This window comes from Enterobacter sp. 01-M-02-SI-ECC (genome assembly GCF_047530595.1).
Classification (GTDB): Bacteria; Pseudomonadota; Gammaproteobacteria; order Enterobacterales; family Enterobacteriaceae; genus Enterobacter; species Enterobacter cloacae_M.
The window spans coordinates 57,672-113,672 of the sequence record NZ_JBLKCZ010000008.1; the positions used below are offsets into that span (position 1 = coordinate 57,672).

57 protein-coding genes (2 of these 57 running past the window's edge) are annotated in these 56,001 nt (G+C 55.4%); 27 read left to right on the plus strand and 30 right to left on the minus strand.

What is annotated here, in order from left to right; genetic code table 11:
- On the minus strand, positions 1–1,471 hold the 5' portion of the coding sequence (gene silS, locus ACMWLG_RS12655) for a copper/silver sensor histidine kinase SilS (protein WP_023331519.1). Its footprint begins 5 nt before the window's first position; 1,471 of the gene's 1,476 nt are visible here — the first part of the coding sequence; its start codon is at positions 1,469–1,471; its stop codon lies beyond the left edge, outside the window.
- Positions 1,464–2,144 (minus strand): copper/silver response regulator transcription factor SilR, encoded by a 681-nt coding sequence (silR, locus tag ACMWLG_RS12660; protein ID WP_023331518.1) that lies wholly within the window; start codon positions 2,142–2,144, stop codon positions 1,464–1,466. Before silR ends, silS begins: the two co-directional genes overlap by 8 nt.
- Positions 2,145–2,333: 189 nt before the next feature.
- On the opposite strand from silR, the gene silC reads away from it, so the two are divergent.
- From silC to ACMWLG_RS12695, 7 genes are all read left to right on the plus strand, one after another.
- Entirely contained in the window at positions 2,334–3,719 is a 1,386-nt protein-coding gene (silC, locus tag ACMWLG_RS12665; protein ID WP_023331517.1) for a Cu(+)/Ag(+) efflux RND transporter outer membrane channel SilC, read from the plus strand.
- Positions 3,720–3,747: 28 nt separating this feature from the next.
- Positions 3,748–4,101, plus strand: coding sequence for a cation efflux system protein CusF (gene cusF, locus ACMWLG_RS12670; protein ID WP_001246153.1), 354 nt, complete (start codon positions 3,748–3,750; stop codon positions 4,099–4,101).
- Between the two features lie 113 nt (positions 4,102–4,214).
- On the plus strand, positions 4,215–5,507 hold the full coding sequence (gene silB / locus ACMWLG_RS12675; RefSeq protein ID WP_013087116.1) for a Cu(+)/Ag(+) efflux RND transporter periplasmic adaptor subunit SilB: 1,293 nt from the start codon (positions 4,215–4,217) through the stop codon (positions 5,505–5,507).
- Between the two features lie 10 nt (positions 5,508–5,517).
- A complete protein-coding gene (gene silA / locus ACMWLG_RS12680) occupies positions 5,518–8,664 on the plus strand; it encodes a Cu(+)/Ag(+) efflux RND transporter permease subunit SilA (RefSeq protein WP_044865875.1) in 3,147 nt (1,048 codons plus the stop codon).
- A gap of 86 nt (positions 8,665–8,750) precedes the next feature.
- The gene (locus ACMWLG_RS12685) at positions 8,751–9,191 is read left to right on the plus strand and encodes a DUF411 domain-containing protein (RefSeq protein ID WP_000758228.1); all 441 of its coding nucleotides are present in this window, start codon (positions 8,751–8,753) and stop codon (positions 9,189–9,191) included.
- A gap of 126 nt (positions 9,192–9,317) precedes the next feature.
- Positions 9,318–11,771: an Ag(+)-translocating P-type ATPase SilP gene (gene silP, locus ACMWLG_RS12690; RefSeq protein ID WP_326999309.1), complete on the plus strand. Its 2,454-nt coding sequence runs from the start codon at positions 9,318–9,320 to the stop codon at positions 11,769–11,771.
- A gap of 40 nt (positions 11,772–11,811) precedes the next feature.
- Positions 11,812–12,009, plus strand: a complete 198-nt coding sequence (locus ACMWLG_RS12695) for a DUF2933 domain-containing protein (RefSeq protein ID WP_000843494.1) — start codon at positions 11,812–11,814, stop codon at positions 12,007–12,009.
- A gap of 33 nt (positions 12,010–12,042) precedes the next feature.
- Here the strand turns inward: ACMWLG_RS12695 and ACMWLG_RS12700 are convergent, their stop codons facing one another.
- Positions 12,043–12,780, minus strand: coding sequence for a peptidoglycan DD-metalloendopeptidase family protein (locus tag ACMWLG_RS12700; protein ID WP_044865871.1), 738 nt, complete (start codon positions 12,778–12,780; stop codon positions 12,043–12,045).
- Between the two features lie 288 nt (positions 12,781–13,068).
- Positions 13,069–13,518 (minus strand): copper resistance protein, encoded by a 450-nt coding sequence (locus ACMWLG_RS12705; RefSeq protein ID WP_001023257.1) that lies wholly within the window; start codon positions 13,516–13,518, stop codon positions 13,069–13,071.
- Positions 13,519–13,752: 234 nt separating this feature from the next.
- Here ACMWLG_RS12705 and pcoA point away from each other — a divergent pair, with 234 nt between their 5' ends.
- From pcoA to pcoE, 7 genes are all read left to right on the plus strand, one after another.
- Positions 13,753–15,570, plus strand: coding sequence for a multicopper oxidase PcoA (gene pcoA, locus ACMWLG_RS12710; RefSeq protein WP_044865869.1), 1,818 nt, complete (start codon positions 13,753–13,755; stop codon positions 15,568–15,570).
- A gap of 5 nt (positions 15,571–15,575) precedes the next feature.
- Positions 15,576–16,466 (plus strand): copper resistance outer membrane transporter PcoB, encoded by an 891-nt coding sequence (gene pcoB, locus ACMWLG_RS12715; RefSeq protein ID WP_074133539.1) that lies wholly within the window; start codon positions 15,576–15,578, stop codon positions 16,464–16,466.
- A 39-nt stretch (positions 16,467–16,505) separates the two neighbouring features.
- Complete coding sequence (pcoC, locus tag ACMWLG_RS12720; RefSeq protein WP_000025662.1) at positions 16,506–16,886, plus strand: copper resistance system metallochaperone PcoC; 381 nt, start codon at positions 16,506–16,508, stop codon at positions 16,884–16,886.
- Positions 16,887–16,941: 55 nt separating this feature from the next.
- Positions 16,942–17,820 (plus strand): copper resistance inner membrane protein PcoD, encoded by an 879-nt coding sequence (gene pcoD / locus ACMWLG_RS12725; RefSeq protein WP_229692861.1) that lies wholly within the window; start codon positions 16,942–16,944, stop codon positions 17,818–17,820.
- 54 nt (positions 17,821–17,874) lie between these two features.
- The gene (pcoR, locus tag ACMWLG_RS12730) at positions 17,875–18,555 is read left to right on the plus strand and encodes a copper response regulator transcription factor PcoR (protein WP_001188930.1); all 681 of its coding nucleotides are present in this window, start codon (positions 17,875–17,877) and stop codon (positions 18,553–18,555) included.
- Positions 18,552–19,952, plus strand: a complete 1,401-nt coding sequence (pcoS, locus tag ACMWLG_RS12735) for a copper resistance membrane spanning protein PcoS (RefSeq protein ID WP_414762991.1) — start codon at positions 18,552–18,554, stop codon at positions 19,950–19,952. Before pcoR ends, pcoS begins: the two co-directional genes overlap by 4 nt.
- A 217-nt stretch (positions 19,953–20,169) precedes the next feature.
- The gene (gene pcoE, locus ACMWLG_RS12740; RefSeq protein ID WP_000723069.1) at positions 20,170–20,604 is read left to right on the plus strand and encodes a copper resistance system metallochaperone PcoE; all 435 of its coding nucleotides are present in this window, start codon (positions 20,170–20,172) and stop codon (positions 20,602–20,604) included.
- Between the two features lie 372 nt (positions 20,605–20,976).
- On the opposite strand, the gene ACMWLG_RS12745 is transcribed toward pcoE, so the two are convergent.
- Positions 20,977–21,915 (minus strand): NAD(P)-dependent oxidoreductase, encoded by a 939-nt coding sequence (locus ACMWLG_RS12745; protein WP_045403283.1) that lies wholly within the window; start codon positions 21,913–21,915, stop codon positions 20,977–20,979.
- Positions 21,915–22,607 (minus strand): RraA family protein, encoded by a 693-nt coding sequence (locus ACMWLG_RS12750; RefSeq protein WP_045403286.1) that lies wholly within the window; start codon positions 22,605–22,607, stop codon positions 21,915–21,917. The genes ACMWLG_RS12745 and ACMWLG_RS12750 overlap by 1 nt, the downstream gene beginning before the upstream one ends.
- Positions 22,608–22,776: 169 nt before the next feature.
- On the opposite strand from ACMWLG_RS12750, the gene ACMWLG_RS12755 reads away from it, so the two are divergent.
- Entirely contained in the window at positions 22,777–23,514 is a 738-nt protein-coding gene (locus ACMWLG_RS12755) for an IclR family transcriptional regulator (protein ID WP_023309548.1), read from the plus strand.
- Positions 23,515–23,551: 37 nt separating this feature from the next.
- Here ACMWLG_RS12755 and ACMWLG_RS12760 read toward each other — a convergent pair whose 3' ends face one another.
- A complete protein-coding gene (locus tag ACMWLG_RS12760; RefSeq protein ID WP_045403289.1) occupies positions 23,552–24,886 on the minus strand; it encodes an MFS transporter in 1,335 nt (444 codons plus the stop codon).
- Positions 24,887–25,203: 317 nt separating this feature from the next.
- Here ACMWLG_RS12760 and ACMWLG_RS12765 point away from each other — a divergent pair, with 317 nt between their 5' ends.
- Positions 25,204–25,602 (plus strand): potassium channel family protein, encoded by a 399-nt coding sequence (locus tag ACMWLG_RS12765; protein ID WP_045403292.1) that lies wholly within the window; start codon positions 25,204–25,206, stop codon positions 25,600–25,602.
- Between the two features lie 167 nt (positions 25,603–25,769).
- Positions 25,770–26,795, plus strand: a complete 1,026-nt coding sequence (locus ACMWLG_RS12770; protein WP_024908851.1) for a TerC/Alx family metal homeostasis membrane protein — start codon at positions 25,770–25,772, stop codon at positions 26,793–26,795.
- A gap of 95 nt (positions 26,796–26,890) precedes the next feature.
- On the opposite strand, the gene ACMWLG_RS12775 is transcribed toward ACMWLG_RS12770, so the two are convergent.
- Positions 26,891–27,553 carry an HAD family hydrolase gene (locus tag ACMWLG_RS12775; protein ID WP_014885577.1) on the minus strand — a complete coding sequence of 221 codons (663 nt, stop codon included), beginning with the start codon at positions 27,551–27,553 and terminating at the stop codon, positions 26,891–26,893.
- Between the two features lie 239 nt (positions 27,554–27,792).
- On the opposite strand from ACMWLG_RS12775, the gene ACMWLG_RS12780 reads away from it, so the two are divergent.
- Positions 27,793–28,320 carry an NlpC/P60 family protein gene (locus ACMWLG_RS12780; protein WP_045403295.1) on the plus strand — a complete coding sequence of 176 codons (528 nt, stop codon included), beginning with the start codon at positions 27,793–27,795 and terminating at the stop codon, positions 28,318–28,320.
- A 5-nt stretch (positions 28,321–28,325) separates the two neighbouring features.
- Here ACMWLG_RS12780 and ACMWLG_RS12785 read toward each other — a convergent pair whose 3' ends face one another.
- Together ACMWLG_RS12785 and ACMWLG_RS12790 are read right to left on the minus strand one after the other, a co-directional pair.
- Complete coding sequence (locus ACMWLG_RS12785; protein ID WP_045403298.1) at positions 28,326–29,120, minus strand: SDR family NAD(P)-dependent oxidoreductase; 795 nt, start codon at positions 29,118–29,120, stop codon at positions 28,326–28,328.
- A gap of 32 nt (positions 29,121–29,152) precedes the next feature.
- Entirely contained in the window at positions 29,153–30,034 is an 882-nt protein-coding gene (locus tag ACMWLG_RS12790; protein ID WP_023309542.1) for a LysR family transcriptional regulator, read from the minus strand.
- Between the two features lie 99 nt (positions 30,035–30,133).
- On the opposite strand from ACMWLG_RS12790, the gene ACMWLG_RS12795 reads away from it, so the two are divergent.
- From ACMWLG_RS12795 to arnF, 8 genes are all read left to right on the plus strand, one after another.
- Positions 30,134–30,637: a phenolic acid decarboxylase gene (locus tag ACMWLG_RS12795; RefSeq protein WP_008503103.1), complete on the plus strand. Its 504-nt coding sequence runs from the start codon at positions 30,134–30,136 to the stop codon at positions 30,635–30,637.
- Between the two features lie 326 nt (positions 30,638–30,963).
- Positions 30,964–32,103, plus strand: a complete 1,140-nt coding sequence (gene arnB, locus ACMWLG_RS12800; protein WP_045403301.1) for a UDP-4-amino-4-deoxy-L-arabinose aminotransferase — start codon at positions 30,964–30,966, stop codon at positions 32,101–32,103.
- Position 32,104: 1 nt separating this feature from the next.
- Positions 32,105–33,088: an undecaprenyl-phosphate 4-deoxy-4-formamido-L-arabinose transferase gene (arnC, locus tag ACMWLG_RS12805; RefSeq protein ID WP_032667968.1), complete on the plus strand. Its 984-nt coding sequence runs from the start codon at positions 32,105–32,107 to the stop codon at positions 33,086–33,088.
- Positions 33,085–35,067 (plus strand): bifunctional UDP-4-amino-4-deoxy-L-arabinose formyltransferase/UDP-glucuronic acid oxidase ArnA, encoded by a 1,983-nt coding sequence (gene arnA, locus ACMWLG_RS12810; RefSeq protein WP_045403304.1) that lies wholly within the window; start codon positions 33,085–33,087, stop codon positions 35,065–35,067. The genes arnC and arnA overlap by 4 nt, the downstream gene beginning before the upstream one ends.
- Positions 35,064–35,966 (plus strand): 4-deoxy-4-formamido-L-arabinose-phosphoundecaprenol deformylase, encoded by a 903-nt coding sequence (gene arnD, locus ACMWLG_RS12815; protein ID WP_045403307.1) that lies wholly within the window; start codon positions 35,064–35,066, stop codon positions 35,964–35,966. The genes arnA and arnD overlap by 4 nt, the downstream gene beginning before the upstream one ends.
- A complete protein-coding gene (arnT, locus tag ACMWLG_RS12820; protein ID WP_045403309.1) occupies positions 35,963–37,618 on the plus strand; it encodes a lipid IV(A) 4-amino-4-deoxy-L-arabinosyltransferase in 1,656 nt (551 codons plus the stop codon). Before arnD ends, arnT begins: the two co-directional genes overlap by 4 nt.
- Entirely contained in the window at positions 37,618–37,953 is a 336-nt protein-coding gene (arnE, locus tag ACMWLG_RS12825) for a 4-amino-4-deoxy-L-arabinose-phosphoundecaprenol flippase subunit ArnE (RefSeq protein ID WP_039263049.1), read from the plus strand. Before arnT ends, arnE begins: the two co-directional genes overlap by 1 nt.
- Entirely contained in the window at positions 37,950–38,339 is a 390-nt protein-coding gene (gene arnF / locus ACMWLG_RS12830) for a 4-amino-4-deoxy-L-arabinose-phosphoundecaprenol flippase subunit ArnF (protein WP_045403311.1), read from the plus strand. The genes arnE and arnF overlap by 4 nt, the downstream gene beginning before the upstream one ends.
- Here arnF and acpT read toward each other — a convergent pair.
- From acpT to ACMWLG_RS12930, 20 genes are all read right to left on the minus strand, one after another.
- On the minus strand, positions 38,287–38,904 hold the full coding sequence (gene acpT / locus ACMWLG_RS12835) for a 4'-phosphopantetheinyl transferase AcpT (protein WP_045403313.1): 618 nt from the start codon (positions 38,902–38,904) through the stop codon (positions 38,287–38,289). The two genes, arnF and acpT, sit on opposite strands and share 53 nt — an antisense overlap.
- A 2-nt stretch (positions 38,905–38,906) precedes the next feature.
- Positions 38,907–40,136 (minus strand): beta-ketoacyl-ACP synthase, encoded by a 1,230-nt coding sequence (locus tag ACMWLG_RS12840; RefSeq protein ID WP_045403315.1) that lies wholly within the window; start codon positions 40,134–40,136, stop codon positions 38,907–38,909.
- Complete coding sequence (locus ACMWLG_RS12845) at positions 40,133–40,864, minus strand: 3-ketoacyl-ACP reductase FabG2 (protein WP_023309532.1); 732 nt, start codon at positions 40,862–40,864, stop codon at positions 40,133–40,135. The genes ACMWLG_RS12840 and ACMWLG_RS12845 overlap by 4 nt, the downstream gene beginning before the upstream one ends.
- Positions 40,861–41,334, minus strand: coding sequence for a 3-hydroxy-fatty acyl-ACP dehydratase (locus tag ACMWLG_RS12850; RefSeq protein WP_045619255.1), 474 nt, complete (start codon positions 41,332–41,334; stop codon positions 40,861–40,863). Before ACMWLG_RS12850 ends, ACMWLG_RS12845 begins: the two co-directional genes overlap by 4 nt.
- Entirely contained in the window at positions 41,331–42,500 is a 1,170-nt protein-coding gene (locus tag ACMWLG_RS12855) for a beta-ketoacyl-[acyl-carrier-protein] synthase family protein (RefSeq protein ID WP_045355939.1), read from the minus strand. The genes ACMWLG_RS12850 and ACMWLG_RS12855 overlap by 4 nt, the downstream gene beginning before the upstream one ends.
- A 1-nt stretch (position 42,501) precedes the next feature.
- A complete protein-coding gene (locus ACMWLG_RS12860) occupies positions 42,502–43,080 on the minus strand; it encodes a DUF3261 domain-containing protein (RefSeq protein WP_023309529.1) in 579 nt (192 codons plus the stop codon).
- Positions 43,077–45,401, minus strand: a complete 2,325-nt coding sequence (locus ACMWLG_RS12865) for an MMPL family transporter (RefSeq protein ID WP_045403319.1) — start codon at positions 45,399–45,401, stop codon at positions 43,077–43,079. The genes ACMWLG_RS12860 and ACMWLG_RS12865 overlap by 4 nt, the downstream gene beginning before the upstream one ends.
- Entirely contained in the window at positions 45,370–45,975 is a 606-nt protein-coding gene (locus tag ACMWLG_RS12870) for an outer membrane lipoprotein carrier protein LolA (RefSeq protein ID WP_023309527.1), read from the minus strand. The genes ACMWLG_RS12865 and ACMWLG_RS12870 overlap by 32 nt, the downstream gene beginning before the upstream one ends.
- Positions 45,972–46,394 carry an acyl-CoA thioesterase gene (locus ACMWLG_RS12875; RefSeq protein WP_023309526.1) on the minus strand — a complete coding sequence of 141 codons (423 nt, stop codon included), beginning with the start codon at positions 46,392–46,394 and terminating at the stop codon, positions 45,972–45,974. Before ACMWLG_RS12875 ends, ACMWLG_RS12870 begins: the two co-directional genes overlap by 4 nt.
- A gap of 3 nt (positions 46,395–46,397) precedes the next feature.
- Complete coding sequence (locus ACMWLG_RS12880) at positions 46,398–48,089, minus strand: glycosyltransferase family 2 protein (protein ID WP_045403320.1); 1,692 nt, start codon at positions 48,087–48,089, stop codon at positions 46,398–46,400.
- Complete coding sequence (locus tag ACMWLG_RS12885; protein WP_045403321.1) at positions 48,080–48,433, minus strand: hydroxymyristoyl-ACP dehydratase; 354 nt, start codon at positions 48,431–48,433, stop codon at positions 48,080–48,082. Before ACMWLG_RS12885 ends, ACMWLG_RS12880 begins: the two co-directional genes overlap by 10 nt.
- Entirely contained in the window at positions 48,420–49,781 is a 1,362-nt protein-coding gene (locus tag ACMWLG_RS12890; protein ID WP_045403323.1) for an acyl-CoA synthetase, read from the minus strand. The genes ACMWLG_RS12885 and ACMWLG_RS12890 overlap by 14 nt, the downstream gene beginning before the upstream one ends.
- On the minus strand, positions 49,774–50,361 hold the full coding sequence (locus ACMWLG_RS12895) for a hypothetical protein (RefSeq protein WP_045403325.1): 588 nt from the start codon (positions 50,359–50,361) through the stop codon (positions 49,774–49,776). The genes ACMWLG_RS12890 and ACMWLG_RS12895 overlap by 8 nt, the downstream gene beginning before the upstream one ends.
- A gap of 6 nt (positions 50,362–50,367) precedes the next feature.
- Positions 50,368–50,619 carry an acyl carrier protein gene (locus tag ACMWLG_RS12900; protein ID WP_008503082.1) on the minus strand — a complete coding sequence of 84 codons (252 nt, stop codon included), beginning with the start codon at positions 50,617–50,619 and terminating at the stop codon, positions 50,368–50,370.
- A 10-nt stretch (positions 50,620–50,629) separates the two neighbouring features.
- A complete protein-coding gene (locus ACMWLG_RS12905; protein WP_008503081.1) occupies positions 50,630–50,887 on the minus strand; it encodes a phosphopantetheine-binding protein in 258 nt (85 codons plus the stop codon).
- Entirely contained in the window at positions 50,868–51,683 is an 816-nt protein-coding gene (locus ACMWLG_RS12910) for a lysophospholipid acyltransferase family protein (protein WP_032662215.1), read from the minus strand. Before ACMWLG_RS12910 ends, ACMWLG_RS12905 begins: the two co-directional genes overlap by 20 nt.
- Entirely contained in the window at positions 51,680–52,402 is a 723-nt protein-coding gene (locus ACMWLG_RS12915; RefSeq protein WP_045403327.1) for a beta-ketoacyl synthase chain length factor, read from the minus strand. Before ACMWLG_RS12915 ends, ACMWLG_RS12910 begins: the two co-directional genes overlap by 4 nt.
- A 69-nt stretch (positions 52,403–52,471) precedes the next feature.
- Entirely contained in the window at positions 52,472–53,536 is a 1,065-nt protein-coding gene (locus tag ACMWLG_RS12920; RefSeq protein WP_045403328.1) for a methyltransferase, read from the minus strand.
- A gap of 69 nt (positions 53,537–53,605) precedes the next feature.
- A complete protein-coding gene (locus tag ACMWLG_RS12925; protein WP_023309518.1) occupies positions 53,606–53,995 on the minus strand; it encodes a hypothetical protein in 390 nt (129 codons plus the stop codon).
- A gap of 337 nt (positions 53,996–54,332) precedes the next feature.
- On the minus strand, positions 54,333–55,382 hold the full coding sequence (locus ACMWLG_RS12930) for an AI-2E family transporter (protein WP_045403330.1): 1,050 nt from the start codon (positions 55,380–55,382) through the stop codon (positions 54,333–54,335).
- Positions 55,383–55,527: 145 nt separating this feature from the next.
- Between ACMWLG_RS12930 and ACMWLG_RS12935 the strand changes: the two genes are divergently transcribed.
- Positions 55,528–56,001, plus strand: partial view of an MFS transporter gene (locus ACMWLG_RS12935; RefSeq protein ID WP_045403332.1) — the 5' end (the start) only. The gene runs 744 nt beyond the window's last position; only the first 474 of its 1,218 coding nucleotides appear in the window; the start codon lies at positions 55,528–55,530; its stop codon lies beyond the right edge, outside the window.

Sequence of the window (56,001 nt, forward strand, 5' to 3'; positions counted from 1 at the left end):
ATTGGATTTCCGGGATCATTTTCTCCAGTCTGGGCACGGATAAGATAAAACGCGTGGAGCGTACGTCCGATTCCACCCGCACTCTTCCGTGATGTGCTTCCACGATTGACTTTACAATCGCAAGGCCGATGCCGCTGCCTTCTCCTTTTCGTTGTCTGGACGGATCCACCCGATAAAAACGGTCAAAAAGCCTTAATAAATGTTCTTCAGGGATTGGTTTCCCCGGATTTTCAATCACAAGGTCAAAAAAACTCTCCTGCTCTCTTATTGAGACGGTGATGGCCTGTCCCTCCGGGGTATAACGCAGGGCATTGGATAACAGATTATTGATCGCTCTTCTGAACATTTGTGGATCTCCCTCAACCAGGCAGGGCATTCCGTTAAATTTGAGCGTGATATTGCGTTCTTCGGCCCAGGCTTCGAAAAACTCGAAGACTTTCATGACTTCTGCTCTGAGGTCAAACCGGACCCTGTCAGGTATCAGCTGATTATTGTCCGCCTGCGCCAGAAACAGCATGTCGCTGACCATTTTGGTCATCCGGTTATACTCTTCAAGACTGGAGTAGAGGACATCCTCAAGTTCCTTCTGGGTTCGATCCTGACTCAGTGCGATTTCAGTCTGCGTCACCAGATTGGTGATGGGCGTTCTGATCTCGTGCGCGATATCGGCAGAGAAATTGGCCTGGCGGGTAAAGACATCCTCAATCTTTCCAATCATATGATTGAACGAGATAACCAGCTGCTCCAGCTCAATGGGAACGCGTGTCGGTTCCAGCCGCGCATCAAGATTCTCGGAGGTGATGTTTTTAATGGCATTGCTGACATTACGAAGGGGCAGGTGCCCCTGACGGACAGCGATGCGAATGATCAGAACAATCAGCAGGCTTATCACGACGGCGATCGCAATCAGATTTTTTTTCAGCGCATCGAGGTAATGGAGATGGAAATTAATGGAGAGGCCAGTCAGCATGACATAGTTCTGCTGTTTGCCCTGAAATATCGCCTGGCCAGAGGAGGCGATAATCCGGTATGTTTCCATCTTCATTTCAGACCCGGTATCCATCGGTCTCGCAGGATCCTCCACCGTCCAGAGAAAGACATCCCGTGCGCGGCTGTGCTCGCTAAAATCTGCGGAATTCACGGCCGGGCGTAGTGCCGCCCCCTGCGCTGAACTAAAGAGCACTTCCCCCCTGGGATTGAGGAGCAAAAGGGCAACGTTGCGGTAGCTGGCAATCGACTCCTTTATTTTGCTTACTTTTTTTTCATCCGGATCCACCGGGGACTGCAGTATACGGTTCAGGGTAGTGCTGATTTGTTGAAGATCGCTGACATCCTGCTCGGCAAAATGATTTTCAACAGAATGCAGCATAAACCAGGTGAAGGCGATAAAAGCCAGTATCGTGGACAGGCTGATAAAAAAGGTCAGCCGCAGGGCGAGTGAGAAAGGGCGCCTGGAAGGTTTGCTATGCATCCGGGGCCTCCAGCATATAGCCCACGCCCCGGACAGTCTGGATCAGCTTTGTCCCGTAATCGTTGTCTATTTTAGCGCGGAGTCGCTTTACGGCGACATCAATCGCGTTAGTGTCGCTGTCAAAATTCATGTCCCAGACCTGAGAGGCAATCAGGGAGCGGGGAAGAACCTCGCCCTGATGCCGAATGAAAAATTCCAGCAGGCTGAACTCTTTACTGGTGAGCACAATGCGGTTTCCGGCGCGACTGACTTTTCTGGATACGAGATCCATCGAGAGATCAGCCACCTTCAACTGGCTTTCCGTGATCATCGTGTTTCCCCGCCTCAGAAGGGTTCTCACCCGGGCCAGCAGTTCGGCAAACGCAAAGGGTTTAACCAGATAATCGTCCGCACCCAGTTCCAGTCCTTTGACCCTGTGTTCGATCGTGCCGAGGGCCGTCAGCAGTAAGACCGGCATACCCTTTCCGGCAGTGCGCAGCATGCGGATGATATCCCAGCCGTTCACATCAGGCAGCATGATGTCCAGAATGACTAAATCATACTCGGCTGTCATGGCGAGATGATATCCGGTAAGACCATTATCAGCGTGATCCACTACGAACCCTGCCTCTGTAAGCCCTTTGCTGAGATATTCACCTGTTTTAATTTCGTCTTCGACGATCAATATTTTCATCTTGCTCCCCGGCTGGCTGCTAAGGTCATTCTATTGCGCCCACGATCGTTATCAACGGATTACAGCAAAAATGACAACATTGTCATTATCCTGTCACCCGCCAAACAGAGAGCGTTCGGTAAAGTACCCCTATCAATACTCTGGACTTCATTTGAACCATTTACCAGGTCTGCCTGGACGAGAAGCGTTATGTTCAAATTAAAATTACTCAGCATTAGCACGATATTCATCCTGGCCGGTTGTGTCTCTCTGGCTCCTGAATATCAGCGCCCGGCAGCACCGGTACCCCAGCAGTTTTCACTGTCCCGAAACAGCCTGACGCCAGCAGTGAATGGTTATCAGGATACGGGCTGGCGTAACTTTTTTGTCGATCCCCAGGTTACACGGCTGATTACTGAAGCCCTGAATAATAACCGTGATTTGAGAATGGCTGCCCTGAAGGTTGAAGAGGCCCGGGCCCAGTTCAACGTCACGGATGCAGATCGTTATCCCCAGTTGAATGCCTCATCCGGGATCACATACAGCGGTGGCCTGAAAGGCGACAAGCCGACCACACAGGAGTACGACGCGGGTCTGGAACTCAGCTATGAGCTCGATTTTTTCGGCAAACTTAAGAACATGAGTGACGCTGATCGCCAGAACTACTTTGCCAGCGAAGAAGCCCGTCGGGCCGTACACATCCTGCTGGTATCCAACGTTTCACAAAGCTATTTCAGCCAGCAACTGGCGTACGAACAACTCCGTATTGCGCGGGAAACGCTGAAAAATTATCAACAGTCCTATGCTTTCGTTGAGCAGCAGCTCGTGACCGGGAGTACGAACGTTCTGGCGCTTGAACAGGCGAGAGGACAAATCGAAAGTACCCGCGCCGAAATAGCCAAACGAGAAGGCGATCTGGCTCAGGCAAACAATGCCCTGCAACTGGTGCTGGGAACGTACCGCGCACTTCCGTCAGAAAAAGGGATGAAAGGCGGGGAGATAGCACCAGTAAAATTGCCACCAAATCTGTCTTCACAAATTTTGCTGCAGCGACCGGATATTATGGAAGCGGAATATCAGCTGAAAGCGGCTGATGCCAATATTGGCGCAGCGCGAGCGGCCTTTTTCCCCTCCATTACCCTGACCAGTGGTCTTTCCGCAAGCAGTACGGAGCTGTCCAGCCTGTTTACGTCAGGAAGTGGAATGTGGAATTTTATCCCTAAAATTGAAATTCCTATATTTAATGCTGGCAGGAATAAAGCCAATCTGAAGCTGGCTGAAATTCGCCAGCAACAGTCGGTGGTTAATTACGAACAAAAAATTCAGTCAGCCTTTAAGGATGTTTCCGACACGCTTGCGCTGCGCGACAGCCTTAGCCAGCAACTTGAGTCACAGCAGCGTTATCTTGATTCACTTCAGATAACTCTCCAGCGTGCCAGAGGATTGTATGCAAGTGGTGCTGTCAGTTACATCGAAGTGCTGGATGCAGAACGTTCCCTCTTCGCTACGCAGCAAACCATTCTCGATCTTACCTATTCCCGACAGGTTAACGAAATTAATCTGTTTACCGCGCTGGGTGGCGGTTGGGTAGAGTAAATTTATTTAATTAATCAGGAAATTAAAAATGCGTAATTCACTTAAAGCCGTTTTATTTGGTGCCTTCTCTGTCATGTTCTCTGCCGGTCTTCATGCTGAAACACATCAGCATGGCGATATGAATGCTGCCAGTGATGCTTCGGTACAGCAGGTTATCAAGGGCACCGGTGTCGTTAAAGACATTGATATGAATAGTAAAAAAATCACCATTTCGCACGAAGCAATCCCTGCGGTGGGCTGGCCTGCAATGACCATGCGCTTCACTTTTGTTAATGCAGACGACGCTATCAATGCCCTGAAAACCGGCAACCATGTCGATTTCTCGTTTATTCAGCAGGGCAATATCTCCTTACTCAAAAGCATTAACGTGACGCAATCCTGATTAACAGTCCGGAGCGAATACATCCAGTGCGCCTGAACATTCATTAAGGGATTACTGTGAATGAATGATCGGGCGCATATGCCAGGTGTTTTGATTTTTCAGCGAGAAATTGTATGGCTTCTTTAAAGATAAAATATGCTGCAATAATTATCAGCAGCCTCATAGCAGGAGGGCTGATATCGGTTACTGCCTGGCAGTATGTAAACTCATCACAAAAAACAGTACAAACAGAACAAAAGGCACCGGAGAAAAAGGTACTTTTCTGGTATGACCCGATGAAACCGGATACCAAATTTGATAAACCCGGAAAATCGCCCTTTATGGATATGGACCTGGTGCCAAAATATGCTGATGAAAGTGGCGATAAAAGCAGTGGCGGGATCCGTATCGACCCAACCCAGGTTCAGAATCTGGGATTAAAAACGCAAAAAGTCACGCGAGGAATGCTGAATTATTCTCAGACAATCCCGGCTAATGTCAGTTACAACGAGTATCAGTTTGTCATTGTGCAGGCGCGTTCTGACGGTTTCGTCGAAAAAGTGTATCCCCTGACGATTGGCGATCATGTGAAGAAAGGCACGCCGCTTATCGATATCACCATTCCTGAATGGGTTGAGGCACAAAGTGAGTTCCTGCTGTTATCCGGTACAGGCGGTACGCCAACCCAGATAAAAGGGGTTCTGGAGCGACTTCGTCTGGCTGGTATGCCGGAAGAGGATATTCAAAGGCTGCGTACAACCCGCACCATCCAGACCCGTTTTACCATTAAAGCACCTATTGATGGCGTCATTACTGCATTTGACCTGCGCACCGGCATGAATATTTCGAAAGATAAGGTGGTGGCTCAGATTCAGGGAATGGACCCGGTCTGGATCAGCGCTGCAGTGCCAGAATCTATCGCCTATCTGCTGAAAGATACGTCGCAGTTTGAAATTTCGGTACCGGCTTATCCGGATAAAACATTCCATGTCGAAAAATGGAACATTCTTCCCAGCGTGGATCAGACAACCCGTACGCTTCAGGTCCGTCTCCAGGTTTCTAATAAGGATGAGTTTCTCAAGCCGGGCATGAATGCCTATCTGAAACTGAATACCAGGAGCCAGGAGATGCTGCTGATACCAAGCCAGGCCGTTATCGATACCGGCAAAGAACAGCGCGTGATTACTGTTGATGATGAAGGCAAGTTTGTGCCGAAACAGATCCACGTTCTGCATGAGTCACAGCAACAGTCCGGCATCGGCTCCGGCCTGAATGAAGGCGATACCGTGGTGGTCAGTGGCCTGTTCCTCATTGACTCTGAAGCCAATATTACGGGCGCACTGGAACGTATGCGCCACCCTGAAAAAACAGAAAGCAGTATGCCAGCAATGTCTGACCAGCCTGTAAATATGCATTCAGGGCACTGAGGAGACGACGATGATTGAATGGATTATCCGGCGCTCTGTCGCCAACCGTTTCCTGGTCATGATGGGGGCCCTGTTTCTCAGCATCTGGGGCACATGGACGATTATTAACACGCCTGTCGATGCCTTGCCTGACCTGTCAGATGTGCAGGTCATTATCAAAACCAGCTATCCCGGCCAGGCCCCGCAGATTGTAGAAAACCAGGTCACCTATCCACTTACCACCACCATGCTGTCCGTGCCTGGCGCAAAAACCGTGCGTGGTTTTTCACAGTTCGGTGATTCGTATGTGTATGTCATTTTTGAAGACGGCACCGATCTGTACTGGGCCCGTTCCCGCGTGCTGGAGTACCTGAACCAGGTACAGGGAAAACTGCCCGCCGGTGTGAGTTCTGAAATCGGTCCGGACGCCACGGGGGTGGGCTGGATATTTGAATATGCCCTTGTCGATCGCAGCGGAAAACACGACCTTTCAGAACTGCGTTCTCTGCAGGACTGGTTCCTGAAATTTGAGCTGAAGACCATCCCGAACGTGGCTGAGGTCGCTTCGGTTGGCGGCGTGGTGAAACAGTACCAGATTCAGGTCAATCCGGTAAAACTGTCTCAGTATGGTATCAGCCTGCCCGAAGTGAAACAGGCCCTTGAATCGTCTAACCAGGAGGCCGGTGGCTCATCCGTTGAAATGGCCGAAGCTGAGTATATGGTCCGTGCCAGCGGTTATCTTCAGAGCATTGATGATTTTAATAACATCGTCCTGAAAACAGGCGAGAACGGCGTGCCGGTTTATCTGCGGGATGTTGCCCGCGTGCAGACCGGGCCTGAAATGCGGCGTGGTATTGCCGAGCTGAACGGCCAGGGCGAAGTCGCTGGCGGCGTGGTGATCCTGCGGTCGGGTAAAAATGCACGCGACGTTATCACGGCAGTGAGGGATAAACTTGAGACGCTGAAGGCCAGCCTGCCGGAAGGCGTTGAAATCGTGACCACCTACGATCGCAGCCAGCTCATCGACCGGGCGATTGATAACCTCAGTTCCAAACTTCTGGAAGAGTTTATCGTGGTGGCCATCGTCTGTGCCCTGTTCCTGTGGCACGTACGTTCTGCCCTGGTGGCGATTATCTCTCTGCCGCTTGGTCTGTGTATCGCCTTTATCGTCATGCACTTCCAGGGACTGAACGCCAATATCATGTCGCTGGGAGGGATAGCGATTGCCGTCGGTGCGATGGTGGATGCCGCCATTGTGATGATTGAGAATGCGCATAAGCGGCTTGAGGAGTGGGATCATCAGCATCCGGGTGAGCAGATTGACAACGCCACCCGCTGGAAGGTGATTACCGATGCCTCCGTTGAAGTGGGACCCGCACTGTTTATCAGCCTGCTGATCATCACCCTGTCCTTTATTCCTATCTTTACCCTGGAAGGTCAGGAAGGACGCCTGTTTGGCCCGCTGGCATTCACGAAAACGTACTCCATGGCGGGCGCGGCCGCGCTGGCCATCATCGTCATTCCGATTCTGATGGGATTCTGGATCCGGGGGAAAATTCCTGCAGAGACCAGTAACCCCCTGAACCGGGTACTGATCAAAGCGTATCATCCATTGCTGTTGCGGGTTCTCCACTGGCCAAAAACAACCCTGCTGGTTGCGGCCTTGTCCATTTTCACCGTTATCTGGCCGCTGAGCCAGGTGGGCGGTGAGTTTCTGCCGAAGATTAACGAGGGCGACCTGTTGTATATGCCGTCGACCCTGCCGGGTGTCTCTCCGGCTGAAGCTGCAGCGCTCCTGCAGACGACGGACAAGTTAATCAAAAGCGTTCCTGAAGTGGCCTCTGTATTTGGCAAGACCGGTAAAGCAGAGACCGCCACGGATTCCGCACCGCTCGAAATGGTTGAAACCACGATCCAGCTCAAACCTGAGGATCAGTGGCGTCCAGGCATGACGATTGACAAGATTATTGAAGAACTCGACAGGACCGTCCGTTTACCGGGGCTGGCAAACCTCTGGGTGCCGCCAATCCGTAACCGTATTGATATGCTCTCAACCGGGATCAAAAGCCCGATAGGTATCAAAGTGTCCGGGACTGTTCTGTCGGATATCGACGCGACGGCGCAGAGTATCGAGGCGGTAACCAAAACGGTACCGGGTGTGGTGTCTGTCCTGGCTGAGCGACTGGAAGGTGGACGTTACATTGATGTGGACATTAACCGGGAAAAAGCTTCCCGGTACGGGATGACAGTAGGTGATGTCCAGCTGTTCGTCTCATCAGCCATCGGCGGTGCGACGGTAGGGGAAACGGTGGAAGGCGTGGCCCGGTACCCTATTAACATTCGTTACCCACAGGATTACCGCAACAGTCCGCAGGCGCTGAAACAGATGCCGATCCTGACCCCGATGAAGCAGCAGATCACACTGGGCGATGTTGCCGATATTAAAGTCGTTTCCGGACCAACCATGCTGAAAACCGAAAATGCCCGGCCAGCCAGCTGGATTTATGTTGATGCCCGCGGCAGGGACATGGTGTCAGTGGTTAACGATATTAAGACGGTCATCAGCGAGAAAGTGAAACTGAGACCGGGGACCAGTGTGGCATTCTCAGGACAGTTTGAATTACTCGAGCACGCCAACAAGAAATTAAAACTGATGGTACCGATGACGGTGATGATCATTTTCATCCTGTTATATCTGGCATTTCGCCGTGTTGACGAAGCCCTGCTGATTCTGATGAGTCTGCCGTTTGCGTTGATTGGCGGGATATGGTTCCTGTACTGGCAGGGCTTCCATATGTCTGTGGCGACCGGAACCGGATTTATCGCCCTGGCCGGGGTGGCAGCAGAGTTTGGCGTGGTCATGCTGATGTATCTGCGTCATGCCATTGAAGCGCACCCGGAATTGTCCCGTAAAGAGACGTTCACACCGGAAGGCCTTGATGAAGCCCTCTATCATGGTGCCGTACTGCGTGTCCGGCCGAAAGCCATGACCGTGGCGGTGATCATTGCGGGTCTGCTGCCAATACTCTGGGGAACCGGTGCAGGTTCAGAAGTCATGAGCCGTATCGCGGCACCCATGATTGGTGGGATGATCACGGCTCCGCTGCTGTCCCTGTTCATTATTCCTGCCGCCTACAAATTAATCTGGCTGCGCAGACATAAAAAAAGCGTGTCCTGAACCTGAAAGGGCACCCCCTGTGGGTGTCCTTCTTTACTGATTCACCCTGACGTCAGGGTTTAAATCGATAATATACAGAGGTGAGTATGAAAAAAGTGGTTCTGATGGCGCTGGCTCTCGGCCTTTCACTGCCCGCGATGGCGAGTGAAAAAGTGATTGATATGTACAAATCTGAAAACTGTGGCTGTTGTTCCCTGTGGGGCAAAGCGATGGAAAAAGACGGGTTTGAAGTACGAACTCACGTCATGAATGATCAGGCGCTGTCAGCCCTGAAAGAAAAGCATGCTATTCCTGCAGGACTGCGAAGTTGTCATACCGCGGTTGCCGGTAATTTGATCATTGAAGGCCATGTGCCTGCGACAACGATACATAAGGCAATGCAGTCTGGTTCAGGTATATACGGTCTCGCCACCCCCGGTATGCCAGCAGGAAGTCCTGGAATGGAGATGGGAGCCCGAAAAGAGGCTTACGATGTTATCGCATTCTCACCGGATGGAAGTAAAAAAGTCTTCCAGCGAATCGAATAGTCAGCGGAACGGCTGATAACGGGACGCCGGCAGCAGGCACTCTTATGCCGGCGGCATTCGTGGTAATCGCATCCATGACATACCCTGAAGACAGAAGATGCTTCGGTATGCATAAGGAGAGTTACTGTGAAAAATGACAATGCAGTGCAACACAACAACCAGACTGCTTCTGAGCAGACATTATCCCCGGACGAGAGCCACGTATTGCATAAGGTGAGAGATCCCGTGTGCGGGATGGCCATCCTGCCCGACAGGGCGCACAGCAGCATTCGATACCAGGACCATCAACTTTATTTCTGCTCCGCCAGCTGTGAGAGTAAATTTAAAGCCCATCCCGATCGTTATCTTACCGAAGATGCCAGTGAACATTCCCATCACCATCACCATCACCACGATCATCACGAAGTCAGCCCTGATCAGATAAAACAGCCTCACCACCAGGCGGAGAAAGAGAATTCTGAAGGTGTGTGGACATGTCCGATGCACCCGGAGATACGCCGCAGTGGTCCCGGAAGCTGTCCTGTCTGTGGAATGGCACTGGAGCCGCTCGTAGCTACGGCATCCACGGGGCCAAGTGATGAACTTCGCGACATGACAAGACGCTTCTGGCTGGGGTTGTTGCTGGCGTTTCCGGTTCTGGTACTCGAAATGGGATCTCATCTGTTTCCCGCCTTGAGGAATACAGTACCGCCACAGTACAACACATGGCTGCAGCTGCTTCTGGCCTCTCCTGTCGTGTTGTGGTGTGGCTGGCCATTCTTCGCCCGGGCCGGAATGTCGTTACGTAACCGCTCCCTGAATATGTTTACCCTTGTTGCAATGGGCACCGGCGTAGCCTGGGTGTACAGCGTCATTGCAACCGTCTTCCCCTCCTGGTTTCCTGCATCGTTCAGAAACATGGATGGCCTGGTGGCCGTTTATTTTGAAGCCGCAGCAGTTATTACGGTGCTTGTTCTGCTGGGACAGGTTCTTGAGCTGCGGGCACGGGAACAAACCTCAGGTGCCATTACTGCACTACTGAATCTTGCCCCCAAAACCGCCAGGCGGCTGGATCATGACGGTCATGAAACGGATATTAATGCGGAAGATGTTCTGCCTGGCGATAAGCTCCGCATCAGACCTGGAGAGAGTATTCCGGTCGACGGTATTGTGATCGAAGGCAAAACAACCGTTGATGAATCGATGGTGACCGGGGAATCTATGCCGGTTACCAAAACGGAGGGTGACCCTGTCATCGGGGGGACCATTAATCAGACAGGGAGTCTCATCATCCGTGCAGAGAAAGTCGGTGATGAAACAATGCTCTCACGAATTGTTCAGATGGTCGCTGATGCACAGCGTTCGCGTGCCCCCATCCAGAGAATGGCTGACAGCGTTTCAGGCTGGTTTGTTCCTCTGGTGATACTTATCGCGGTTGTTGCTTTCGTGATCTGGTCTGTCTGGGGGCCCGAGCCCAGGATGGCGCACGGTCTCATTGCGGCTGTGTCGGTCCTGATTATTGCCTGTCCCTGCGCGCTGGGGCTGGCCACGCCGATGTCGATAATGGTGGGGGTGGGCAAAGGAGCCCAGGCCGGGGTGTTAATCAGGAATGCCGAAGCCCTTGAGCGTCTTGAAAAAGTGGACACGCTGGTTGTCGACAAAACAGGCACGCTCACGGAAGGTTCGCCTACGGTGACAGGGATTATCAGTCTCAATCCGGGTGGGGAAACATCTCTTTTGCGTGTAACAGCCGCAGTGGAAAAAGGCTCGCAGCATCCGCTGGGTATGGCAGTAGTTAAAGCAGCACAGGAAAAGGGGATCGCAATACCCGCAGTCACTCATTTCGATGCACCGTCGGGTAAAGGTGTCTCAGGCGATGTCGAAGGTCAACGGGTTGTTATTGGTAATGAACTGGCTATGCAGGAAAACAGTATCGTTATTGATAATCAAAAGGCCGTTGCGGATACGTTGCGGATGGAAGGCGCTACCGTTATCTATGTGGCCACAGACGGGGACCTTGCAGGCCTGATAGCTATCTCGGATCCCGTGAAAACAACCACGCCGGATGCGCTTAAAGCTTTGCGTCAGGCGGGGATCCGCATTGTTATGCTCACCGGGGATAACCAGCTTACTGCTGAAGCAGTCGCACGGAAACTGGGAATAGATGAGGTTGAAGCCGGAATTCTGCCGGATGGCAAAAAAGCAGTGATAACCCGACTGAAAGCGTCTGGCCATGTGGTTGCGATGGCCGGAGACGGTGTGAATGATGCCCCGGCGCTGGCAGCGGCTGACGTGGGTATAGCCATGGGAACGGGTACAGATGTGGCAATTGAAAGTGCCGGAGTCACCCTTCTCAAAGGCGACTTGATGATACTGAACAGGGCCCGTCATCTGTCAGAGATCACCATGAAAAATATCCGTCAGAATCTGTTTTTTGCATTTATCTACAACGCACTTGGCGTGCCTGTGGCTGCAGGTCTGCTTTATCCTGTGTATGGAATACTGCTGTCGCCAGTTATTGCGGCGGCGGCCATGGCTCTTTCCTCCGTCAGCGTCATTGTGAATGCGTTGCGTCTGAAAAGTGTCAGGCTCGGGAAATAACACTGAGTGAAGGGTCAGTTACGAACAGAAGGAGTCCAGTATGAAAAGTACCACCTATGCGCTTATTGCTGTCGCCGCGATCGCGGCATTTGCTCTCCTGCGCGAACACTGGTCACATGTGGCAGGTTACTGGCCATATCTGTTATTGCTGGTCTGCCCGCTAATGCATCTTTTCCACGGCCACGGAGGGCATGGAGATCATCAACATCACGGAAGTGAAAACGATAAAAAAAATTAATCCGGCAGACGGGGCCGCGTCGCGGTCCCGTTATCAGTCCAGGTATCGTTCGTAGTCTCTGGCATGCGCAAAGGCATGCTGTTCGAGTTTGTTATCAGCGGGTGCCGCTGCCCGGAACGCCAGAGAGTTAACAGAGTTGTTATTGATGACCAGCTCGTAATGCAGATGAGGACCGGATGAACGTCCGCTGTTACCGGATAACGCAATAGCACCTCCCCGTGTAACCCTGGCCCCTTTAGTAACGAGTATTTTATTGAGGTGGAGATAGCGAGTTTTAACACCGGCTTTTCCCGTTACTTCAACAAAATATCCCATGGTACTGTTGTATTCGGCCCGGGTGATTTTTCCGTCGATGACGCTGACTATTTTCGTGTTCATGGGCATGGAATAATCAATGCCATTATGGGGACTCACTTTTCCCGATACCGGGTTAAGTCTTGCAGGATTGAAAGGCGAACTGAGTCTTGCTGTGGCCGGTAACGGATAATCGAGACTGCCTTTCCCGGAAGTATCGGAAAGGTTATAGAACTTTTTATCTGATATACGATACGCCGTGTAATTAAATGAACCGGACGTAAATTTATAGGCCACGACACGTGATTTTCCCGCTTTCTTTTGCAGTACGAGTTTTAATGATTCATTTTTTTTCAAATGCCGCAGATTAAACCGGGAAGGCAAGGAGCGCTGAAGAGTAGCGATCTCGTTCGATTCCAGCCCCGAGCGGGTGGCTGAAAGGTAGGCATTTTCTTTTACGACATCGGTAGAATACATTTACTGGAATTCGCCGTTAGCATGAACACTGCGGCGTATGCTAGGGGTTTTCAGGAGGCGTGTCATCTGTCAGTTAATCGGGAGCACCGTTGATGGTCGTCATTTTTGTAACATATCTTGTTTCCCGTTTGCTCCTGAAGCTCTGGGAACTGTATGACCAGCCCGACGGTGATGATTAACGGGACTGAAACAGGTTACGGCAGAGCAATATGGGGCTCATGTCCTGCTACGTAACCCGTCAGTAAAGCCCTGCTGCGCACCTGACGCTAAGCACTAACCCGCCTGCAGTTACCTGGTCGAATACAGCCCGCGAAGCTTTCTTGCCTGCGTCTGATGTGCTTCCGCACCGGCATTATTGACCTGCTCATGCACGAGAGCGGCTTTTTCTCCGGCATTCAGTTCGTTAAAAGAAGAAGACGAGGTCTTTGAATTTGCATCACTGCCGGACAGCATTTTTTTATGTTCCTCAATCATTTTCTGATGCGCATAGGACGCGCTGTTGTTCATAAATGAATGAGCAACAATGGCCCTTTCATGTTCATTCATTTCAGAGAATGAGGGCGTGTTGTTTTTATTAACCCTGTCCGGTAAGTTTTCATGCGTCGAGGAATTCACATGACTGACGGCTGAGGCATTATTAACAAATCGATGTGCTTCATGGGCAATATCACTGGACTGAGCAAAAGCTGCCCCACAAAATAAAGCTGTAAACGCAGTGGTCGTGATTAATATATTCATGTGTAATTACCTTCTGAGGTACATAAAAGATGTCCTTATGATCATATATAAAAATAATCAACCTGTGGGGAAGATGACGTAAATGTAATACAGCTATGTACATTACACGATTGTAATGAATTTGTTTCTTAAGGTGTGCTAGCTTCATTTCATTGTAAGTGGATGAACCAGTAATTTAATTTAAATCGGTTCTCGAATTCTGTCAGTAACCATACTTTAAATAAGGGAATGCGCATGCTGTTGAAAACGTCTCGACGAACTTTCCTGAAGGGGTTAACCCTCTCTGGCGTAGCCGGAAGTCTTGGCGTATGGAGTTTCAATGCGCGTTCCAGTCTGAGCCTGCCAGTTGCCGCATCCCTGCAGGGTACTCAGTTTGACCTGACCATTGGTGAAACGGCCGTCAATATCACGGGCAGTGAGCGTCAGGCCAAAACAATCAATGGAGGCCTGCCGGGGCCCGTTCTTCGCTGGAAAGAAGGTGACACCATTACCCTGAAGGTCAAAAACCGTCTTAATGAACAGACGTCCATTCACTGGCACGGCATTATTCTTCCGGCCAATATGGATGGTGTTCCGGGGCTGAGTTTTATGGGCATAGAGCCTGATGATACCTACGTTTACACCTTTAAGGTTAAGCAGAACGGGACTTACTGGTACCACAGCCATTCCGGTCTGCAGGAACAGGAGGGGGTATACGGTGCCATTATCATCGATGCCAGGGAGCCAGAACCGTTTGCTTACGATCGTGAGCATGTGGTCATGTTGTCTGACTGGACCGATGAAAATCCTCACAGCCTGCTGAAAAAATTAAAAAAACAGTCGGATTACTACAATTTCAATAAACCAACCGTTGGCTCTTTTTTCCGCGACGTGAATACCAGGGGGCTGTCAGCCACCATTGCCGATCGGAAAATGTGGGCTGAAATGAAAATGAATCCGACTGACCTCGCGGATGTCAGTGGCTACACCTACACCTATCTCATGAACGGGCAGGCCCCGCTGAAAAACTGGACCGGACTGTTCCGTCCCGGTGAAAAGATACGCTTACGGTTTATCAACGGCTCGGCAATGACCTATTTCGATATCCGTATCCCCGGGCTGAAAATGACGGTCGTGGCTGCAGATGGCCAGTATGTAAACCCGGTTACCGTTGACGAATTCAGGATTGCCGTTGCCGAAACCTATGATGTCATTGTGGAGCCTCAGGGTGAGGCCTATACCATCTTCGCACAATCCATGGACAGGACCGGTTACGCTCGAGGGACACTGGCCACGAGAGAGGGGTTAAGTGCTGCCGTTCCCCCCCTCGATCCCCGTCCTCTGTTGACCATGGAAGATATGGGTATGGGGGGAATGGGACATGATATGGCAGGAATGGACCACAGCCAGATGGGAGGCATGGATAACAGCGGAGAGATGATGTCTATGGACGGTGCTGACCTTCCGGATAGCGGGACATCCTCCGCGCCCATGGATCACAGCAGCATGGCCGGTATGGATCATTCCCAGATGGCCGGAATGCCGGGTATGCAAAGTCATCCTGCGTCAGAAACGGATAACCCACTGGTTGATATGCAGGCGATGAGCGTCTCTCCGAAATTAAATGATCCGGGTATTGGTCTTCGAAATAACGGAAGAAAGGTTCTCACGTACGCGGATTTGAAAAGCCGCTTTGAGGATCCTGACGGACGTGAACCTGGCCGTACCATAGAACTGCATTTAACCGGCCACATGGAAAAGTTTGCCTGGTCATTTAACGGAATCAAGTTTTCAGATGCCGCACCGGTGCTGCTGAAATACGGTGAGCGGCTCAGGATCACGCTGATCAACGATACCATGATGACTCACCCCATTCACCTGCATGGTATGTGGAGCGATCTGGAAGATGAAAACGGTAATTTCATGGTTCGTAAACACACAATAGATGTTCCCCCTGGTACAAAACGCAGTTACAGAGTGACAGCAGATGCGCTTGGCCGCTGGGCGTATCACTGCCATTTGCTCTATCACATGGAAATGGGAATGTTTCGTGAAGTCCGGGTGGAGGAATGATGCGAATGAAGAGAAATTTGAAGGCCATACCTGTTCTGGTCGCCGGTTTGTTTACCTCACCGCTTTCTATTGCGGCGGGCTCCGTCTCTGCAGATCCCCACGCCGGGCACGACATGTCTGCCATGCAGATGCCAGCAGATGAGAATTTCACTGAGATGACGTCAATGGAGCCCATTGTAACTGAGAGCAGAACGCCAATTCCGCCTGTTACCGATGCCGACCGGAAGGCTGCATTCGGCAATTTACAGGGGCATGCGATTCACGACAGTGCGATTAATTATCTGGTTCTGCTGGATCAACTGGAATGGCAACGGTCGGATAACACCAACAATTTCAGCTGGAGTGTTAACAGCTGGATTGGAGGCGACACAGATCGGATTTGGCTAAAGAGTGAAGGTGAACGAAGCAATGGGGAAACGGAGGCGGCTGAAGCGCAGTTACTCTGGGGACATGCGGTTGGCCCATGGTGGGATTTGGTTGCGGGTGTCAGGCAGGATTTCAGACCTGCTTCTGCCCGGACCTGGGCTGCTGTCGGTTTTCAGGGGCTGGCACTCTATAATTTTGAGTCTGAAATTACGGGTTTTGTCAGTAATGGCGGAAAAGCAGCCCTTCGTCTGGGAGGAGAATACGACGTTTTACTGACTAACCGGCTCATACTCCAGCCATCCTATGAGGTGAATTTCTACAGTCAGGATGATGAATCGCGGGGTCGCGGCAGGGGACTGACTGACACAGAGCTGGGGCTCCGGCTGCGCTATGAAATACGCCGTGAGTTTGCACCCTATATAGGCGTTTCCTGGAATCAACTTTACGGGAAAACATCCGATATGGCGAAAAGAGAAGGTGAGAAAGACCATCAGGTAGTATTCCTGGCGGGAGCCAGAATCTGGTTTTAACGCACTGATATAAAACACTCAACTAAACAGGTAAATAAAATGTCGATTTTAAATAAAGCCATTCTTACAGGTGGCCTCGTTATGGGCGTTGCTTTCTCTGCTATGGCCCATCCGGAATTAAAAAGCTCTGTGCCACAGGCTGATTCAGCCGTAGCGGCCCCGGAAAAGATTCAGCTTAATTTCTCGGAAAATCTGACCGTGAAATTCTCAGGTGCAAAATTAACGATGACGGGTATGAAAGGCATGTCATCACATTCTCCGATGCCGGTCGCGGCAAAAGTGGCGCCAGGCGCTGACCCTAAATCGATGGTCATTATTCCGCGAGAGCCTTTACCCGCTGGCACTTATCGTGTTGACTGGCGCGCGGTTTCTTCAGATACGCACCCTATTACCGGTAATTACACCTTTACAGTGAAGTAATATTATGAACGACCTGATTATGATTGTTATTCGTTTTCTTATTTATCTGGATTTGATGGTAATATTTGGATTGCCATTTTTTCAGATATATGGAATAAGCGGTGTCAGACATGAAACCTATAACCTGACTAATTTCAGGTCGTTTATAACCTTTGCTGTTGTTACAGGCATCATTCTTACTGGCATTAATATGCTCCTGGTATCTAATGCCATGAGTGGAGTAACTGACCTCAGAGAATTATCCATCCATGTTATCGAGATGGTGATAGAAGAAACTGATGTGGGTATTAGCTGGATTGTCAGGCTCTGTGCCCTGTTTACCACACTCGGTGCTTTGTTCCTTTACACTAATAAGAGAGTATTGTCCTGCCTGCTGATGACGATGAGTGGGGGCGTGGCGCTGGCTACACTTGCCTGGGGAGGACACGCCGTTATGCATGACGGTCTGCATTACTATCTCCATTTACTGAGCGATCTGACCCATCTCGGTGCTGCAGGTGCCTGGACAGGTGCTCTGGTTGCATTTGCTATCCTGCTGATGCGCAGAAACGAGCATAATGCACAGAGCGTCATTGTGATATCTGACTCCCTGGCAAAATTTGCCACGGCAGGAACGGTGATTGTTGTAGCCCTGATCCTGAGTGCGCTGGTCAACTATCTGTATATTGCTGAGGGTAACTTAACTCCCTTATTCAACAGTTCCTGGGGGAGGATATTGCTTGCCAAGACGGCTCTGTTTGTTCTGATGCTTCTTCTGGCTGCAGCAAACCGGTTTCACCTGGGTCCCCGGCTTGAAGTTATGGTCAGGGAAGGGAATTATGATCGCAGCGTTGCCCTGATGCGAAACAGCATCCTGACAGAATTCGTTGTTGCGATTATCATTCTGGGCGCCGTAGCGTGGCTCGGAATGCTTGCTCCGTCTCAGGTCAGCTAGGGGACAGCCAAAGCTCATGCGTGAGATTTTTACTTTCATATCAGCGAGTTAACCATGCAGCGTATTTTAATCGTTGAAGACGAACAAAAAACAGGTCGTTACCTGCAGCAGGGACTGGTTGAGGAAGGCTATCAGGCCGATCTCTTTAATAATGGCCGCGATGGTCTCGGGGCCGCGTCGAAGGGACAGTATGATTTGATAATACTGGACGTGATGCTGCCTTTCCTCGACGGGTGGCAAATCATCAGCGCACTGAGGGAGTCCGGGCACGAAGAACCGGTCCTGTTTTTAACCGCAAAGGACAACGTGCGGGACAAAGTGAAAGGACTGGAGCTTGGCGCAGATGACTACCTGATTAAGCCCTTTGATTTTACGGAGCTGGTTGCACGTGTAAGAACCCTGCTGCGCCGGGCACGCTCGCAGGCCGCAACAGTCTGCACCATCGCCGATATGACCGTTGATATGGTGCGCCGGACCGTGATCCGTTCGGGGAAGAAGATCCATCTCACCGGTAAAGAATACGTTCTGCTTGAGTTGCTGCTGCAACGCACCGGAGAAGTGTTACCCAGGAGTCTTATCTCGTCCCTGGTCTGGAACATGAATTTTGACAGTGATACGAATGTGATTGATGTCGCCGTGAGACGTCTGAGAAGTAAAATTGATGATGACTTTGAGCCAAAACTGATCCATACCGTTCGCGGTGCCGGATATGTCCTGGAGATCAGAGAAGAGTGAGGTTCAAAATTTCCCTGACCACACGCCTGAGCCTGATTTTTTCTGCGGTGATGCTTACGGTATGGTGGTTATCAAGTTTTATCCTGATTAGCACCCTTAATGGCTATTTCGATAATCAGGACCGCGATTTTCTGACAGGTAAACTTCAGCTCACCGAAGAGTTTCTTAAAACAGAGACGTTCCGGAACAAAACGGATATTAAGTCATTATCAGAAAAAATAAACGATGCGATGGTAGGGCACAATGGTTTATTCATTTCTATAAAAAACATGGAAAATGAAAAAATTGTTGAACTCTATGCCAAAAATTCTGTTGTTCCAGCGGTCCTGCTTAATAAGTCGGGTGATATTCTCGACTATATGATCCAGACGGAAGAAAATAACACCGTGTACCGCAGTATCTCGCGGCGGGTTGCCGTGACGCCGGAACAGGGTAAAAGCAAACATGTCATCATTACGGTTGCCACGGATACTGGGTATCACACCCTGTTTATGGATAAGCTCAGTACCTGGCTGTTCTGGTTCAATATCGGTCTGGTCTTTATTTCTATTTTTCTGGGCTGGCTGACCACACGTATTGGTCTGAAACCGCTACGGGAAATGACCAGTCTGGCTTCCTCCATGACCGTACACAGCCTGGATCAGCGTCTTAATCCCGATTTGGCTCCGCCGGAAATTTCTGAGACCATGCAGGAGTTCAATAACATGTTCGATCGCCTGGAGGGGTCATTCCGGAAACTGTCAGATTTCTCGTCTGACATCGCGCATGAGCTGCGCACACCGGTCAGTAATCTGATGATGCAGACGCAGTTTGCACTGGCTAAGGAAAGGGATGTTTCGCATTACCGCGAAATCTTATTCGCTAACCTGGAAGAACTGAAAAGGTTGTCACGAATGACCAGTGATATGCTTTTTCTGGCACGTTCAGAGCATGGTCTGCTGCAGCTGGATAAACATGATGTGGATCTGGCCGCCGAACTGAATGAATTACGTGAGCTGTTCGAGCCTCTGGCAGACGAAACAGGAAAGACAATCACCGTTGAAGGAGAGGGCGTTGTTGCCGGAGACAGCGATATGCTGCGACGTGCTTTCAGTAACCTGCTTTCCAATGCAATCAAGTATTCTCCCGATAACACCTGTACAGCGATACACCTTGAGCGTGACAGTGACTGTGTGAACGTGATGATTACGAATACGATGTCCGGCCAGGTTCCCGCTAATCTGGAACGTTTGTTTGACCGGTTCTATCGCGCAGACTCATCAAGGTTCTACAACACGGAAGGCGCGGGGCTGGGATTATCAATTACAAGGTCGATCATTCATGCTCACGGCGGCGAGCTGTCAGCAGAACAGCAGGGGCGTGAAATTGTGTTCAAAGTGCGCCTGTTAATGGATTAATCCCGTTGTTCAGGAGAAACCTGGAAGGTGACAAAATTGTCATCATTCAGTCACGCGATAAACAGAGGCGGTTTTTTATAATTATTCATAAATCAGGAGCAGCGTGATAACACAATCACCTGGTTCCTGGAGTGATGATTAACCCGCCCTGAGATCAACTGCTTTCTCTGTTATAAGCCATTGATTGTTTGGGTATGTAAACACCGGAGACCCAACCATGAAAAAGATTCTCGTATCATTTGTTGCCATTATGGCTGCCGCTTCATCTGCCATGGCTGCAGAGACAATGAACATGCATGACCAGGTAAATAATGCACAGGCACCTGCCCACCAGATGCAGTCATCTGCTGAAAAAAGTGCAATTCAGGGAGACAGCATGACAATGATGGATATGAGCAGTCACGATCAGGCCGCAATGTCCCATGACATGATGCAAAACAGCAATTCTGCTGCCCACCAGGACATGGCTGAAATGCATAAAAAAATGATGAAAGCTAAACCCGGAGCTACCAACGAAACAGCAAAGTCATTTTCTGAAATGAGCGAGCATGAGAAGGCCGCAGCTGTACATGAGAAGGCGAATAATGGTCAGTCTTCCGTTGTTCACCAGCAGCAGGCTGATAAGCATCGCAGTCAGATCACCCAGAATTAACCCGCAGCTCCACTTGTTAGACCCTCATTTGACGCCGAAGTCACTGACTTACGCTCCCGTCCGGGAGCGTTTTTTTTTCCCATATATCAAACTTTAACTCTGAAGAGGTGGAAGTATCTGACCAACACTGTCACGTAACGCCAGATAACTACAAAAACACCTTTTTCCTCCTGTAAATTGCAGTTCCTGCAAGAACATCAAGGCATAATGTTGGAACAGCGTGTGATACACACTTAGCATCATGTTTTGTATGTGTTTTTTTTAAAACTTTACAACTTTAAAGTCTTTTTCAGGTTAAAGGATACAACTTTAATGTCTCTACACAGCAGAAGACAAGTGACCTAAGCGCACTGCCACTCGTCACGGTTGGCTTTATGGACCGACGGTGGTTGCGTCCGTCACGTCCAGAATATTGCTCGCGGCCACGGTCCCCATCTTGATGTATGACGCTGCGGTAACGCCGCCAATATGCGGTGAAATAACCACGTTTTCTTCGGACTGCCAGAGGTGCGGCGCCGTCAGCGGCTCGTGGGGAAAGCTGTCCAGCGCCGCGCTGTGCAGCGTGCCATTCCTGAGCGCCGCCAGTAACGATTCACTGTGGATCAGTCCGCCGCGTGCCGTATTGACCAGAATGGCGTTCCGCTTGCAGTGTGCAAGCGTCTGGCTATTGATCATTCCCCGATTCTCATCGGTCAGCGGACAGTGCAAAGAGATAACATCGGAACGGGAAAGAAGTCCGTTCAGCGTTTCTGCGCGTTCGCACAGGGCAGGCATGGTCTTAGCATAGGGATCGTAAGCCAGCACCTTCATGCCGAAAGCGTGACCAATAGTCGCCACGCGCGAGCCGATAGCACCCAACCCAATTAGGCCTAGCGTTAAGCCCTCCAGCTCAATGGATTTATGCGTCGCCTTATCCCAGTGCCCGTCTCGCAGCCGCTTGTCCAGAGGCACCACCGACTTTGCGCAGGCGAGGATCAGCGCCCAGGTATGTTCAGCCACTGCCGCCGCGTTTGCGCCAGGCGCAGAGCGGACGGCGATGTTGCGCTCGGCCGCTGCCTCTTGGTCTATCACATCGATCCCGCTTCCGTGCTTGGAAATAACCTGCAGAGCCGGAGCCGCATCCATGACCTTCGCGGTGATCTTGCCGTAACGTACCAGGATTGCCACAGGATTGTGTCGTTTACACAGCGCGATCAGGTCATCTTCTGTGGGCTGGCGGCCCGCAAACACTACCTCAAAGCCCTGCAACATCACCATGGCCTGCTCCGCCAGGTCGCTACCGGTAACCAGTACTACGTCTTTGCACCCCATCACAGCGTCTCCCCGTCGCTCAACATACCTGCCTTACGAAGCGCGTCATCAAGCCAGTGTGGACGTAAATCGCCTTCACGGATGGCGGCAAGACGCCGGGTCTCCATCTCCAGCTTTTCTTTTGCCAGAGCGATAACCACCTGAACCTCATCTCGCGGGATAACGACCACGCCGTCGATATCCGCGACAACCAGATCCCCGGCCTGAACCGTCGCCCCGGCGACTGAAATGGGATGATTAACCCGGCCAGAGATTAACTTTGTCGGGCCGCAGGGGTTCAGACCGGCAGAAAAGACGGGGTAGTGACCTTTGCTCAGGGTATCGGCGTCACGTACAGCGCCATCAATAATAATGCCCGCAATGCCGCTCGCCTGAGCCTGAGTGGCCATGATTTCCCCAAGCAGCGCGCAGCTCAGGTCGCCTTTGCCATCGACGACCAGGACATCACCGGGCTGCGCCACCGCCATCGCGGCATGAATCGCCAGATTATCACCCGGACGGACTTCCACGGTGACGGCCGGACCCGCAACGGACATATGTGGGGCCAGCGGTTTGATGCGGCCATGAAGCGTACCGCGGCGACCGGCCACGTCGGCCAGAATAGCTGCCTGATACTCGGCAGCCCGACGAACGTCCTCGGCAGAAACGCGCTCGAACTGGCGATTAATCGGTTTTTTTTCAGTAACGGACATAAATGCCTCCATATTGTTTTACTGAGTACAATGCAGGTGTACAGAACAAAACAACTATAGCGGTGTTGCTTTCCTTTTAGCCAGACCCGAGGTGGCGTTTGTGATGTAAACACGAAGTGACTCACAAAATTTGAGGTACACTCACTGCCGGGCTAACAAGGAGATAATGATGGGGAATGAAGGCGTTGTAGCGGTTGAAAAAGCGCTGGCTTTACTGGATTGCTTCCGTCCTGGGGATGAGAGCCTGACGCTGACCGCGCTGGCACAGCTGTCGGGTTATCACAAAACCACGGTTTACCGCTTGATGAATTCTCTTGAACGGATGAATTACGTCGTCAGGCATGAAGACGGCAATTATGCGCTGGGCCCACGTCTGCTTTACCTCGGCAAGCTGTATGAACAATCTTTCCACCTTTCCCGGGTGGTTCAGCCAGAGCTTCAGGCCTTATCCCTGGCATCTCAGGAGAGTGCCAGCTGGTATGTGCTGGAGGGAGGGCAGCGGCTTTGCCTGTTTCGCGCTGAAGCGTCGCATGGCCTGCGACACAGCAATCTTCCCGGCAGCCAGTTCCCGCTCGATAATTCGGCCATCAGTAAGGTATTGCGTCATTGGGGGCTCAATGAAAGCCTGCCGGAGGAAGACGCGGAACTCCCTTTCTACACGTCAGGCGCACGCGATCCCCATACCGCTGCGTTTGCGATGCCTGTCTTCGGCGTTCACGACAAGCTGGTTGCGGCGTTAGCCCTGACCGGTCCCATCTCGCGGTTGACGGAAGATCGTCGTGAGAAGGAGATAGGGCAGTTGATGAAGGCGGCTGCAAGCCGTCTTTCGCAGAAAATGGGAGCCAGTAAGCCCTTCTGTCAGCAGTTCTTTGGTGAAACGAGCGACGCGGCGGAAGAAAATCTTTAAACGCAGAAGCGGGACAAATGTCCCGCTTCTGTCATCGTTAATGCGTGACCTGTTTTTCGTGTAGCTGAGCGCGGCGGGCCTGTCGCCCCATAATGAGCACCGCGATACCCCCGGCCACGCACAGCGCGGCCAGCGGAAGCATAGCCAGCGTGTAGCTGCCCGTCCGCTCATTGATAATGCCGTACGCGTTTACCATCACCGCCCCGCCTATCAGGTTTGCGATGGCGCCAATCGCGGCCAGTCCCGCCGCCGCTGAGGTACTGCTCATCCAACCGGATGCCAGCGCCCAGAAAGGCCCTTTCATTGAATAAGCGCCTATCAGCATAATGCTGAGGATAACGATCGTGGCAGACAGCGAGACGCTCACAAAGGCGGCGAACACACCGGCGGCAATCATGAACAGCGTGAGTGCGGTATGCCAGCGGCGTTCGTTGGTACGATCGGAATTCCGTCCCCATACAATCATGAGAACAGATGCCAGACCGTAAGGAATAGCGTTAAGCAGACCTGTCTCAAGGTTATCGAGATGGAAGGATTTCAGCAGTTGAGGAGACCAGACGCTGATCGTGGTGCCCGCGGAAGATGCGCCCGCGTAAATCAGCGCCATCAGCCAGATTTGGCGATGCTTCAGCAGCTGCCACGTCGTCTGGTGCCCGATACTCTTTTGCTGATTGCGCTCGGTTTCCAGCGTGGTTTCCAGCCACTGTTTCTGTTCGCTGCTGAGCCAGCTCGCCTGATGAGGGCGATCCCGGAGAATAAACCAGGCTGCAATACCCAGCAGCACCGCCGGCAAGCCTTCAATAATGAACAGCAGATGCCAGCCGCGAAGACCCAGCCAGCCATCCAGTGACAGTATCAATCCGGAAAGCGGGGAGCCGATGAAGTTAGCGAGCGGGATGGCGACCATAAATGACGCAATAATGCGTGCGCGGTAGCGGGACGGGATCCACCAGGTCAGATACAGCACGACGCCCGGGAAGAAGCCCGCCTCTGCAGCACCGAGAAGAAAACGGACGATATAGAGCGACGTGGTGTTCTGCACCAGGGACATACACATGGAAACGATGCCCCAGCTGATCATAATGCGCGGGATCCACAGTCGGGCGCCGACTTTCTGCATTGCCAGGTTACTGGGTACTTCAAACAAAAAATAGGCCATGAAGTAAAGGCTGCTGGCGAAGCCAAACGCCGCTTTGCTGAGGCCAAGGTCCTCATTCATCTGCAGCGAAGCCATGCCGATATTCCCGCGATCGATAATGGAGACCAGGTAACTGACAATCAGAAACGGGAGAATACGCCAGATCACCTTCCGCATCGTCTCTCTTTCTATGTCCTCGGTGGCGGTAGCGCCGTTACGTAAATGTTCTGTCATTGTGTCCTCGCAGGGTTTGTTCTTTGTTTTATTAGGTACAACTCAGTTTTATTAAACAAAACCACTATAGCGACGGCGCGTTATTTTTATCCAGTTAATGGAAGGTTTAAATGATGTAAATAAGAGGTGACTCACAGATAGTGCGCTTCAGATATATCGTTCGCAGCAGCCGAACCAGCCGCAAAGAGAGTACGCTGCAAGGGAGATAATCACGCAACGCAATTATTGCACCAACTTTTCCTCTCCATTTAACTAAGCTTCGACCAGGTGCCCCGCCGCGTTAGCGGGGCCATATTCCTTTTGGTCGAGCACGCATCATGCAGCTACTCAGTATTATTATTTTGCTTACCCTAACCGTGGTGATCCATTCGCTGTGGATGTTTGGCGTTTTAAAATTCATCAAATTAGAAGTCGATTCTGCGGTACGCATTGTTTTACGCAATGTCGGTATCGTGATCTCCATGATCTTCGCCCACCTCCTTGAGGCCGGACTGTTTGCTGCGTTTTATTTTGTCATCGACGCGTTTAATGACTGGAACACCAGCTTCTATTTTTCACTGGTCAGCTACGCCACCGTGGGATACGGCGACGTCACGTTACCCCGGCACTGGCGGCTTATCGGCGGGGTGGAAGGACTGGTGGGCGCGTTGATGGTGGGCTGGTCTGTGGCGGTTCTGGTGGCGGTGCTGCAGCGCTTACGCGGAATGAGCGCCTAAACGGCAGATGCGCGATCCCCGTCTGGTAAGGTAAAGTACCCCCTCCTTGCGCGGCCAGAAGGCCGCGAATTTGAGGGTGAAGAGGCTGATTAACGGCCCGCCCTTTTCTGTTCCTGGTTTACGCCAGTTTGCATGGTGTTGTGTTTTGTCTGCCAAAAGGGTTTTGTATGTCTGCTGCTCATCTCGGTTTCCCGACGGAAACCGTTGTTGTCTTTGTGGTGATGGCCGTTGGGGCGATGTTTATCGACCTCTTTATGCACCGTCACGATAAACCCGTCTCGCTGAAAAGCGCGGCGATGTGGTCCATTTTCTGGGTCATGATGGCGATGGCCTTCGCCGGATTCCTGTATGTTCACCACGGCGCCGAGATGGCGAGCCTGTTCCTCACCGGCTATGCGCTGGAAGAGGTGCTCTCCGTCGATAACCTGTTCGTGATGATGGCGATCTTCGCCTGGTTCGGCGTGCCGGATAAGTACCGTCACCGCGTGCTCTACTGGGGCGTGCTGGGGGCGATTGTCTTCCGCGGCATCTTTGTGGCTATCGGCACCAGCCTGTTAAGCCTGGGGCCGTACGTTGAGGTAATTTTCGCGCTGGTCGTCGGCTGGACGGCGGTGATGATGCTCAGGCGCAATGAAGAGAGCGACGAAGTGGAGGATTACTCGGGTCATCTCGCCTATCGTCTGGTGAAGCGCTTCTATCCGGTCTGGCCAAAAATCAGCAGCAACGCCTTTATTCTGACGCAGAAAGAGGTGGATGCGGAGCTTGAAAAGCCGGAAAACCAGGACGTGATGGTCGGACGCGTGAAGAAGGCGAAGCGCTATGCGACGCCGCTGCTGCTTTGCGTAGCCGTCGTCGAGCTCTCTGACGTCATGTTCGCGTTTGACTCCGTGCCGGCCATTATTGCCGTGAGCCGCGAGCCGCTGATTATCTACAGCGCCATGATGTTCGCCATTCTCGGCCTGCGTACGCTTTACTTCGTGCTGGAAGCGCTGAAGCAGTATCTCGTGCACCTTGAGAAAGCCGTGGTGCTGCTGCTGTTCTTCGTGGCGTTCAAGCTGGGGTTAAATGCCACCGACCACTTCTGGCATCACGGTTACAGCATTGGCGCCACGGCCAGTCTGTTTGTGGTACTAGGCGTGCTGGCGCTGGGGATTATTGCAAGCGTGATGTTCCCGGGAAAACGTGAGGCCTGATGCATTGCCCGGTGGCGCTTCGCTTACCGGGCCTGTGATTTGGTTTTCTCCCTCTCCCTGTGGGAGAGGGCCGGGGTGAGGGCACCGGACCGCACCTAACCCTTAATCGGTGAATTCCGACGCTTGCGCGGGTGGTGGAAGTGCCGCCAGTGCGGATCCTGCGCCGCCGCCAGCAGTTCGTGGTCGCCGCGAGTGTCTCCCCAGGCGCGCAGGTGATAGGCGTTAAGATCGCCATACACTTTCTCCAGCCTTGCCACCTTCTGGGCGCAGCGGCAGTTATTGCCCGTGATGCGCCCCGTCAGCTTGCCGTCTTTCACTTCCAGCTGCGTGCCAATCAGCTTAATGCCGAGCTTATCAGCCCACGGCTGGAGCACCAGCGCCGGGGACGCGGAACAGATGGTCACTTCCGCACCGGAATTCACCTCAGCCGCCACCGCCAGAACCCCTTCGGGGCGCATCAGTTTGTTCCAGTATTTTTCGCAAAAGGCTTCCGCCTGCTGGCGCAGCCAGTGTTCATCCACGCCCGTCAGGAAGGTTTTAATCAGCACTTCCTTCAGCTCATCGCGCGTCAGCTTGCGACGCACGCAGTGCAGCGTAGGCAGCGCCATGCGCACCAGTCGGCCCGCGAAGTAACGTTTGCCGAAGGCAAAACGCAGGAAAGGAATAAAGCTGTCGTGGTGCGTTAATGTCCCGTCAAAGTCAAAGACAGAGAGCACGCTGGATTTAGCCACCGTCTCGTCGGCAATCATATTGGTCATAAATACGTCTTAGCTGAAATACACATTCTGCGGATCAGTTTACCTGCTTTAGCTGGACAGTCCTTATATCACCACTCTTTTTTTCTCGATCTTGCGATCTCAAAGTGAGTCCATTTTTGGCCTCGATAACAATTGGTGAAAAAACGAGCTGTCTATATTATCGCCACATCGCAAGATATTTAGGGGAACCATTGGCCCCCATAGGTAAGGAAAAACTCACTCACTACTTCTTTTTTGATATGACTCTTAGATCGCTTATTTCAATCCTCACGTTAAGCTTTGCTTCGTTTTCTGCGTTCAGCTTTCAACTTCCAGCGTCGATGTTATCGATGAACAGTGAACTGGCAGCATCACCGGCGAAATCTGCGCTGGTGCATCAGGAAACAGGCCCGCTGCGCTCGCGTATTCTCGATCAATACCAGAAGTGGAAAGGCACCCAGTACCGGTGGGGCGGAACCACGCATCGCGGGGTAGATTGCTCCGCGCTCATGCAGCACCTGTTCACCGATGCGGCACATCTTAATTTGCCGCGCACGACGAGTGAACAGATCCATCGTGGCGTGCAGGTGGCGCAATACCGTCTGAAAGCCGGCGATCTGGTCTTCTTCCAGACGGGCCCGAACCGCAAGCACGTTGGCGTTTATATTGGCGAAAACCAGTTTATTCATGCCTCAACCAGTCAGGGCGTAACGGTTTCAACCCTGACGGATGATTACTGGCAGGCACACTACATTACCGCCCGTCGCATCGCAGGCAGTGCGGCCTGACAGCGTCAGATGATGTCATCCACGACGCCACCGTCGACGCGCAGCGCCGCGCCCGAGGTGGCGGAGGCCTGGGTCGAACAGACATAAATCACCATATTGGCCACCTCTTCAACCGTGGCCGCGCGCTGGATAACCGAGCTGGGGCGGTTGGCCATCACAAACTCTTTCGCCAGCTGCTCCAGCGATTTGCCGGTTTTTTCGATTTCATCTTTCATCATCTCTGCGAAACCGTCAGACATCGTCGGGCCCGGCAGGACGCTGTTGACCGTCACGCCGCTCCCCGCCACGAACTTTGCAAGACCGCGCGCCAGCGAGAGCTGCGCCGTTTTAGTCACGCCGTAGTGGATCATATCCGCCGGAATATTGCAGGCCGACTCGGAGGAGATAAACACCACGCGTCCCCAGCCTTTTTGCACCATGCCCGGCAGCAGGGCGCGGGACAGACGCACGCCGGACATCACGTTGGTCTGCCAGTAACGCTCCCAGGTCTCATCGTCGGTGGCATAGAAATCCTGCGGACCGTAAATCCCGGCGTTGTTGACCAGAATATCGACGTTATTCGCCACCTTCAGAAGCGACTCGACCCCTTCCGCCGTGCTGAGATCGGCAATCGCGGCGCGCACCTGCACGCCCGGCACCACCTGCTGGAGCTGCTGAATGCCTTTATTCACCGATTCCGTGCTGCGACCATTGACGATCACTTCCGCACCGCTTTCTGCCAGACCTCTGGCAATGGCGAACCCGATCCCGCCGGTTGAGGCGGTCACCAGCGCCACTTTCCCCGCAAAGTCGATTTTCATCATCTGCTCCTTATCGTTTTAACGTTCGGACCTTAAAGCGTAGCAGGTGAGGATGACGGCTCCTGGCTAAAAAGGCGCAATAGCGTCTCAACCTGTTCATCAAGCGGGGCGAGGGAACGCTTAACAATCAGGTGTAGCGGCGTTGCCCTGCGCGCGCCGTGGCTCAGCGGCAGGCGTTTTAGTACGCCCTGATCCAGCTGGGTCTGGATGCGTTCCTCCGGCAGCCAGCCGTAGCCGACCTGAGAGACGACGGCCTCTATGGCGGCATCGATGGTGGAGAAGGTCCACGACTCGCCGGCAGCACGCGCGGCGGGCTGGCTGTCCGCAATCTGGATGAGCGGCCACGGGCGCAGCATCTCATCATTGAGCGGCGCGTCGAGGTGAAACAGGGGATGCCGGGAATGGGCCACGGCAACAAAGTCGATATTCATCAGCCATTCGCCGAGCCCGGTAATGTCCTGGCGGCGGGTTAAGACCATCACATCGGCTTCGTCGTTAATGGCGTCGGCGCGGGTATTTTCCAGCACCTCGGTCAGACGTACCTGAGTCTGCGGATACTGCTGCTGGAACTGACGAAGAATAGCGAACAGGCGGCGGCGCGGGAAAATGGAGTCCACCACCAGATCCAACCGCGTGCGCATCCCGTTGCGAAGAGTCGCTGCGCGCGTCTCAACATACGAAAACGCTTTCAGCAGCGGTTTAACCTGGTTGAGAAGAAGCTCTCCGGCCGGGGTTAACACCGCCCGTCGCCCCTCCGGGACCAGCAGCGCCACGCCGAGTCGCTCCTGCAGCAGCGACAGGTTATAGCTCACCGAGGACTGGCTGCGGTGCGTTTCTTCCGCCGCTCTGGCAAAGCTGCCCGCCTCAACTACCTTTTCCAGTAAAGACCATTGTTCAAGCGTCGTCTTATGCATGATTTATCTAAAATTTGGATGGATTTGATTAAAACATAGCGTTATTTATTCATTTTTTGAAGGGGTACAATCTTCTCATCAAAACAAAGGAGACATTTTATGAACACCTTCGACAAACACGACTTGAGCGGCTTTGTTGGTAAACATCTTGTATATACCTACGATAACGGCTGGAACTACGAGATTTACGTAAAAAATGAGACCACGCTTGATTACCGTATTCACAGCGGTCTGGTAGCCAACCGCTGGGTGAAAGATCAGCAGGCTTACATCGTGCGGGTAGGGGAGAGCATCTATAAAATTTCCTGGACCGAGCCAACCGGCACCGACGTCAGCCTGATTGTGAACCTGGGCGACAAGCTGTTCCACGGCACCATTTTCTTCCCGCGCTGGGTCATGAACAACCCGGAAAAAACCGTGTGCTTCCAGAACGATCATATTCCGCTGATGAACAGCTATCGCGATGCGGGCCCGGCGTATCCAACCGAAGTGATTGATGAATTTGCCACAATCACCTTTGTACGCGACTGCGGTGCAAATAATGAAAGCGTTATTGCCTGCGCAGCCAGTGAATTACCGAAAAACTTTCCAGATAACCTGTAATAAGCGCGACAATTAACTAAAAAGAAAAGTTCCCGGCTATTTCATATTATTATGAAATAGCCGGGATTTTTTTTGTTTGTTGAGGATTGGTTTAAAACAATTCATTTCAGAATGTTGCGGAAGATCACATTAAAAATAATTAAACGTAATTTAACTTGTTGTTTTTCAATAAGCTGCTAGTTGTTTTATAACGTTGCATACCTTGTCTTAATTTTTCCCTAAGGAAAGAGAGCTACTTTGATATAAGTTTATGGTTCGTTGAAATAAACGGGCTGGCATTTGGTTAATATCAAAAACATGCCATTTTTATTGCAAGGAAATTAATAATGAGTGATTTTCTGCCTTTTTCGCGGCCGTCGATGGGCGCTGAGGAAATTGCGGCGCTTCAGGACGTTTTGATGTCGGGCTGGATCACCACCGGGCCAAAGAATCAGGAACTTGAAGGGGCATTCTGTCAGCTTACCGGGAATCAGCATGCGATTGCCGTCTGTTCAGCCACCGCGGGTATGCACGTCACGCTGATGGCGCTGGATATTGGCCCGGGCGATGAAGTCATTACCCCTTCCCAGACCTGGGTCTCCACGCTGAATATGATCGTGTTGCTGGGTGCCACGCCGGTCATGATTGATGTGGACAAAGATACATTAATGGTGACGCCAGAAGCCGTTGAAGCCGCCATTACCCCGCGTACCAAAGCCATTATCCCCGTTCATTATGCCGGCGCGCCGTGTGAAATCGACGCCATTCATGCCATCGGCGAACGTCACGGTATTCCGGTTATTGAAGATGCGGCCCATGCCGCCGGAACGTACTACAAGAACCGTCATGTGGGCTGGAAAGGAACGGCGATTTTTTCCTTCCACGCCATTAAAAATATGACCTGCGCGGAAGGCGGCTTAGTCGTCACGGATAATGCCCAGCTGGCACAGCGGATCCGCAGCCTGAAATTCCATGGCCTGGGCGTAGATGCCTATGACCGCCAGACGCACGGCCGCGCGCCGCAGGCGGAAGTGATCGCGCCGGGCTATAAATACAATCTGGCGGACATCAACGCCGCGCTGGCGCTGGTGCAGTTAGGCAAGCTGAAAGAGGCTAACAGGCGTCGCCAGGAAATTGCTGAACGCTACCTGCGTGAGCTTGCCGATACGCCGTTCCAGCCGCTCACCATTCCGTCATGGCCGCACGTGCACGCCTGGCACCTGTTTATTATTCGCGTTGACGAAGCGCGCTGCGGGATCTCACGCGACAACCTGATGGCGGCGCTGAAAGAGAAAGGCATCGGTACCGGCCTCCACTTCCGCGCGGCACACACCCAAAAATACTACCGCGAGCGTTTTCCTGATGTATCGCTCCCGAATTCTGAATGGAATAGCGCGCGTATTTGTTCTCTCCCTCTTTTCCCGGATATGACTCATGACGACACAACCCGCGTCATTACCGCACTCCATCAGCTTACAGGACATTGATATGTTCAGTGCACCGCCTGTACAAAAAGTTTCCGTGGTAATCCCGGTTTATAACGAGCAGGAGAGCCTGCCCGAACTGATCCGCCGTACAACCGCCGCCTGCGATACGATGGGCAAGGCTTATGAAATTCTGCTGGTAGATGATGGTAGTAGCGATCATTCCGCGCTGATGCTGACCGAGGCCGCGCAGGCCGAAGGCAGCCATATTGTTGCCGTGCTGCTCAACCGCAACTACGGCCAGCACTCGGCGATTATGGCGGGGTTTAGCCACGTCACGGGCGATCTGATCATCACCCTGGACGCTGACCTGCAAAACCCGCCGGAAGAGATCCCGCGTCTGGTCGCCAAAGCCGATGAAGGCTATGACGTGGTCGGCACGGTACGTCAGAACCGTCAGGACAGTCTGTTCCGCAAGCTGGCCTCACGCACCATCAACCGCCTTATCCAGCGCACGACCGGTAAAGCGATGGGCGATTACGGCTGCATGCTGCGCGCCTACCGCCGCCACATTGTCGACGCGATGCTGCACTGTCATGAGCGCAGCACCTTTATTCCGATCCTCGCCAACACCTTTGCCCGCAAGGCAACGGAAATTCCGGTTCTGCACGCCGAGCGCGAGCACGGGGAATCGAAGTACAGCTTTATGCGTCTCATCAACCTGATGTATGACCTCATCACCTGCCTGACCACCACGCCGCTGCGTCTGCTGAGCGTGTTCGGCAGCATCATCGCCGTGGCCGGATTTGCGCTGTCCGTTCTGCTGGTGGTGCTGCGCCTGGTCTTTGGCCCGCAGTGGGCGGCGGAAGGGGTCTTCATGCTCTTTGCCGTGCTGTTTATGTTCATCGGCGCCCAGTTTGTCGGGATGGGCCTTCTCGGTGAATACATTGGCCGTATCTATAACGATGTTCGCGCGCGTCCGCGCTACTTTATTCAACGTGTTGTCCGTCAGGAACACAAAGCATCTCAAGAGGAAATTCACCCATGAAAGCTGTTGTATTTGCCTATCACGATATGGGGTGCACGGGCACGCTGGCCCTGCTGGAAGCGGGCTATGACATTGCGGCAATCTTTACCCATCCGGACACGGCCGGAGAGAATAACTTTTTTGGCTCCGTGGCGCGTATCGCCGCCGAGCGCGGGATCCCGGTTTATGCACCGGACGATGTAAACCATCCGCTGTGGGTGGATCGCATCCGCGCGCTCGCGCCTGACGTAATCTTCTCGTTCTACTATCGCAACCTGCTTTCCGACGAGATCTTAGGTCTGGCCGCAAAAGGCGCCTTTAATCTTCACGGTTCTCTGCTGCCCGCCTACCGCGGCCGCGCGCCGCTGAACTGGGTGCTGGTGAACGGTGAAACGGAAACGGGCGTGACGCTGCACCGCATGGTGCGCCGTGCGGACGCGGGCGCTATCGTGGCACAGCAGAAGGTCGCTATTGATGCGGACGAAACGGCGCTGCAGCTGCATCAAAAGCTGAATGCAACGGCGCAGACGCTGCTGCGTGATGCTCTTCCAGGCATCCTCAACGGCACCTTCAGCGAGACCGCGCAGGATGAGAGCAAGGCAAGCAGCTTTGGCCGCCGCGCGCCGGAAGATGGTCGTCTGGACTGGAACAAGCCTGCCCGCCAGCTGCACAACCTGGTGCGCGCCGTGACCGACCCGTGGCCGGGCGCGTACAGCTTTGCTGGCGTAAGCAAATTTATCGTCTGGAAATCCCGCGTGCGTGACGATATTCCGGCTGCCAAACCGGGCACCGTCGTCTCTGTCTCTCCGCTGATTGTGAGCTGCGGCGAGCAGGCGCTGGAGATCGTCACCGGACAAACCGACAACGGCCTGTACGTTCAGGGCACGCAGCTGGCGCAGTCTCTGGGTCTGGTGGCCGGGGCGCTGATTACTAGCGCGCCGGTGGTTGCCATCAAGCGCCGTACCCGCGTGCTGATCCTCGGCGTGAACGGCTTTATCGGTAACCACCTGACCGAACGTCTGCTTAAAGACGACAACTACGAGATTTACGGTCTGGATATCGGTGCGGATGCCATCAGCCGTTTCCTCGACAACCCGCGTTTCCACTTCGTGGAAGGGGACATCAGCATCCATTCCGAGTGGATTGAATACCACATTAAAAAATGCGACGTGGTGCTGCCGCTGGTCGCCATTGCCACGCCAATCGAGTACACCCGTAACCCGCTGCGCGTGTTCGAGCTGGACTTCGAAGAGAACCTGAAGATCATCCGCGACTGCGTGAAATACGACAAGCGCATCATCTTCCCGTCCACGTCTGAAGTGTACGGCATGTGTACCGATAAGAACTTCGATGAAGACACCTCCAACCTGGTGGTCGGGCCGATCAACAAACAGCGCTGGATTTACTCCGTCTCCAAACAGCTGCTGGACCGCGTGATTTGGGCCTACGGTGAGAAAGAAGGCCTGCGCTTTACCCTGTTCCGTCCGTTCAACTGGATGGGCCCGCGTCTGGATAACCTCAACGCGGCGCGTATCGGCAGCTCCCGTGCGATCACCCAGCTGATCCTGAACCTGGTAGAGGGCTCGCCAATTAAGCTTATCGAAGGCGGGAAACAGAAACGCTGCTTTACGGATATCAGCGACGGTATCGAAGCGCTGTTCCGCATCATCGAAAACAAAGATAACCGCTGCAACGGTGAAATCATCAACATCGGTAACCCGGACAACGAAGCGAGCATTCGCGAGCTGGCAGAGATGCTGCTGGCCAGCTTTGAGCGCCATCCGCTGCGCGACAAGTTCCCGCCGTTTGCCGGCTTCCGCGAAGTGGAAAGCAGCAGCTACTATGGTAAGGGCTACCAGGACGTTGAGCACCGTAAGCCAAGCATTCGCAACGCGAAGCGCTGCCTCAACTGGACGCCGACGGTGAAGATGGAGCAGACCATTGACGAAACGCTCGATTTCTTCCTGCGCACCGTGGAGCTTTCGGAACAGGCCTCATGAAAAAAGTCGGTTTACGCATTGATGTTGACACCTTCAGGGGAACGCGTGACGGCGTACCCAAACTGCTGGAACTGCTGAACAAACACGATGTGCGTTCCAGCATTTTCTTCAGCGTGGGGCCTGACAACATGGGACGCCATTTATGGCGTCTGATTAAACCGGCATTTCTGTTCAAAATGCTGCGCTCGCGCGCAGCATCCCTCTACGGCTGGGATATTTTGCTGGCCGGCACCGCCTGGCCCGGCAGACGTATCGGCGCGGGTAATGAAGCCGTTATCCGCGAGGCGGCGCAGCATCATGAGGTGGGTCTCCACGCCTGGGACCACCATGCCTGGCAAGCCTGGGCGGGCGTCTGGGATATCCCGCGCCTGTCCCGTGAGGTCGAGCGTGGGATGCTGGAGCTGGAGGCCATTACCGGTCAGCTCGTGCGCTGCTCCGCCGTGGCTGGATGGCGTGCGGATCAGCGCGTCGTGAAGGCCAAAGAAGCCTTTGCGTTTCGCTACAACAGCGACTGCCGCGGAACCGGACCTTTTTTGCCGCTGTTAGGCGAAAATCGCTACGGAACGGTGCAAATTCCGGTCACGCTTCCCACCTGGGATGAAGTGGTCGGGCGCGAGGTGAAGGCGGATGAGTTCAATCGCTACATTCTGGACCGCATCCATCGTGACGCCGGCACGCCGGTGTATACCATCCATGCCGAAGTGGAAGGGATTGCGTATCAGCATGATTTCGACGAACTGCTGACGATGGCCGCTCAGGAGGGCATTGAATTTTGCCCGTTGAGCGAGCTGCTGCCGGACGACCTCAGCACCCTGCCCGTGGGTAAAGTCGTCCGTAATGAAATGGCTGGCCGGGAAGGCTGGCTTGGCTATCAACAAACCGTGAGTCCGGTCCCATGAAAACAGCCCGTTATGGCTTAGCGCTTTTCGCACTGTTTATCGTTTACTACCTCATTCCGGTCGATGTCCGCCTGCTCTGGCAGCCTGATGAAACGCGCTATGCGGAAATCAGCCGCGAAATGCTGGCATCCGGAGACTGGGTAGTCCCGCATTTTCTGGGGCTGCGTTACTTTGAAAAACCGATTGCTGGCTACTGGATCAACAGCATCGGGCAGTTGCTGTTCGGGCACACGAACCTCGCCGTGCGCGCCGGGTCTATCTTCTCTACCGGCTTAGCCGCGCTGCTGGTCATCTGGATGGCATGGCGTCTCTGGCGAGATAAGCGGACCGCTATTTTCTCCGGTCTTATCTTCCTGACCCTGTTCCTGGTGTATGGCATCGGCACGTATGCGGTGCTGGATCCTATAATCACCCTGTGGCTGGTGGCGGCGATGTGCAGCTTCTGGCTGGCGTCGCAGGCCCAAACCGTTTCCGGAAAAGCGGGTGGCTATGTGCTGCTTGGGCTGGCCTGCGGGATGGGGGTGATGACCAAAGGCTTCCTGGCGCTGGCCGTTCCGGTGATTGGCGTGCTGCCGTGGGTCATTGCCCGGAAGCGCTGGAAAGAGGTGCTGATTTTTGGCTGGCTCGCGATCCTGAGCTGCGTGCTGATTGTTCTGCCGTGGGGGCTGGCCATTGCGCAGCGTGAGCCTGACTTCTGGCGTTACTTCTTTTGGGTTGAACATATTCAGCGTTTTGCCCAGAGCGACGCGCAGCATAAAGCCCCGTTCTGGTACTACATACCGTTCCTGATTGCGGGCAGCCTGCCGTGGCTGGCACTTTTGCCCGGCGCGATTCGTCTTGGCTGGAATGACCGACAAAACGCGGGTGGCGGGTTCTATCTGCTAGGTTGGGTGGTGATGCCGCTGCTGTTCTTCAGCATCGCCAAAGGCAAGCTGCCGACCTATATCCTGCCCTGCTTTGCCCCGCTGGCTATCCTGATGGCGCGCTATGCCTGCCTCGCGGCGGAAAAAGGTGCCAGAGCGTTACGCATTAACGGCGGGATTAACCTGGCGTTTGGCGTTATCGGCGTGGTGGCGGCGCTGGTGGTCTCGCCGTGGGGACTGTCGAAGCATCCGGTCTGGACGTCGGTTGAACTGTATAAAGTCTTCTGTGCGGTGGTGGCGTTCCTCATCTGGGCCGCGGTAGGCTGGTTTACGTTCAGACAGAGCCAGCAGCGCTGGTGGCTGGCGGCACTGTGCCCTGCAGGGCTGGCGCTGCTGATTGGTTTTGCCATTCCGAACCTGGTGGTGGATTCCAAACAGCCGCAGTCGCTGGTCGATACCGTGCGCGAGCCGCTTCAGGAAAGCCGATTCGTGCTGGCCAATAACGTTGGCGTGGCCGCGGGCCTGGCGTGGGAGCTGAAGCGCAATGACATCACGATGTTCGATCAAAGCGGCGAACTGCGCTACGGACTGGATTATCCCGATGCGAAAGATCGTTATGTTGATAAAGATGACTTCGCGCAGTGGCTGGCGGAGCATCGTCAGCAGGGGCGCGTATCGCTGGTGATTCTTCTGTCAAAACACGATGAAATCGCGCGCGCAAATCTGCCGAAACCGGACAGCCTGTATATTCAGGGGCGTCTGGCCCTGCTGGAGTATCTGCCGAAGTGATGACCTGGATCTGGCTGATACTGGCAAGCCTGCTCAGCTGCGCGGGACAGCTGTGCCAGAAACAGGCCACCCGTCCGGCGAAAGCCGGGCGGCGCGGGGCGCACATCGCGCTGTGGCTTGGCCTGGCACTGCTGGCGCTGGGCAGCGGGATGCTGGTCTGGCTGGTGGTGCTGCAACGCCTGCCTGTCGGTATTGCCTATCCTATGCTGAGCCTCAATTTTGTCTGGGTGACGCTGGCGGCGAAGGCGTTCTGGCGTGAGCACGTTGCTGCGCATCACTGGCTGGGGGTAGGGTTCATCATCATTGGGATTGTTATCCTGGGAGGGAGCCTGTGAAGGGTGCATTCTGGGCCATGTGCAGCGTGCTGTTAGTCAGCGCGGCGCAGCTGCTGCTGCGCAATGCCATGCAGGCACTGCCACCGGTCAGTGAGATCCTGGTGTTTGTTTCCGCGCTGTGGCACTTCTCGTCCGGCACGGGCGCGCTGCTGCTGGGGTTGACGGGGTATGTGGCGTCCATGGGCTGCTGGTATCTGACGCTACACCGTATGGCGCTCAGCAAAGCCTATGCCCTGCTGAGCCTCAGCTATATTCTGGTGTGGGCCGCCGCGATCCTGCTGCCTGGCTGGGGGGAGCGCTTCTCCTGGCACGGGCTGGCGGGCGTCGGGTTTATTATTCTGGGCGTGTTAGTGATTTTTCTGCCCCGAACGTCCCAACGTGAATAATCGACTCGTGGGTCAGGGTATAAGGGGTCGATGTGCAGACGGCAAGGCTCAGCGAGCCGACCTGTAGCTGACTGACCGCGTGCGTCTGCGCCGTGCTGTCGATGCTGACAATCTGCCATGCGCTGCCGCCACGCTGTTTCACAATCGCTTCTTTCCGCGTCCAGATACGCCAGAACGCGGAAAGCCGTTCCTCGGGCGCTTCATGCTCCAGCTCGTCATGCTCCGTCATGCTGAACACCGCATTAGCCAGCGCCTGCCAGTTCTTCCTCGGGCGAATCACTTCGATATCGCAGCCGACTTCGCCTTCATCGCTCATCAGCAGGGCAATATCGTCACCGCTGTGGCTCAGGTTGAACCACAGCGGATGACCCTTCGCAAAGGCCGGTTTGCCCTGCTCGCCGTAAATGATGTCGGGGAGCGGGCGAGGGGATAACGTTCTGGCGAGCAGCGTCCTCCCGGCCAGCCAGGAGGCCTGTCGGGCACCCTGAGGCGCCCTGTCTGCGAGCGCTGACGCCATCGGGTCCGCGCAAAGAGTGGAGATTTTTCCCAGTACAAACTGGTACATAGTTACGCCCAGCGTTTAATGATAATCGAGGTGTTGATGCCGCCAAACGCGAAGTTATTGCTCTGCAGATACTCGCAGTCAATCTGACGGGCTTCTCCCATAATATAATCTAAAGCACCGCATTGCTCATCCGGCTGCGTTAAATTGAGCGTCGGGGCAAACCAGCCTTCACGCATCATCTGCAGGCTCATCCACGCTTCCAGCGCGCCGCAGGCACCCAGCGTATGGCCAAAATAGCTCTTCAGCGAGGAAACCGGCACGTTGTCACCATAGATAGCGGCGGTGGCCAGGCTTTCGGCGATATCGCCGCGATCGGTGGCGGTACCGTGCGCGGAGATATACCCCATATCCCGGGCGCTTAATCCCGCCATGGACAGCGACTGCTCCATGCAAATCTGCATGGTTTCACGCTGAGGCTGGGTGATATGGGCCGCGTCGCAGTTAGTGGCAAAGCCCACGATTTCGCCGTAGATCGTGGCCCCGCGCGCTTTTGCATGCTCCAGCTCTTCGAGTATCAGGGTACCCGCACCTTCCCCAATCACCAGACCATCGCGCTGCGTATCAAATGGCGACGGGGTGTGTTTAGGGGCGTCATTGCGCTGGCTGGTGGCGAACAGCGTGTCAAACACCGCCGCTTCAGACGGACACAATTCTTCCGCGCCCCCCGCGACCATCACGGTCTGATACCCGTGGCGAATGGCCTCCCAGGCGTAGCCAATCGCCTGGCTGCCGGAGGTACAGGCGCTTGAGGTCGGGATGACGCGGCCGCGTAGTCCAAAGAACAGGCCGGTATTCACCGCCGTAGTGTGCGGCATCATCTGGACGTAGGTTGTCCCGGTGATGTTATTGGTGTGCTTTTCGGTGAGCATGGTCGCGAATTCGCTGACCGGACCGGTGCTGCCTGTCGAAGAACCGTAGGCGATACCGGTTTGACCGTTGGTGAGCACCGCTTCGCCAATCAGCCCCGCCTGCTCCAGCGCCAGCTCGGTGGCGCGGGTCGACATCAACGACACGCGGCCCATGGCGCGAATACGCTTGCGGGTGTAGTGTTCCGGCAGCGAGAAATCGTCGATCGGCGCGCCCAGCAGGGTGTGCAGGCCATCATAAACCTGCCATTCCGGCATTTTACGCACCGCGTTTTCATACGCCAGCAGCCTGCTGGACACGGAATGCCAGTTTTCGCCAAAGGCGGTCACGCCGCCCATGCCCGTAATCACCACGCGACGCGTCATAGCATTCCTCCGTTAATGGAAATGACCTGGCGGGTAACATAGCCCGCGATATCCGACATCAGATAGCTTGCCAGCCCGGCGACCTCTTCAGCCTGGCCCATACGTTTCATTGGGATGATGGACATCGCTTCCTTCAGCGCGGCTTCTTCCATCTCAATCATGCCGGTATCAATCAGGCCCGGGGCGATGCAGTTGACGGTGATTTTGCGTTTTGCCAGCTCAATCGCCAGCGCTTTGGTGGCGCCGATAATGCCCGCTTTGGCCGCGCTGTAGTTCACCTGTCCGCGGTTGCCCATCACGCCGGAGACGGACGATAAGGTGATAATGCGTCCCCCTTTACGGGTGCCAATCATCGGCATAATGCAGGGGTGAATGACGTTATAAAAACTGTCGAGATTGGTGTGGATCACGCTGTCCCAGTCGTTTTCGCTCAGCGCCGGAAAGGCGCCGTCGCGGGTAATTCCGGCGTTGCTGACCACGCCATACCATGCGCCATGGGCTTCAATCTCCTGCTCCAGCACCTCGCGGCACTGTTCGCGGTTACCCACATCAAAGGCGAGTAAACGACCGTTGCCACCCGCCTGCGTGATGGCGTCCAGCGTCTCCTGCGCGCCTGCGGCATCACGATGGTAATGCACGCCTACGGTAAACCCGTCGGCGGCGAGCTGGCGGGCAATGGCGCGCCCTATGCCTTTGCTGGCCCCTGTGACCAGTACGGAACGACTCATGCGTTAGATCCCTGATTAAAAAGCGATGTTAATTCTTCTGCGCTCGGCTGGAAGGTGTTGACCCGGCCCGTGGCCAGCGTCTCTTCATTCGCGGAAATCGCGCATTCAAAGCTGCCGAAGCGTTCGTCCTGCATCAGCAGCTTAACGGTGATGTCCAGCGTCAGGCCTGCGGCGAAATGCCCGCTGGCGCAGACCAGCTCGCGCGCGCCGAGCACCATGCCCAGCGCGATATGTTCCTGCCCCTGCTGCTGGCGATGCCAGCCCGACCAGACGCCGACGGTCTGCGCCATCAGCTCGAGCGCGTACCAGCCCGGCAGGTCGCCATCGGCATTGAGAAACGGCGCCAGCACGCTTTGCCCGTTGACGGCCACGCGGCTGACCGCCGTGTCGTCCGTCACGTTCTCAACGGATCCCAGCAGCATCATCGGCGCCTCGTGCGGCAGGTAGGCTTCGGGTGATAAGTAGCTCATGAGGCTCTCCCCAGCAGGATGCTGGCGTTATTGCCGCCAAACGCGAACGAGTTAGACAAAATGACCGGTTTTTTCAGAGCGGTGCGCTGGTGCAGCAGGCCGCACGGCGCCAGAGTATCGTCCGGCGCGTAGCGGGCGAAGTCCTGCGGCGGCAACGGCAGATCGCGCGTCAGAATCAGCCAGCTCAGGGCCGCTTCGGTAATACCGGCGGCGCCCAGCGTATGGCCGGTAAGGTGTTTGGTTGAGCTGCACGGCACGCTTTCCCCGAAGAGATCGTGCACCACCTGCGATTCAATCTGATCGTTGAGCGGCGTGGCCGTGCCGTGCAGGTTGATGTAGCCGATATCCTGCGGCTGCATACCCGCTTCGTTAAGCGCCTGCGCGATCGCCCTTATCGCCCCTTCGCCCTGCGGATGCGGAGCGGAAATATGGTACGCATCGCTGGATTCGCCCGTTCCGAGCAGCGCCACGTCGGCGGGCTCCCGGCTCAATACCATCAGCGCGGCGGCTTCACCGATGGTGATCCCCCGGCGGTCGCGACCAAACGGCTCGCAGAGCGTGGGGGAGAAGGATTCAAGGCTGTTAAAGCCGTTGACGGGCATCCGGCTCAGGGTATCGGCCCCGCCGACGATGGCGATGTCCACCAGCCCGGCTTCAATAAGACGTTTGCCGCCGATCATCGCCCGCGCGCTGGAAGAGCAGGCCGTCGAGATCGTATAGGCCGGGCCTTCGAGCTGAAGCCAGTTGGCGAGGAAGCGGGACGGATCGCCAAGCTCCTGCTGCGGATACTGCCAGCGCGTGCTCGCTTCGCCATGGGTCATGCGGCGCACGTGCTCATCGCCCTCATCCAGCCCGGAGGTGCTGGTCCCCAGCACCACGGCCACGCGGTCGCGGCCGACGCGGGCGATGGCCTCGTCAACGGCGGGCTGAATCTGCGCCAGCGCGGCCAGCAGCAGCTGGTTATTGCGGGTGCGGTGTGCGGCGAAGGCGTCCGGGATGGGCGGAAGCTCGCCTTCCACGCCGCCCAGTACGGCTTCGGGTAAACCCTGCAGCCAGCCGGTCCGGGCGTGCATCCCCGGCGCCACGCCTGCCGTCAGGTTCGCGGCAATCTCGTCAGGCGAGTTGCCCAGCGCGTTGACCATGCCAACAGCGGATATATAAATCATCTCAGTCACCCAGATATTGAATGGTGATGTGGTATTTAAAGACGTGTTGCTCGATGCTGATCGGCTCGCGCTTGCCTTTGCGCTGCAGGTAGACAATCTCCGTCACCAGCTTGCCGCTGGCGTTGCGCAGCTCGCGCCGATCGCCATTGTCCGTTAACGTCCAGCCCTTCGGCAACTGCGGCTGCCAGGCGCTAATCGGCCAGTGGCTGAGCATCACGTCGGCCAGCACCTGGCTGGCGGGCGGCAGCTGCGGCACGACGATCGACTGCTCGGTATGAATACCGGTCTCATCGTACGTCGCCAGGAACAGGCGAATGCCCACGGAAGAGAGCCCGGCCAGCGTCACCTTATGCGCATCCGCGTTGAGCATCACCAGCAGGGACTGCGTTTGTCCGTTAAAGCTGCCTGTCAGCAGCTGCTGGGAGCTTACCGCCGGGCTGATGCCGGGCGGCGGCAGCGTAACTTTGGTACCCGGCTGGAGCCAGGCCTGAGGCCGCGTCTCTTTGGTATCGGTCGAATGGCTGCAGCCCGCCAGCAGCAGCGCCGCGGCCAGCGCAACGGCGCGATAAAAAGCGTTCATTTACGTTTTCTCTCTTTCTTATCCGGCATCGCCAGCGGAGCCAGCAGGAAGGCGGTAAAAATACCGCTCACCAGCACGATACCAAAGCTGCTGATGGCCTGGGTGGCGCTGAAGACGAGCATGCCCAGCGTCAGCAGCGTGGTCATCATGGCCAGCGTAATCGCCAGCATTGAGGTCAGCGGCGTACCGCGCGGGTTGCTGAAAAACAGCGTGTAGTTAATGCCAATGCCGAGCACCAGTACCAGCGCCAGCAGTGAGAACAGATTCACCGGGTGGCCCGTTGCGGCCAGCACCGCCAGGCCGCAGCTCAGCGACAGCACGGACGGCACTAGGCTTATCAGCCCTTTACGCCAGCCGAGGCGCAGCATCGCCCCGCAGGCAATCACCGCCAGCGCGGCAAACAGTAGCCCCGTCAGCAGCGTGCGGTAGAGGGCAAACAGGCTGTCAAAGCTGGCTTTGCGATCGACCCAGACGACGCCGTCATGGCGCGCGGCCAGTTCACCGAGGTAAGCGCTGTTTTTCGCGCCGTCCACCGGCACCAGCACGCCGCTTTCCCCGTTGGGCAGGGTCAGCCAGAGCAGACGCCAGCCTTCGCTGGCCGGGCTTTCAAGCCACGCGTCCACGCTGACCGGCATGGCGTCGAGGTTCGGGGATACGGCGCTGAGCCCGGCGCTTTTTAGCACGTTCGTTACCGCAGGAGCAGCCTCGCGCAGCAGCTTCAGATCGCTTTTCTGGCGCGCCAGCGAGTTCAGCGGCAGGGTACGCCAGCGGGCGATCTCTCCGGCTTTCTGCGCCTGTGCCAGCGCCGGGGTAAAGGCTTCCAGCCGCTCCAGCGTTTGCTGAGGCGAGGCGCCATGAACCACAAACCATTTCTGATCGACGCTCTGTCCGGTCAGGGCGGTAATGACCTTCTCCTGCGCCAGAATATCTTTCGGCAGCGCCTGCAGCTGGGCGATGTCGTCGTCCACCCTCAGGGTGCTCATCCCCACGGCGGAGAGCAGCGCCAGCGCGACGGGCAAACCAACGGACAGTTTTTTATTGCGTCGCCAGGCGGCCAGCCAGCGCAGCATGATAACCATCAGCGGAACCGGGCGCACCGGTAAACCCCGGCACAGCCACGGATGCCAGAAAATCACCGTCAGGCAGGAGGCGCTCAGCCCCACGGCGGCGAACACCGCCATCTGGCGGATCCCGGGGAAGGGGGCCAGCATCATAATCAGGTAGGCGGCGACGGTCGTCAGCAGCGCCAGCAGCAGCGCATTGCGTACTTTGGCCAGGCTTTGCCAAGGGGAATATTCCGCGCCGTGCACCATCCGTTCGGTCAGGTAGTAGAGCGTGTAGTCGGCTGAAATACCGATGATGCTCATGCTCATCACCAGCGTCATCAGGTGCAGTTCGCCAAAGAGCAGCAGCGTCACCACCGTACCCGCCAGCGCGCCGATGGCAATGGAGAGCACGCTCAGCAGCAGCGGGCGCAGAGAGCGGAACACCGCCACGATGAGCAGGAACACGCCAAGCAGGGTGGCGATGCCCAGCGTCGAGACGTCGCGTTTGGCCTGCTGGCTGGCGTAATCGCTGTAGAACACGGTTCCGCGGGAAAGCAGCTGCGCCTGCGGGAAACGCGCTTTTAGCCTCTCCTGCAGCGCGTTAAGCGTCGTCACGAGCCGGTGGGTCTGCTGCATATCAAATGACGAGCCCGCCAGCTCGCCGTGCAGCAGATACCAGTAGTTTCCCGCCTCATCCTGTGTGACCAGCCAGCCGTCCATCAGCCGCAGCTTCTGGCCGTTTTGCGCCAGAGCGAGCTGCGAGCCGCGCATCAGCATCAGGGGATCGTTTTGCAGCTCTTTGCCGCTGACGCCGGAAAAGGCCGAATAGAGCTGAGATAAAATCCACTGCGCCTGCGCTTCTCCGCCGTTTTGCAGGCGGGCGCGGGTGGCGGGATCGATCAGGCCATTTCGGTGCTGCCAGAAGAATTCCCCCCAGGCCTTTTGCCCGGCGGCGTCCATCGGGCCTTTGACCTCGCTGAGCGAATCGCTGCTTTGCAGCAGCGCCAGCCACTGCTGCGCCACGCTCGGATCGGGCTCTTTGCCGGGGCTGACCATCCAGACCAGCTGGCGGTCGAGACGCTGCATAAACCCGTCGTTGAGCGCCGGCGGGATCGCCCCCAGCGTCTGCTTCGGCAGCATGGCCAGCACGCTGCTGTTCAGACGCGCGCCGGGCAGCAGCGACAGCAGCACGCCCAGCAGAATCAGGCATAGCGTGGCCCACAGCAGCGCCGGGCGCAGGGATTTACGGTGCGGCAAAGCGTTGGCGTTCGTCATCGGTCAGGCTGGCGGGCGTCAGTTGGTGGCGTGAAAGGGCGATATCGGTACGGTCGCCCTGTTTGTCGTTGAGGCGAATCGTCTCCAGATAGGTCGCGCCGCCCAGATCGAGGGTGGCGAAAATCTTGTCCAGCGGCGTCGTTTTTGGCGTAAGCACCAGCGACCAGCGGCCAGCGCCCAGGTCTTTAAAATCGATGCGGAAGTTCTCTTCAAGCACCCTGCGGTCGGCCTGGAACAGGGCCCGCAGAAGATGGTTGAACTGGAACATCTGCGGATTATTGTCGGCGGTGACGGTCTGCGGCGGCTGGCCGTTAATGGCCTGAACCATCCGCTTGTCGTCCAGCAGGAGCGTCATCGGAAACGGCGCTTTTTGATCCCACAGCAGGCCGCTGTCGCGGGCGATCAGCATCTCGCCCTGCGAGCGCAGCGGCTGCGGCATATCTTTTATGGTGCGAACCTGTTCGAAGTGCGCGCGCACGACGGGCTGCCCGGTGAAGCGCTGCTGCAGTTCATCCAGCGTCACGGCGCTGACCAGCGGGCTGACGATCAGCGCCAGCAAAGGCAACCATTTCATGGCGTTACTCCCATACGTTCAAACAGTATTGCCGGACTCACAAAGCACATTTCGCGGGTGGCTTCTTCCACCGCCACCTGGATGGTGTAACCGGTGGTTGTGCGTTTGCCGGTCTGCGCATCGAAAATTTGATAGGCAATGCGCAGGCGGTTTTCATACTCTTCAACGTGCGCGCGGACGCGAATACGCTGCTCAAAGGTCACCGCATCGCGGTATTTCACCCGGGTATCGACGACGGGCCAGACGTAGCCGGAGGCCTTCATCTGGCGATAGCCATAGTCAAACTGATTGAGCAGCGCCTCGCGGGCGATCTCAAAGTAGCGGAAATAGTTACCGTGCCAGACCACGCCCATCATATCGACGTCGTGGAACGGAACGGTGATCTCAACTTCAGTCGTAAAGCGGGGATCGGTCAGCACCCTTTACTCCTTCTCTCTGGACTCTGGCAGATGCCAGAAATCGAAAAAATTAAACCAGTCGAGCGGCGACATGAGGGCGTAATGTTCCAGCCGCTGCGCGTAGCGATCGACGGTATCCTGCAGCGCCTGCTGGCGTTCACCGCGCGGCAGGCGCAGCGGGTCGGCAAACGGTTCGCTGTGCAGGACGAGCTTACCCTGCTGGCGCAGGGCAAAAATCAGCACCACCGGGCAGCGCAGGATGGAGGCCAGGATAAACGGCCCCTGGGGGAACGGCGCTGGCTGGCCCATGAACGGACTCCAGATCACGCGCCACTCGCCGCCACGCTGCGGATTCACCGCGATGCGGTCGCCCACAATCGCGACCCATTCTCCCCGCTCAAGCTTCTCTTTGATGGCAATCGCGGTGTCCGGGCCGATATCGGTAACCGACATCAAATTCACGCCCGCCTGGGGCGCCATTTCGCTCATGATTTGCTTAAAGCGCTGGGCGTTCTCGCTGAAGACCAGGGCGGTGATAGTTTTGCTGCCGTCCAGCTGGGCCAGCGCCCGGCAGGCCTCAACGTCGCCAAGATGCGAGGCCAGCAGCAGCCTGCCCTGCGGCGCCGCGATATTAAGTGTTTCGCTCGCGCCGGGGGCAAAGACCACGTCGCGATCAAACTTCAGCTCACCGCGCCAGCTGGCGACTTTATCCAGCATCGCGTTGCCGAAGCGCATGAAATGGAAAAAGCTGTTGAGCCGCGGGGGAACGGGCATGTTCCGCTGACGCAGCTCTTGCTTCACCCTTCCAATCCACTGCCGCGAGGCCTGCCGCGCCGGACGCGCGATAAGCCAGTACACGCCGATTACCGGCCACAGCAGCACGGTAAAGGCCCGGCGCCCCATCAGCTTCCAGACGCGCAGCATCAGGCGCATCCCCCACAGGCCTTTGACCTCGTCCTGCTGCGCCCAGTGCTGGCGGCGTCGACGGAAAAGCAGGCCGGGCATGCGGGGCAGCATGCCGAAGAACAGCCGGGTATGCATCAGGGAGATCCGCACGTTATCTTTTAACGCGTCGAAGTGGGACAACCCGTCCTGCGGATAGGTGACGCGGGTGGGCAGAAAGACGCTGGTGTTGCCCTGCCAGTAGAGACGGACCATCACTTCGGTGTCAAAGTCCATCCGTTTGCCGAGCGTTTCACGCGCTGCCAGCCGCAGCGTGGGCAAGACCGGATAGACCCGAAAGCCGCACATACTGTCTTTAAGCTGCAGGGATAAGGTCTCAATCCACACCCAGACGTGGGTTATCCAGCGCCCGTAGAGCCGCGAGCGTGGAATGGAATCATCGTAAATGGGCTGGCCGGAAATCAGCGCATCCGGGTGGCGCTCCGCCAGCGCCAGCAGTTTGGGGATATCTTCAATGGCGTGTTGACCGTCCGCGTCCACCTGCACGGCGTGGGTATAGCCCGCGCGCGCGCACTCCTCCAGCCCCCTGATGACCGCGGCACCTTTCCCGGCGTTTTGTGCCAGACGGACCAGCGTCATCTGCGGCTGTTCTGCCGCAAGGCGTTCGAGCTCCTGACGGGTGACCGCTTCGCTGCCGTCATCCACCACCAGGCACGGCAGGCCGAACGGGGCGAGACGCGACAGCACGCGGGCGATCATGGCGCCGTGGTTGTAGCACGGGATCAGCACGCAGGGGCGAAAGGTTACTGACATAGCCGAATTTTCCCGCTGCTGGCGGTATGGCGCTCCGCCCCGGCGTGACGCTGGTAGCTGAAGGTCAGCATCTGACGTTCGGCATGCCACTCAAGCACCAGCGTCACCGTGGTTTCCGGCAGCAGAGGCGCCTGGAACTTCACGTTTTGAATGCTGTGAAAGCGGTAGCCCGGCGCCAGTAACGTTGTGGCGTAGTGCATCACCCAGTCAAGCTGCGCAACGCCGGGCAGCAGCGGCTGTACGGCAAAATGGCCCTGAAACCAGAACAGCGCCGCGTCGAGATGCAAAATGATTTCCAGCTTCTCCGGCTGTGTCTGGTGGCGCTCAATTTCAGGAATTTTCATGAAATAACTCCTCTAACTGCGCATAGACACGCTTGTTCATACTGTTTACCGGCATTTCATCGACAATGCGCCAGTAGCGCGGAACGGCGACCGGCTCAAGCCACGGCAGCAGGGCGCGACGCCAGGCAAACTCCTGCGCTTTTTTATCCTGCATATAGCCACGCTGGCGAACCGCTTCGTCCAGAACCAGCAGGGCGCCAATCCCCTGACGGCCTCCGCGCGTGACCGGCAGCGCCGCCGCTTCGCAAATGCCGTCGAGCTCCAGCAGGCGACGTTCGATCTCGTTAAGCGAGATGCGCTTTTCTTCAATTTTGACCACCCGCCCGCGACGACCGGCGATGCTGAACAGCCCCTCGCTGTCGAAGTGCAGGATATCGTCCAGCTGGAGTCCTTCAGCCTCGTGGATCAATGGCGACGTGACGCGACAGGCGTCATCTTCCTGATGGAAGATAACGCCGGGGAAGGCAAGCCACGGGACGTTATCCTGCTGGCGATGGCGCCAGGCGAGGATCCCGGTTTCGGTGCTGCCATAAATTTCATCCGGGCAGATGTTAAGCCAGCCCGCGGTGGTGGAAACGTCACACCAGGGCAGCATGCCCCCTGCTGAAATCAGCATTCTGACGGGCGGCGCGGGCAGTTCCGTATCCAGGCGCTTCAGGAACGCCGGGCTGCTGATGAACAGGTAATGTCTGTCATGAGGAAGGGCGGCCAGCTGTTCAGCGTAGTAGAGCATCGCGGCATGCAGCGGCAGCCCCAGCGCCATCGGCAATACGATGCGGAATGTCAGGCCGTACAGGTGTTGCGGTACGACCGAGGCGACAACGCTACAGCCGGTCAGACGTTCGCCGAAGCGGTCAGCCAGCAGACGGGCTTCGCGATCCAGGCTGACGATGTGCTTAATCACCCGGCGCGGGGTACCCGTGGAGCCGGAGGTGAACAGCTCAACGAAGCGGCTTTCGTCAATCTCCGGCAGGGGCGCCCAGCGGCTAGCCGTCTGATGGCTGGAGGCCACCACAATCAGCTTGCCATGGAAACCGAGAGTCCGATCGCTCAGAACGCCGCTAAACAACGACTGCTGTTCTTCAAGCTGCGAGACGCGGCTATGGCCGGGGATGACCGGCGTTTTACCGGCATGCAGCGAGGCCAGCAGCGCAACGATAAACAGGTAGCTGTTTTCAAAGCACAGCGCCCAGCGCTCGCCTTCCTGCTGACGCAGGGTGTCGATCAGCAAGGTCACGTCGTGGCGCAGCTGGCCAAGCGTCCAGGTACGATCGTCAAGCCAGGCAACGGGCATGTCGTCAGGGCGGGGCGCGTTTAACCACTGGCCCAGCGGAAGGGGGTTAGTCATTGTGCATCTCTTTTTTAATCACCCGCTGGCGCACCAGCCACTCGATCGCCATCAGTGTTCCCATCAGGATATAAGCCATCATACCGTTCCACAGCGTCCACAAACGCATGTCGCCGTGGAGCACGGTGAACAGCGCCATCGCGCCGTTTCCGATGAAAAAGCCGCACCAGACGAGGGTCACCTTGCGGGTATAGCGCACGCCCTCCGGGGGCAGGTTTGGCTCGCGCAGGCGCGCCAGTCGCTCGACCAGCGGCATCGCGGTCCAGAGCGAACCACCGAACACGGCCAGCATCACGAGATTGACGACCACAGGGTAAAACAGCAGCCACTGGTGGGTTTTCAGCAGGTAGCTTGCCGCGCAGAGCGCGATGCCCGCGAGCGCCACGCACTGCACCACATACCGCATCGGGCCGGAGTTCCGCCGCGCCTGGCGCAGCCGCAGCAGCAATATCAGCGCCATCACGGGCAGCAGCCACGGCAGGCTGTTATGCGTCAGCCCAAATCCAATCAGGAAGGGCCACGCCAGCAGCATCAGCCCCGTCAGCAGTGGGATGACCGGGAACGTCCGTCCACCACGCACGAGGTCTTACTCTTCGCGCAGAAGCTGTTCGACGGCGTCTACCACATCCTGAACGGTACGAACCGACTTGAAGGTTTCCGGCTTGATTTTCTTGCCCGTTTTCTTCTGCAGATGAACAATCATGTCCACCGCGTCAATGCTGTCCAGCTCCAGGTCTTCGTAAAGACGGGCTTCGGGCGTAATGTCCTGCGGGTCGATTTCAAAGAGCCTGGTCAGCAGGCCGCAGACTTCCTGATAAATGGTTTCTTGTTCAGTCATCGTTCACATCTCAGGCGCGTTGAGCGTTGATAAAGGACGCCAGCGTGGCGACGGAAAAGAAGTGCTGGCGCATCTCTTCGCTTTCGGCAGAAAGCACCACGCCATACTGGTTTTTCACGGCCAGACCCAGTTCCAGCGCGTCAATGGAGTCCAGACCCAGCCCATCGCCAAACAGCGCGGCATCGGTATCAATATCCTCTGCGGTAAGCTCGTCCAGATTCAGCGTGGTGATTATGAGATTCTTAATTTCAAGATAAAGCGCTTGCATCATTAATTCCTGACAAAGATTGAAGGCCTGATGTTAATCGATGCTGCAGATGCCGGTTTAACTGCCTTGCCGCCAGCGCCGGTTCTTGTTCATTTGCATCGTAAAATTCGTCGATGTTCACGCGGTCGCGGACATCCACGGTGAAAACAGGTTTTTCTGGCGGTACATCATACCAGCGGCTTTTTTTATCCAGCAGGTGTTCGCTACAGTGGATCAGCACCACCCGCAGATCGCTGTTACAGCGCACGGCTATATTTGCCGCGCCGCGCTGGAGGGAGATAGCCTCGCCAAACCGGGTACGCGTGCCTTCCGGGAAGATTAACAGCGTGTCGCCCTGAGCCAGACGCTGCTGGCTGGCCGCGAGCAGGGGCTCGGCTTCGCTGTTAATCAGGTAATCCGCCGCGCGGATGACGCCGCTGACAAAGGGATTGCGCAGCAGCGCGCTTTTCACCAGGCAGTCGGTTTCGGGCATCACCGACGCCAGAATCACGTAGTCTATTAACGTTGGGTGGTTAGCCACCACCAGACAACCCCGATCGCTGCGCAGCGCGTCAAGATTGTGAATGCGATAGTCCAGTACGCCGAGGCCGCGCGCTACGGTCAGGAAGAAGCGGAAGCTGGCCGCAATGCTGCGACGCGCCAGGCGACGACGGCTGGCGCGGTCGCGCTGGACGATGAGCAGCAGGTTGAACCAGACCAGCGACAGCAGCAGCCCGCCCACGCCAAACAGCGCGAAGCAGAAGCCGGTCATCGCCAGGCGCCATAGCCAGTTAATTCGGGCAGCCAGGCGGTTCATGCGCGCGTCCATTGCCACAGCAAACGTTCGCCGGGCACCACGAACTGACGTTTCTCGCTGAGATAGCGCTGCAGGAACATCAGGCTTTGCGGCAGGGCGGGTTCTTCACCTGTGCTGCCGCTGCGGGTTTCACACTGCAATCCGTTGCCGGATTCAATCACCAGCGCCATCGCGTAGGGCCAGGTGGGCATCTGCGGCGGTAGCGCCGGATGGTAAAATTCCGGCAGCGCGCCGTCAAAATCGACCAGCAGGACGCGGGAATAGCCCGCCTGCAGCAGGCTCAGCACTTCACATAAGGCCTGCTGGAAGGTGTCCAGTCCGGCAGAAATGGATGACGAAACGATGGCCTGGCGTGCGGTAATCGTGAGATTGCCCACCGCGGAATTGTGCACGGACATCGCGAAGTCGGTGGGTGAAACGGACTGCCCGGTCGCCAGGGCATGCAGAATACGGTCGTTGCGCTCCAGCTCGCCGTGGCGGCTGGAATAGACGACGGCATCAATGGCGTGGTTTTGCAGCATGGCAAGACCAATATCCACCGCCAGCTTACTGCCTGAGTTGAGGCGGCGCGCGGTCATCATGGGTAAAGCGGTCAGGCGGGGAAGCGGGGCCGCTGGATCGACGGTCAGCTGCAGGCGCGACCACGCCTGCCACTCTGTGGCATCGCTGAGTCCTGGCGCTCTTGCCTGCCAGTCGATAATGTTCAGTGAAAATTTCATCTACGCGCGTCCGCGACAAAAAAACCGTATTCAAAGGGCAGGCTGGGCCACCCGGGCAGCTAAGCTGCTCTATTGTTCACGTTTGGTGCATATCAGCAGGGTATGACCGACCCCAAGGTTGTCCAGCCGCTGTTCAACGCTGAAACCTGCGCTCTCCAGGTAGCGATAAAACTTCTCTACGCTGTAAAACCGGCTATTGCCATTCGCCATACAGGTGAAATAGAGCGAGGTGGCATTCAGGCTGAAAGAGGCTGCTTCAAATTTCTGAGCATCCCAGAAAAGCTCCATGATGCACAAACGTGCGCCTGGCTTCATGGCCTGTGCGACGCGCGTCAGCATGGTGACAATCTGATCCGGAGAGAAACAATCCAGGAACTGGCTCATCCACCAGACGTCGGCGTCACCCGGCAATGTTGCTGGGCTAAGCATATCGACAGCATGGAATGCAATACGATGAGAAAAACCTGCTTTTGCGATGTTTTCCTGCGCCAGCGCTATCTGCTGCGGCAGATCGAGGATCGTCACGGCAACATTTTCGTCATAGCGGCAGCAGCGTAACGACCATTTACCCGTATTTCCGCCCACATCGTACAATTTTGTCGGCGAGCTTGCGAATATATATGGCAAAGCAGCGTCAAAAGCGGCGTCAGAATAGTAATGATCGAAGGCGAACCAGCTCTCTTTCGCCGGAGCTGGTAATTGGGATAACGCCGGGTAGATGGTTGGCCAGTTGCCAAACACGGCTAATCCGGCCGGTTTTTCCTCCTGCAGGGCGTCCGCCAGGTGAAATAGCCCCTGATAACAAACGTCCTGGGTGAAATCCATATTTACGCGGGTCATTTCGTCGTGCAGTAAAAAATGGCCCACTTTCGCCAGAAAATAACGTCCATTCTGTTGGGTAACGATTCGACCGCTTAATCCCATATCCAGCAGTACGCTGACGCCATAGCTGCCGAGCGTGCTGTGTTCGGTTATTTCCTCGAGGCTTGCCCCCTCTTTTCCTTGTTTATCGAGCCAGGCGAGAACGCCTGAGTTACGCAGACAAAGCGCAGTCTGGAATAACATCGGGGCAAAGGCGATGCGTTGCGCTTCGGTAATGGCATCCAGTGCGCTGAGTGTGTCCTTTTCGTACATTCCTGCGTAACCTTTGAGGCTAATAAAGAGAGGTTATCGGGCCATACGCGGCCCGACTTTAGAAAAAAATTACAGCGCGGCGCCAGCGGAGAGGTTCAGCTGAATGTCGTGGTCGAGGTTATTCACCCAGCGGTTATAATTTTTGTGGATTTTACCGTCTGCCGCTTTCAGGTTAAGGCTGTTTTCATAGTTGATTGAATAGCTTGTGGCCGTGTACGGAATACTCACCTGGACCGAGTGATCGCGTGACTGCAGACGCCCCTTAATCATTCCCGGGCCGGTTTCCGTCATGATCCAGTCGCGTTTTTGGCCTGCTTTCAAAATTGCCGTTTTTACCTGATCGGCAGTATGGCCCGCGCTTACAATAGAGTGAACCTGAGCGATTGGCGCGGTACGCGCGCAGCCTGCCAGCGCGCCAACGAATACGGCAGCAGCACACCATTTAACGATCTTTTTCATCAACAACTCCATATCAATAATAACAATTAAAGGCAGTGGTTTTTACAAATAATACTCATCCGGCTTTTTGTTATCGCCAGGTGTAATTTTTAATCAATATTAATGGTTACATTACGTTGAAGCGAAGGCGGGAATAATAGCATGGAAAATAAATAAGGATTTCATTTTTTATAATTTGCGTTAAATCATGAATTGCGTTTGAACGTAATGCGCGCGGCGTAATTAAAACCGGAATGAATATTGCCTTAACGCAAATAAAAATACCGCGACGGATTAGGGACGCGGTAATTCATGATGTATTACTGACGGTTTAAACCTACCTGTACAGGCGGGTCCGTTACCCGGGTAATCGGCTTTTCGGCCTCCCCGGGCCGAGCAGGATCGCCAGCTTGCTGCCGCCTTTGGTGGTTTCCATCCAGATTTTACATACGCTGGTAAGGGGGACCGACAGCAGCATACCGACCGGGCCCAGCAGCCATCCCCAAATCAGTAAGGATAAAAAGACCACCAGCGTCGACATGCCCAGCCGGTGCCCCATCATGCGCGGCTCAAGAATATTGCCCAGCACCATATGCACCGCGAGGAACAGCGCGCCGACCAGCATGCATTCGTAGAAGCCGTTAAACAGAAACGCCTGAATCATCGGCGGCACGGCGGAAAGCACCGCGCCAATATTGGGCACGTAGTTCAGCAGAAAGGCCAGCACGCCCCACATCAGCGCGAACTGCACGTTCATCAGCATCAGCCCCAGCCAGACAATCACCCCGGTCCATACGCTCAGGAGCGTTTTCAGCGCCAGATATTTGGAGACGCCCTTCAGGGCCCGGTGTAAGCCGGCAATGTGAATTTGCGGATTGTTCAGCGCAAAGCGCAGCTTATAGGGGACGTGGCGGACTTCGAACAGCATAAACACAACGGTCATGACCAGCAGCAGAATGCTGGCCATCGCGCCGGAAAGCCCCGTCATCAAGGTGGTGGCATAGGTCATGACCTTCTCGGAGTCCATCCTGCGCAGCATCCGTTCGGGTGAGATATGCAGATTAAGGAAGGGCACCATCTCCTGCAGCGCGACAATTTTACGCGTCAGCTCTTTGTTGTACTGCGGCAGCATGGTGGAGAATTCGCTCAGCGATGCCGCCAGCACGCCGAAGAGCGCCGTCAGGCCAATCAGCATCACGATGACGACGATGGTGATAGCTACCGGACGGCTGACACCCCGGCGTAAAAACCAGGTGACCAGAGGATTAAGCACGATGGCAAAAAAGAGCGCCAGCAGGAGCTGAACAATAATGTCAGCGGCAGCATGGATACCCGCAAGGATAACCACCAGACAGGCGAGTTTTAATAAGATGTGGAGTCCTGCTTTGTCGGACGGGTTAGCGATCATGCGTGTTCCTTAATATGATGACCCGATAAGTGTAGTGCCCGGGCTTCGCTTCGTCTGGCACCGTTAATCTGAAAGTCGGGGCTGATTTTCTTATTGCGCCGTGGTAATAGTGAAACACTGTTGTAAAAAATCCAGGTAGAACCCCATGCCCGAACCTGCCGCTGAACCGGCACTGAGCGGACTGCGCCTCAATCTGCGCATCGTTTCCGTTGTGATTTTCAACTTTGCCAGCTATCTGACCATTGGCCTGCCGCTGGCGGTCCTGCCGGGCTATGTCCATGACGTGATGGGCTTCAGCGCCTTCTGGGCGGGGCTGGTGATAAGCCTGCAATATTTCGCCACGCTTCTCAGCCGCCCGCATGCCGGGCGCTACGCGGACATGTTCGGTCCAAAAAGCATCGTGGTGGTGGGACTGTGCGGCTGTTTTCTCAGTGGCCTGAGCTACCTGCTGGCTGCCGCCACCGGCCACTGGCCGCTGGTCAGCCTGGCGCTGCTCTGCCTGGGCCGCGTCATTCTTGGCATCGGGCAAAGTCTGGCGGGAACCGGCTCAACGCTGTGGGGCGTGGGGGTGGTAGGCGCGCCGCACATTGGTCGGGTGATCTCCTGGAACGGGATTGTC

Bases quoted from the DNA above. Each gene is read 5' to 3' on its own strand.
- silR (WP_023331518.1), bottom strand. From the start codon at position 2,144: ATGAAAATATTGATCGTCGAAGACGAAATTAAAACAGGTGAATATCTC.
- silC (WP_023331517.1), top strand. From the start codon at position 2,334: ATGTTCAAATTAAAATTACTCAGCATTAGCACGATATTCATCCTGGCC.
- cusF (WP_001246153.1), top strand. From the start codon at position 3,748: ATGCGTAATTCACTTAAAGCCGTTTTATTTGGTGCCTTCTCTGTCATG.
- silB (WP_013087116.1), top strand. From the start codon at position 4,215: ATGGCTTCTTTAAAGATAAAATATGCTGCAATAATTATCAGCAGCCTC.
- silA (WP_044865875.1), top strand. From the start codon at position 5,518: ATGATTGAATGGATTATCCGGCGCTCTGTCGCCAACCGTTTCCTGGTC.
- ACMWLG_RS12685 (WP_000758228.1), top strand. From the start codon at position 8,751: ATGAAAAAAGTGGTTCTGATGGCGCTGGCTCTCGGCCTTTCACTGCCC.
- ACMWLG_RS12695 (WP_000843494.1), top strand. From the start codon at position 11,812: ATGAAAAGTACCACCTATGCGCTTATTGCTGTCGCCGCGATCGCGGCA.
- ACMWLG_RS12700 (WP_044865871.1), bottom strand. From the start codon at position 12,780: ATGTATTCTACCGATGTCGTAAAAGAAAATGCCTACCTTTCAGCCACC.
- ACMWLG_RS12705 (WP_001023257.1), bottom strand. From the start codon at position 13,518: ATGAATATATTAATCACGACCACTGCGTTTACAGCTTTATTTTGTGGG.
- pcoA (WP_044865869.1), top strand. From the start codon at position 13,753: ATGCTGTTGAAAACGTCTCGACGAACTTTCCTGAAGGGGTTAACCCTC.
- pcoB (WP_074133539.1), top strand. From the start codon at position 15,576: ATGAAGAGAAATTTGAAGGCCATACCTGTTCTGGTCGCCGGTTTGTTT.
- pcoC (WP_000025662.1), top strand. From the start codon at position 16,506: ATGTCGATTTTAAATAAAGCCATTCTTACAGGTGGCCTCGTTATGGGC.
- pcoD (WP_229692861.1), top strand. From the start codon at position 16,942: ATGGTAATATTTGGATTGCCATTTTTTCAGATATATGGAATAAGCGGT.
- pcoR (WP_001188930.1), top strand. From the start codon at position 17,875: ATGCAGCGTATTTTAATCGTTGAAGACGAACAAAAAACAGGTCGTTAC.
- pcoE (WP_000723069.1), top strand. From the start codon at position 20,170: ATGAAAAAGATTCTCGTATCATTTGTTGCCATTATGGCTGCCGCTTCA.
- ACMWLG_RS12745 (WP_045403283.1), bottom strand. From the start codon at position 21,915: ATGGGGTGCAAAGACGTAGTACTGGTTACCGGTAGCGACCTGGCGGAG.
- ACMWLG_RS12750 (WP_045403286.1), bottom strand. From the start codon at position 22,607: ATGTCCGTTACTGAAAAAAAACCGATTAATCGCCAGTTCGAGCGCGTT.
- ACMWLG_RS12755 (WP_023309548.1), top strand. From the start codon at position 22,777: ATGGGGAATGAAGGCGTTGTAGCGGTTGAAAAAGCGCTGGCTTTACTG.
- ACMWLG_RS12760 (WP_045403289.1), bottom strand. From the start codon at position 24,886: ATGACAGAACATTTACGTAACGGCGCTACCGCCACCGAGGACATAGAA.
- ACMWLG_RS12765 (WP_045403292.1), top strand. From the start codon at position 25,204: ATGCAGCTACTCAGTATTATTATTTTGCTTACCCTAACCGTGGTGATC.
- ACMWLG_RS12770 (WP_024908851.1), top strand. From the start codon at position 25,770: ATGTCTGCTGCTCATCTCGGTTTCCCGACGGAAACCGTTGTTGTCTTT.
- ACMWLG_RS12775 (WP_014885577.1), bottom strand. From the start codon at position 27,553: ATGACCAATATGATTGCCGACGAGACGGTGGCTAAATCCAGCGTGCTC.
- ACMWLG_RS12780 (WP_045403295.1), top strand. From the start codon at position 27,793: ATGACTCTTAGATCGCTTATTTCAATCCTCACGTTAAGCTTTGCTTCG.
- ACMWLG_RS12785 (WP_045403298.1), bottom strand. From the start codon at position 29,120: ATGAAAATCGACTTTGCGGGGAAAGTGGCGCTGGTGACCGCCTCAACC.
- ACMWLG_RS12790 (WP_023309542.1), bottom strand. From the start codon at position 30,034: ATGCATAAGACGACGCTTGAACAATGGTCTTTACTGGAAAAGGTAGTT.
- ACMWLG_RS12795 (WP_008503103.1), top strand. From the start codon at position 30,134: ATGAACACCTTCGACAAACACGACTTGAGCGGCTTTGTTGGTAAACAT.
- arnB (WP_045403301.1), top strand. From the start codon at position 30,964: ATGAGTGATTTTCTGCCTTTTTCGCGGCCGTCGATGGGCGCTGAGGAA.
- arnC (WP_032667968.1), top strand. From the start codon at position 32,105: ATGTTCAGTGCACCGCCTGTACAAAAAGTTTCCGTGGTAATCCCGGTT.
- arnA (WP_045403304.1), top strand. From the start codon at position 33,085: ATGAAAGCTGTTGTATTTGCCTATCACGATATGGGGTGCACGGGCACG.
- arnD (WP_045403307.1), top strand. From the start codon at position 35,064: ATGAAAAAAGTCGGTTTACGCATTGATGTTGACACCTTCAGGGGAACG.
- arnT (WP_045403309.1), top strand. From the start codon at position 35,963: ATGAAAACAGCCCGTTATGGCTTAGCGCTTTTCGCACTGTTTATCGTT.
- arnE (WP_039263049.1), top strand. From the start codon at position 37,618: ATGACCTGGATCTGGCTGATACTGGCAAGCCTGCTCAGCTGCGCGGGA.
- acpT (WP_045403313.1), bottom strand. From the start codon at position 38,904: ATGTACCAGTTTGTACTGGGAAAAATCTCCACTCTTTGCGCGGACCCG.
- ACMWLG_RS12840 (WP_045403315.1), bottom strand. From the start codon at position 40,136: ATGACGCGTCGCGTGGTGATTACGGGCATGGGCGGCGTGACCGCCTTT.
- ACMWLG_RS12845 (WP_023309532.1), bottom strand. From the start codon at position 40,864: ATGAGTCGTTCCGTACTGGTCACAGGGGCCAGCAAAGGCATAGGGCGC.
- ACMWLG_RS12850 (WP_045619255.1), bottom strand. From the start codon at position 41,334: ATGAGCTACTTATCACCCGAAGCCTACCTGCCGCACGAGGCGCCGATG.
- ACMWLG_RS12855 (WP_045355939.1), bottom strand. From the start codon at position 42,500: ATGATTTATATATCCGCTGTTGGCATGGTCAACGCGCTGGGCAACTCG.
- ACMWLG_RS12860 (WP_023309529.1), bottom strand. From the start codon at position 43,080: ATGAACGCTTTTTATCGCGCCGTTGCGCTGGCCGCGGCGCTGCTGCTG.
- ACMWLG_RS12865 (WP_045403319.1), bottom strand. From the start codon at position 45,401: ATGACGAACGCCAACGCTTTGCCGCACCGTAAATCCCTGCGCCCGGCG.
- ACMWLG_RS12870 (WP_023309527.1), bottom strand. From the start codon at position 45,975: ATGAAATGGTTGCCTTTGCTGGCGCTGATCGTCAGCCCGCTGGTCAGC.
- ACMWLG_RS12880 (WP_045403320.1), bottom strand. From the start codon at position 48,089: ATGTCAGTAACCTTTCGCCCCTGCGTGCTGATCCCGTGCTACAACCAC.
- ACMWLG_RS12885 (WP_045403321.1), bottom strand. From the start codon at position 48,433: ATGAAAATTCCTGAAATTGAGCGCCACCAGACACAGCCGGAGAAGCTG.
- ACMWLG_RS12890 (WP_045403323.1), bottom strand. From the start codon at position 49,781: ATGACTAACCCCCTTCCGCTGGGCCAGTGGTTAAACGCGCCCCGCCCT.
- ACMWLG_RS12900 (WP_008503082.1), bottom strand. From the start codon at position 50,619: ATGACTGAACAAGAAACCATTTATCAGGAAGTCTGCGGCCTGCTGACC.
- ACMWLG_RS12905 (WP_008503081.1), bottom strand. From the start codon at position 50,887: ATGCAAGCGCTTTATCTTGAAATTAAGAATCTCATAATCACCACGCTG.
- ACMWLG_RS12910 (WP_032662215.1), bottom strand. From the start codon at position 51,683: ATGAACCGCCTGGCTGCCCGAATTAACTGGCTATGGCGCCTGGCGATG.
- ACMWLG_RS12915 (WP_045403327.1), bottom strand. From the start codon at position 52,402: ATGAAATTTTCACTGAACATTATCGACTGGCAGGCAAGAGCGCCAGGA.
- ACMWLG_RS12920 (WP_045403328.1), bottom strand. From the start codon at position 53,536: ATGTACGAAAAGGACACACTCAGCGCACTGGATGCCATTACCGAAGCG.
- ACMWLG_RS12925 (WP_023309518.1), bottom strand. From the start codon at position 53,995: ATGAAAAAGATCGTTAAATGGTGTGCTGCTGCCGTATTCGTTGGCGCG.
- ACMWLG_RS12930 (WP_045403330.1), bottom strand. From the start codon at position 55,382: ATGATCGCTAACCCGTCCGACAAAGCAGGACTCCACATCTTATTAAAA.